The sequence below is a fragment of the Microbulbifer sp. ALW1 genome (assembly GCF_009903625.1).
GTDB lineage: Bacteria > Pseudomonadota > Gammaproteobacteria > Pseudomonadales > Cellvibrionaceae > Microbulbifer.
In genome coordinates this window covers 1,193,186-1,250,856 of record NZ_CP047569.1, presented here as the reverse complement: position 1 = coordinate 1,250,856, position 57,671 = coordinate 1,193,186, and the positions used below count along the sequence as shown (strand labels likewise).

Annotated in this window: 52 protein-coding genes (2 of these 52 running past the window's edge); 36 read left to right on the top strand and 16 right to left on the bottom strand. The window is 54.9% G+C overall.

What is annotated here, in order from left to right:
* The 5 genes from GRX76_RS05135 to GRX76_RS05115 all read left to right on the top strand — a co-directional run.
* Window positions 1–116: the 3' portion of a DASH family cryptochrome gene (locus tag GRX76_RS05135; RefSeq protein ID WP_160152328.1), read on the top strand. Its footprint begins 1,201 nt before the window's first position; 116 of the gene's 1,317 nt are visible here — the last part of the coding sequence; its start codon lies off the left edge, out of view; its stop codon occupies window positions 114–116.
* Between the two features lie 19 nt (window positions 117–135).
* Complete coding sequence (locus tag GRX76_RS05130; RefSeq protein WP_160152327.1) at window positions 136–1,668, top strand: cryptochrome/photolyase family protein; 1,533 nt, start codon at window positions 136–138, stop codon at window positions 1,666–1,668.
* A gap of 186 nt (window positions 1,669–1,854) precedes the next feature.
* Window positions 1,855–3,288, top strand: a complete 1,434-nt coding sequence (locus tag GRX76_RS05125) for a serine/threonine-protein kinase (protein ID WP_160152326.1) — start codon at window positions 1,855–1,857, stop codon at window positions 3,286–3,288.
* 105 nt (window positions 3,289–3,393) lie between these two features.
* On the top strand, window positions 3,394–5,508 hold the full coding sequence (locus GRX76_RS05120) for a hypothetical protein (protein ID WP_160152325.1): 2,115 nt from the start codon (window positions 3,394–3,396) through the stop codon (window positions 5,506–5,508).
* Between the two features lie 55 nt (window positions 5,509–5,563).
* Window positions 5,564–7,393: an amidohydrolase gene (locus GRX76_RS05115; RefSeq protein ID WP_201276917.1), complete on the top strand. Its 1,830-nt coding sequence runs from the start codon at window positions 5,564–5,566 to the stop codon at window positions 7,391–7,393.
* 106 nt (window positions 7,394–7,499) lie between these two features.
* Here GRX76_RS05115 and GRX76_RS05110 read toward each other — a convergent pair whose 3' ends face one another.
* Window positions 7,500–8,198, bottom strand: a complete 699-nt coding sequence (locus GRX76_RS05110) for a hypothetical protein (protein WP_160152324.1) — start codon at window positions 8,196–8,198, stop codon at window positions 7,500–7,502.
* A 353-nt stretch (window positions 8,199–8,551) separates the two neighbouring features.
* On the opposite strand from GRX76_RS05110, the gene GRX76_RS05105 reads away from it, so the two are divergent.
* The 3 genes from GRX76_RS05105 (at window position 8,552) to GRX76_RS05095 (ending at window position 12,955) form a co-directional block, all read left to right on the top strand.
* The gene (locus tag GRX76_RS05105; RefSeq protein ID WP_160152323.1) at window positions 8,552–8,794 is read left to right on the top strand and encodes a VF530 family DNA-binding protein; all 243 of its coding nucleotides are present in this window, start codon (window positions 8,552–8,554) and stop codon (window positions 8,792–8,794) included.
* A 109-nt stretch (window positions 8,795–8,903) separates the two neighbouring features.
* Window positions 8,904–9,635 (top strand): glycine zipper 2TM domain-containing protein, encoded by a 732-nt coding sequence (locus GRX76_RS05100; protein WP_160152322.1) that lies wholly within the window; start codon window positions 8,904–8,906, stop codon window positions 9,633–9,635.
* Window positions 9,636–9,892: 257 nt separating this feature from the next.
* The gene (locus GRX76_RS05095) at window positions 9,893–12,955 is read left to right on the top strand and encodes an ImpA family metalloprotease (RefSeq protein ID WP_160152321.1); all 3,063 of its coding nucleotides are present in this window, start codon (window positions 9,893–9,895) and stop codon (window positions 12,953–12,955) included.
* A gap of 139 nt (window positions 12,956–13,094) precedes the next feature.
* Here GRX76_RS05095 and GRX76_RS05090 read toward each other — a convergent pair whose 3' ends face one another.
* The gene (locus GRX76_RS05090) at window positions 13,095–13,997 is read right to left on the bottom strand and encodes a helix-turn-helix domain-containing protein (protein WP_160152320.1); all 903 of its coding nucleotides are present in this window, start codon (window positions 13,995–13,997) and stop codon (window positions 13,095–13,097) included.
* Window positions 13,998–14,230: 233 nt separating this feature from the next.
* On the opposite strand from GRX76_RS05090, the gene GRX76_RS05085 reads away from it, so the two are divergent.
* Window positions 14,231–15,751 (top strand): aldehyde dehydrogenase family protein, encoded by a 1,521-nt coding sequence (locus GRX76_RS05085; protein WP_160152319.1) that lies wholly within the window; start codon window positions 14,231–14,233, stop codon window positions 15,749–15,751.
* A 100-nt stretch (window positions 15,752–15,851) separates the two neighbouring features.
* Here the strand turns inward: GRX76_RS05085 and GRX76_RS05080 are convergent, their stop codons facing one another.
* Window positions 15,852–16,907, bottom strand: a complete 1,056-nt coding sequence (locus tag GRX76_RS05080) for an SH3 domain-containing protein (protein WP_160152318.1) — start codon at window positions 16,905–16,907, stop codon at window positions 15,852–15,854.
* On the bottom strand, window positions 16,904–17,593 hold the full coding sequence (locus GRX76_RS05075) for a glutathione S-transferase family protein (RefSeq protein WP_160152317.1): 690 nt from the start codon (window positions 17,591–17,593) through the stop codon (window positions 16,904–16,906). Before GRX76_RS05075 ends, GRX76_RS05080 begins: the two co-directional genes overlap by 4 nt.
* Before the next feature lie 323 nt (window positions 17,594–17,916).
* On the opposite strand from GRX76_RS05075, the gene GRX76_RS05070 reads away from it, so the two are divergent.
* The gene (locus tag GRX76_RS05070; protein ID WP_160152316.1) at window positions 17,917–18,801 is read left to right on the top strand and encodes a hypothetical protein; all 885 of its coding nucleotides are present in this window, start codon (window positions 17,917–17,919) and stop codon (window positions 18,799–18,801) included.
* A gap of 2 nt (window positions 18,802–18,803) precedes the next feature.
* Entirely contained in the window at window positions 18,804–18,971 is a 168-nt protein-coding gene (locus tag GRX76_RS05065) for a hypothetical protein (protein ID WP_160152315.1), read from the top strand.
* Between the two features lie 25 nt (window positions 18,972–18,996).
* Here the strand turns inward: GRX76_RS05065 and GRX76_RS05060 are convergent, their stop codons facing one another.
* Complete coding sequence (locus GRX76_RS05060) at window positions 18,997–21,933, bottom strand: pitrilysin family protein (protein ID WP_160152314.1); 2,937 nt, start codon at window positions 21,931–21,933, stop codon at window positions 18,997–18,999.
* Between the two features lie 507 nt (window positions 21,934–22,440).
* Between GRX76_RS05060 and GRX76_RS05055 the strand changes: the two genes are divergently transcribed.
* The 4 genes from GRX76_RS05055 to GRX76_RS05040 all read left to right on the top strand — a co-directional run bounded on the left by GRX76_RS05055 (window position 22,441) and on the right by GRX76_RS05040 (window position 28,355).
* Window positions 22,441–25,509, top strand: a complete 3,069-nt coding sequence (locus GRX76_RS05055) for a metallophosphoesterase (protein WP_160152313.1) — start codon at window positions 22,441–22,443, stop codon at window positions 25,507–25,509.
* 658 nt (window positions 25,510–26,167) lie between these two features.
* Window positions 26,168–26,548, top strand: coding sequence for a hypothetical protein (locus GRX76_RS05050; protein WP_160152312.1), 381 nt, complete (start codon window positions 26,168–26,170; stop codon window positions 26,546–26,548).
* Between the two features lie 24 nt (window positions 26,549–26,572).
* Window positions 26,573–27,229, top strand: coding sequence for a hypothetical protein (locus GRX76_RS05045; RefSeq protein WP_160152311.1), 657 nt, complete (start codon window positions 26,573–26,575; stop codon window positions 27,227–27,229).
* A gap of 55 nt (window positions 27,230–27,284) precedes the next feature.
* Window positions 27,285–28,355 (top strand): serine hydrolase, encoded by a 1,071-nt coding sequence (locus GRX76_RS05040; protein ID WP_160152310.1) that lies wholly within the window; start codon window positions 27,285–27,287, stop codon window positions 28,353–28,355.
* Between the two features lie 36 nt (window positions 28,356–28,391).
* Here GRX76_RS05040 and GRX76_RS05035 read toward each other — a convergent pair whose 3' ends face one another.
* From GRX76_RS05035 to GRX76_RS05025, 3 genes are read right to left on the bottom strand one after another with little or no spacing between them, the layout of a single operon-like run.
* Window positions 28,392–28,538 carry a hypothetical protein gene (locus tag GRX76_RS05035; protein WP_160152309.1) on the bottom strand — a complete coding sequence of 49 codons (147 nt, stop codon included), beginning with the start codon at window positions 28,536–28,538 and terminating at the stop codon, window positions 28,392–28,394.
* Window positions 28,519–28,734: a hypothetical protein gene (locus GRX76_RS05030; RefSeq protein WP_160152308.1), complete on the bottom strand. Its 216-nt coding sequence runs from the start codon at window positions 28,732–28,734 to the stop codon at window positions 28,519–28,521. Before GRX76_RS05030 ends, GRX76_RS05035 begins: the two co-directional genes overlap by 20 nt.
* 9 nt (window positions 28,735–28,743) lie before the next feature.
* On the bottom strand, window positions 28,744–29,262 hold the full coding sequence (locus tag GRX76_RS05025; protein ID WP_160152307.1) for a hypothetical protein: 519 nt from the start codon (window positions 29,260–29,262) through the stop codon (window positions 28,744–28,746).
* 224 nt (window positions 29,263–29,486) lie between these two features.
* Between GRX76_RS05025 and GRX76_RS05020 the strand changes: the two genes are divergently transcribed.
* A complete protein-coding gene (locus GRX76_RS05020) occupies window positions 29,487–30,002 on the top strand; it encodes a DUF1993 domain-containing protein (protein ID WP_160152306.1) in 516 nt (171 codons plus the stop codon).
* A 137-nt stretch (window positions 30,003–30,139) separates the two neighbouring features.
* Here GRX76_RS05020 and GRX76_RS05015 read toward each other — a convergent pair whose 3' ends face one another.
* Window positions 30,140–30,883, bottom strand: a complete 744-nt coding sequence (locus GRX76_RS05015) for a type 1 glutamine amidotransferase domain-containing protein (RefSeq protein ID WP_201276916.1) — start codon at window positions 30,881–30,883, stop codon at window positions 30,140–30,142.
* Window positions 30,884–31,031: 148 nt separating this feature from the next.
* Here GRX76_RS05015 and GRX76_RS05010 point away from each other — a divergent pair, with 148 nt between their 5' ends.
* The 10 genes from GRX76_RS05010 to GRX76_RS04965 all read left to right on the top strand — a co-directional run bounded on the left by GRX76_RS05010 (window position 31,032) and on the right by GRX76_RS04965 (window position 39,123).
* On the top strand, window positions 31,032–31,955 hold the full coding sequence (locus GRX76_RS05010; RefSeq protein WP_160152305.1) for a LysR family transcriptional regulator: 924 nt from the start codon (window positions 31,032–31,034) through the stop codon (window positions 31,953–31,955).
* 87 nt (window positions 31,956–32,042) lie between these two features.
* Window positions 32,043–32,945 (top strand): hypothetical protein, encoded by a 903-nt coding sequence (locus GRX76_RS05005; RefSeq protein ID WP_160152304.1) that lies wholly within the window; start codon window positions 32,043–32,045, stop codon window positions 32,943–32,945.
* 148 nt (window positions 32,946–33,093) lie between these two features.
* Entirely contained in the window at window positions 33,094–34,143 is a 1,050-nt protein-coding gene (locus GRX76_RS05000; RefSeq protein ID WP_160152303.1) for an NAD(P)-dependent alcohol dehydrogenase, read from the top strand.
* A 191-nt stretch (window positions 34,144–34,334) separates the two neighbouring features.
* Window positions 34,335–34,715, top strand: a complete 381-nt coding sequence (locus tag GRX76_RS04995; RefSeq protein ID WP_160152302.1) for a VOC family protein — start codon at window positions 34,335–34,337, stop codon at window positions 34,713–34,715.
* Window positions 34,716–34,866: 151 nt separating this feature from the next.
* Window positions 34,867–35,340 (top strand): RDD family protein, encoded by a 474-nt coding sequence (locus GRX76_RS04990; protein ID WP_160152301.1) that lies wholly within the window; start codon window positions 34,867–34,869, stop codon window positions 35,338–35,340.
* Window positions 35,341–35,412: 72 nt separating this feature from the next.
* A complete protein-coding gene (locus GRX76_RS04985) occupies window positions 35,413–35,877 on the top strand; it encodes a hypothetical protein (RefSeq protein ID WP_160152300.1) in 465 nt (154 codons plus the stop codon).
* Between the two features lie 55 nt (window positions 35,878–35,932).
* The gene (locus tag GRX76_RS04980; RefSeq protein ID WP_160152299.1) at window positions 35,933–36,670 is read left to right on the top strand and encodes a hypothetical protein; all 738 of its coding nucleotides are present in this window, start codon (window positions 35,933–35,935) and stop codon (window positions 36,668–36,670) included.
* Window positions 36,671–36,789: 119 nt separating this feature from the next.
* On the top strand, window positions 36,790–37,194 hold the full coding sequence (locus tag GRX76_RS04975) for a VOC family protein (protein WP_160152298.1): 405 nt from the start codon (window positions 36,790–36,792) through the stop codon (window positions 37,192–37,194).
* Window positions 37,195–37,371: 177 nt separating this feature from the next.
* Window positions 37,372–37,671, top strand: coding sequence for a hypothetical protein (locus tag GRX76_RS04970; RefSeq protein WP_160152297.1), 300 nt, complete (start codon window positions 37,372–37,374; stop codon window positions 37,669–37,671).
* 159 nt (window positions 37,672–37,830) lie between these two features.
* Window positions 37,831–39,123, top strand: coding sequence for a DEAD/DEAH box helicase (locus tag GRX76_RS04965; protein WP_160152296.1), 1,293 nt, complete (start codon window positions 37,831–37,833; stop codon window positions 39,121–39,123).
* Between the two features lie 134 nt (window positions 39,124–39,257).
* Here the strand turns inward: GRX76_RS04965 and GRX76_RS04960 are convergent, their stop codons facing one another.
* Window positions 39,258–39,878, bottom strand: coding sequence for a glutathione S-transferase family protein (locus GRX76_RS04960; RefSeq protein ID WP_160152295.1), 621 nt, complete (start codon window positions 39,876–39,878; stop codon window positions 39,258–39,260).
* Window positions 39,879–39,996: 118 nt separating this feature from the next.
* On the opposite strand from GRX76_RS04960, the gene GRX76_RS04955 reads away from it, so the two are divergent.
* From GRX76_RS04955 to GRX76_RS04920, 8 genes are all read left to right on the top strand, one after another.
* A complete protein-coding gene (locus tag GRX76_RS04955; RefSeq protein WP_160152294.1) occupies window positions 39,997–40,956 on the top strand; it encodes a YafY family protein in 960 nt (319 codons plus the stop codon).
* A gap of 70 nt (window positions 40,957–41,026) precedes the next feature.
* Window positions 41,027–41,725 carry an aspartate/glutamate racemase family protein gene (locus GRX76_RS04950; RefSeq protein ID WP_160152293.1) on the top strand — a complete coding sequence of 233 codons (699 nt, stop codon included), beginning with the start codon at window positions 41,027–41,029 and terminating at the stop codon, window positions 41,723–41,725.
* A 197-nt stretch (window positions 41,726–41,922) separates the two neighbouring features.
* Window positions 41,923–43,323: a hypothetical protein gene (locus GRX76_RS04945; protein WP_160152292.1), complete on the top strand. Its 1,401-nt coding sequence runs from the start codon at window positions 41,923–41,925 to the stop codon at window positions 43,321–43,323.
* A 185-nt stretch (window positions 43,324–43,508) separates the two neighbouring features.
* Entirely contained in the window at window positions 43,509–44,642 is a 1,134-nt protein-coding gene (locus tag GRX76_RS04940; protein WP_160152291.1) for a helix-turn-helix transcriptional regulator, read from the top strand.
* Window positions 44,643–44,848: 206 nt separating this feature from the next.
* On the top strand, window positions 44,849–46,102 hold the full coding sequence (locus GRX76_RS04935; protein WP_160152290.1) for a serine hydrolase: 1,254 nt from the start codon (window positions 44,849–44,851) through the stop codon (window positions 46,100–46,102).
* 84 nt (window positions 46,103–46,186) lie between these two features.
* Window positions 46,187–48,382, top strand: coding sequence for a TonB-dependent receptor (locus tag GRX76_RS04930; RefSeq protein ID WP_160152289.1), 2,196 nt, complete (start codon window positions 46,187–46,189; stop codon window positions 48,380–48,382).
* A 125-nt stretch (window positions 48,383–48,507) separates the two neighbouring features.
* Window positions 48,508–50,256, top strand: coding sequence for an amidohydrolase (locus tag GRX76_RS04925; RefSeq protein WP_160152288.1), 1,749 nt, complete (start codon window positions 48,508–48,510; stop codon window positions 50,254–50,256).
* A gap of 12 nt (window positions 50,257–50,268) precedes the next feature.
* The gene (locus tag GRX76_RS04920; RefSeq protein WP_160152287.1) at window positions 50,269–50,856 is read left to right on the top strand and encodes a DUF3237 family protein; all 588 of its coding nucleotides are present in this window, start codon (window positions 50,269–50,271) and stop codon (window positions 50,854–50,856) included.
* Between the two features lie 64 nt (window positions 50,857–50,920).
* Here the strand turns inward: GRX76_RS04920 and GRX76_RS04915 are convergent, their stop codons facing one another.
* On the bottom strand, window positions 50,921–51,550 hold the full coding sequence (locus GRX76_RS04915) for a glutathione S-transferase family protein (RefSeq protein ID WP_201276915.1): 630 nt from the start codon (window positions 51,548–51,550) through the stop codon (window positions 50,921–50,923).
* 231 nt (window positions 51,551–51,781) lie between these two features.
* Between GRX76_RS04915 and GRX76_RS04910 the strand changes: the two genes are divergently transcribed.
* Window positions 51,782–54,163, top strand: a complete 2,382-nt coding sequence (locus GRX76_RS04910) for a hypothetical protein (protein ID WP_160152286.1) — start codon at window positions 51,782–51,784, stop codon at window positions 54,161–54,163.
* A gap of 81 nt (window positions 54,164–54,244) precedes the next feature.
* Here the strand turns inward: GRX76_RS04910 and GRX76_RS04905 are convergent, their stop codons facing one another.
* The 4 genes from GRX76_RS04905 to GRX76_RS04890 form a co-directional block, all read right to left on the bottom strand.
* The gene (locus GRX76_RS04905; protein WP_201276914.1) at window positions 54,245–54,595 is read right to left on the bottom strand and encodes a YciI family protein; all 351 of its coding nucleotides are present in this window, start codon (window positions 54,593–54,595) and stop codon (window positions 54,245–54,247) included.
* Window positions 54,596–54,660: 65 nt separating this feature from the next.
* Window positions 54,661–55,104, bottom strand: a complete 444-nt coding sequence (locus GRX76_RS04900) for an SRPBCC family protein (protein ID WP_201276913.1) — start codon at window positions 55,102–55,104, stop codon at window positions 54,661–54,663.
* 32 nt (window positions 55,105–55,136) lie between these two features.
* Window positions 55,137–55,520 (bottom strand): YciI family protein, encoded by a 384-nt coding sequence (locus GRX76_RS04895; protein WP_160152285.1) that lies wholly within the window; start codon window positions 55,518–55,520, stop codon window positions 55,137–55,139.
* 116 nt (window positions 55,521–55,636) lie between these two features.
* Window positions 55,637–56,878, bottom strand: coding sequence for an RNA polymerase sigma factor (locus GRX76_RS04890; RefSeq protein ID WP_160152284.1), 1,242 nt, complete (start codon window positions 56,876–56,878; stop codon window positions 55,637–55,639).
* Window positions 56,879–57,097: 219 nt separating this feature from the next.
* On the opposite strand from GRX76_RS04890, the gene GRX76_RS04885 reads away from it, so the two are divergent.
* The gene (locus GRX76_RS04885) at window positions 57,098–57,529 is read left to right on the top strand and encodes a cupin domain-containing protein (RefSeq protein WP_160152283.1); all 432 of its coding nucleotides are present in this window, start codon (window positions 57,098–57,100) and stop codon (window positions 57,527–57,529) included.
* A gap of 72 nt (window positions 57,530–57,601) precedes the next feature.
* On the opposite strand, the gene GRX76_RS04880 is transcribed toward GRX76_RS04885, so the two are convergent.
* A protein-coding gene (locus tag GRX76_RS04880) for a DUF3592 domain-containing protein (RefSeq protein ID WP_160152282.1) crosses the window boundary here: on the bottom strand, window positions 57,602–57,671 show its end. It continues 629 nt past the right edge of the window; only the last 70 of its 699 coding nucleotides appear in the window; its start codon lies beyond the right edge, outside the window — the gene reads right to left on this strand; it ends in the stop codon at window positions 57,602–57,604.

The following is a 57,671-nucleotide window of genomic DNA, read 5'->3' as shown; positions in this document are numbered from 1 at the left end:
GCAACTGGATGTACAACAGCGGTGTAGGCAACGACCCGCGCGATCGCCGCTTCGACATCCAGGGGCAGGCCGAGCGCTACGACCCGGATAGGAGTTTTCGCAACCGCTGGCGGTAACCCGAAAAGAGAAAGCCCATTGAAAACTCTGCGCCTGATCCTGGGCGACCAGCTCAATCACAAGCACTCCTGGTACCACAATGACGATGAAGACACCCTCTACTTCATCGCCGAAATGCGCCAAGAAACCGACTACGTAAAGCATCACATCCAGAAGGTGGTGGCATTTTTCGAGGCGATGTCCGCGTTCGCCCAGTGGCTGCAAGACCGCGGTAAACGCGTGATTTACTATCCCCTGGATCACCCGGACAACACCCAGAAGCTCGGCACCAATATCGCCAACCTGATCCAGACACACGGGATTGAGAAGTTCGAATACCAGCTGGCCGATGAATACCGCCTGGACCAGCAACTCCAACAGCTGAGTGACGACCTCAGTATTCCCAGCGAAGCTTTCGACAGCGAACACTTCCTTACTTCCAGAAGCGAGCTGGAAGCGTTTTTTGCGGATAAAAAATCCCTGCTGATGGAAAGCTTTTACCGGCACATGCGCCGCAAGCACAATCTGTTGATGGAGGATGGCAAGCCTGCCGGTGGCAAATGGAACTTCGATGAAAGTAACCGCAAGAAATGGAAGGGCAAGCCGGCAATACCCCATGAAAAAGGCTTCCTTAAAGATGTGCGCGAAACGCTCCAGCGCATTGAACAGGCGGGTGTAAAAACCTTCGGCAATATCGATCCGGAACATTTCAACTGGCCCACCACCCGCGAAGGCGGCCTGAAGGTGCTGCGCTATTTCTGCGAGCATCTTCTGATCCACTTCGGCGACTACCAGGATGCGATGGACCCCGAACAGGTATACCTGTTTCACAGCCGCCTCAGTTTTGCCATGAACAGCAAGTTGCTGCACCCCCGGGAAGTGATCGATGCGGTCATCGAATACTGGCAGCAAAACAAGAACACCATTTCCCTCAATGAAGTCGAGGGGTTTGTGCGGCAGATCCTCGGTTGGCGGGAATACATGCGCGGCGTCTACTGGCGGGAGATGCCCGGCTACGGGCGCTGTAACCGGCTGCAGAATCACAATGATCTGCCGGCGTTTTACTGGAACGCAGACACGCAGATGAACTGCCTGCACCACGCCATCAAAAACAGCCTCGATCACGCCTACGCCCATCACATCCAGCGCTTGATGATCACCGGCAATTTCGCACTGCTGACCCAGGTGCACCCGGACCAGGTGGACGATTGGTACCTTGGGATCTATATCGATGCAATCCAGTGGGTGGAAATCACCAACACACGGGGCATGAGCCAGTTCGCCGATGGCGGCCTGGTCGCCACCAAGCCGTATATCTCCAGCGGCAGCTATATCAATAAGATGAGCAATTACTGCGCGGAATGCCGCTACAAGGTGAAGGAAAAAACCGGAGAGGACGCCTGCCCTTTTAACAGCCTCTATTGGCACTTCCTGGCTGAAAAGCGCACACATTTCGAGGGCAACCCGCGGATGGCGATGATGCTCAGTCTGCTGGACAAAATGGACAGTGATGAGCTGGACGCTCTTTCGGCACGGGCCAGGCAGATCATCCGCAACCCGGACAATTTCTAACGACGGTATTTTCACCGCTGGCAACAGACGCCAAAGCCCCCTGACGTGATGCGCTCAGCACTCTGTGGCGTGCTCGGTTTATTTCGCCTAATCGCGGCGGTATCCTTGCGCCCCTCCATTGATCCATCAGCGCTGGCAAATCTGGCTGTTATGACGCACCCCGAACTTCACATCCCCGGCTACCAAGTGCACGGCCCAATTGGCCAGGGTGGTATGGCCTCGGTCTACCTGGCCACCCAGGAATCGCTGAACCGCAAGGTTGCCATCAAGGTACTGCGCAACGGGAACCAAGCGCAGCTCAATGAGCGCTTTATCAACGAAGCGCACTTTATTGCCAGCCTCAGCAATCCCCACATCATCACCATCCACGATATTTCGACACTAGCCAATGGCGATCACTACATCGCCATGGAGTTTCTCGAGGGCGGTGACCTGAGCGAGAACCGGGAGCGTTTCTGCGAACCCGGAGCAATCCTGCGGCTGATCCGGCAAATCGCCACGGGCCTCGGTGTGGTACACGCCAAGGGTATCATCCACCGGGATGTGAAGCCGGCGAATATCCTGTTTCGCAAGGACGGCACTGCGGTGCTCACCGATTTCGGCATTGCCAAGGATGTGGAGAACGACTCGGACCTGACCCTGGTAGGACACAGCCTGGGCAGCCCCTCTTACAGCAGCCCCGAGCAGGCCCAGGGACAACCGCTGGATATCACCACAGATATCTATGGCCTGGGCGTGATCCTGCTGGAGCTGCTGCTGGGGCACAACCCGTTCAAGGGCAGCAGCCATACCAGCACTGCCATCAACCATATTCAGCAGGCACTGCCGCCGCTGCCCCAGGAATACGTGTATCTGCAGCCACTGCTGGATCGCATGCTGGCCAAGCGCCCCCAGGACCGTTTTCAAACCTGCGAGGAACTGGCCGCCGCCATCGAGCCCTTGCTCGATCCCACCGCAACCACAGCGCGTCCTTCTGTTATGCCCGCCGGCCAGGCCGGCATCACCGGTCGGCTGCCGCGATTCTTGCTGCCGGCAGTCGGTGCGATCGCAGCGTTGCTACTGGTCTTTTTCGCGACTTACGAGAGCGAAACCGAACGCGAAATCAATCGACTGCTGGAGCAGGCGGAGCTCGGACTCGAAGAGGGCCGCTTCATCGCCCCCGAACAGGACAACGCCCGCTACTACTACCGCCAGGTACTGCTACTGGAACAGGACAACGACGAGGCGCACGAAGGCCTGGAGCGCGTTACCGAATCGCTGGTGCAGGACTATGTCAGCCGTGGCGCCGAAGCCATCGAGCGGGGCGACCTGGTCAAACCCGCAGATACCAATGCCCTGCACTTCTATCGCGAGGCGCTCGCCCTGGAACAAGACAACCCGCAGGCGCTGGCAGGTATCGATCAGCTGGCGGCGGAGTACTCCCGCCGCGCCCGCGCCCATCTGCTCGAAGGCGATCTGGACCGCGCGCACCGAGATGCCAATACCGGTCTCAGCATCCAGCCGGAAAATGCCGAGCTGCTGGCGTTGCGCGCCGAGATTGAAGAGCAGATGCCCGCCGCGAAAAAATTAATCCGCAACGTGTTCGGCAAAATCCGCAAAACTATCGACGGCAAAAACTGAGCGGCAATCTCCGACAAAAATCTCCGCCATAGCCCAGAGGCTCCCTGCGCGCCCTCCCTAACCCGGCTATAACTTGGCATGGGAGATTAGGGAGTTAGTCATCAAATGCCGGGTATTCTTGTCGCACTTCTCAAGCGCTGCTTGCCAATGCTGGCCATCACCCTGCTGGGGCTCTCTGCAACGTCGGTGCTGGCAGAAACCATCCAGGGGCGGGTTCAGGCCGCCACCAAGCCGATATCAGGGGCAGAAGTCACACTGTGGCGGGCCGGGTCGGGGCACCCCAGCAAACTCGCCCAGACCAAGACTGACAACGAAGGCCGCTTCACCCTGAGCCCTGACGCAGCCGGCGGTGCTGCCGGTGTCCTCTACCTGACCTCCAGCGGCGGTATCGCGCAAACGGCAGAAAGTCCGCAGGCAAATACCGCGCTCCAGTTCCTCGCCATTCTCGGCACGTCACCGCCGAAATCCGTGACGCTCAATGAGCGCACCACCGTCGCGTCTGTATGGACCGCCGCAGTATTCCTGAAAGACCAGATTCTCACCGGTCATCTGCAGGGCCTGAAGATTGCCGCGGGCAATGTGCCGAACCTGGTCGACCTCGAGACCGGCGAACTCGGCCCGGTAATCCAGAATCCGCTGAACAGCGCACAGACACCGACGCTGGCCAGGTTCAACACCCTCAGCATCCTGCTTTCAGGTTGCGCCCAGGCACCGGGCAACTGCAACAAACTGTTTGCCGCTGCCACGCCGCCCGGTGGTAAAGCGCCGGACAATACCCTCTCGGCCGCCCAGAACATTGCGCGTAATCCGTGGCATAACGCGCAATCGCTGTTCGCACTGCTCGATGCATTCTATCCGGTGCCCGCCGGCAAACGCTGGCGCAAAACGCCGTTTATTCCCTATCTGAATTTCGCACCCAGTGCCTGGACGCTGTCACTGGTTTATTCCGGCGGAGGCCTCAACTCCCTGGGCGGCATCGCCATCGACGATGACGGCAATATGTGGGCCGACGACAATTTCCTCGTCGGCGCACAATCCACGATTTTTGCCGGCTTTGGCGGCGGACTTTCCAAGCTCGCGCCGGATGGCAAACCGCTTTCCCCCATGACCACCGGCTTTCGCGGCGGCGGTATCGATGGCCCAGGATTTGGCATTGCCATCTCCGCTGACGACAAGGTCTGGGCCACCAGCCTTGCGGGCAAAAATATATCGGTATTCGACCGCAAGACTGGCGCACCGCTGTCACCGGAGAGCGGCTACGACTTCGGCGGAAAGCTCGGCTCCATGCAGGGCATCATCGTTACTCCCAACGGCGATGTATGGGCGCTGGATAACGGCCGCCATCAGATCGTGCACCTGCCCGGCGGAGACGCCGCCAAAGGGCGCATTCTCGGCAGCGCCCTTACTGGCAAGCCAGAAGAAGGGAAACTCCAGTTCAAAGCACCCTTTCACCTCGCCATCGATCACAAGGATCGCATCTGGGTAACCAACAGTGGTGGCGACACGGTGACCCGTTTCCCCGCCAGTGATCCGGACAGGGCCGAGTATTTCAAAGTGGGCTTCGCACCCCGCGCCGTCGCCATCGACAGCCGTGGCAATGCCTGGGTGGCGAATACCGTGGGCACACCCACTACCCGGGAAAAGCTGGCGTTTATCGAGGCCAAACTCAAGGCAAAGGCGGAGAGCCACAAACGCGGTGTGTCGGAGGAGCAGCAGGCGGCCCAGGAGTGGATCGATCTCTACGAAATCATCACCCGTTTCCCCGGCGGTAACGTATCGCTGCTCAGCACTGAAGGGACATTGCTGGGTACTTTTGATGGCAACAACAGCACCATCGGCGCCTGGGGTGTAGCGATCGACGGTAACGACAATGTGTGGATAGCCAACTCCACCGGCCGCTCGATTACCCAGCTGTGCGGGGTACGCACCGACGCCTGCCCTCCCGGATTCAAAACCGGGCAGGCAATTTCTCCCCCTTCCGGTTATATCGGCGGCTTGCAGATAGTCACCGATGTGGCGATCGACCCCGCCGGCAATGTCTGGGTTGCCAATAACTGGGACAGGCCCGATGAAGGATTCAAGAAAGACCCGGATGAAGCACTCTCCACCCGCTTTGGCGGCAATGGTGCCGTGGTATTTTTTGGCCTCGCGGCACCGGTAAAAACACCACTAATAGGCCCGGTAACACTTCCCGATGCACTCGGAAAAAACAAACGTTAATTGGAAAGCCATGATGTATTTATCGCGTTTAGTAACCGCTCTGTTTTTTTCGCTTATGACTCAAATTGCACTCGGCTCAGAAACTGCAGACACCATCTTCCATAACGGCACCATTATCACGATTAATGACGCGCAACCATCGGCAGAAGCCGTAGCTGTCAAAGACGGCAATATCCTGACGGTGGGCAAACTCGCGGATGTGCTCAAGACTGCGGGCGAAAATACAAAAAAAATCGACCTTGCTGGAAAAGCTCTGATTCCCGGTTTTGTGGATTCCCACGGCCACGCCTGGATGATCGGTTTCCAGTCCATGACCGCAAACCTGTTGCCACCGCCAGATGGCACCGGTAAAGATATTGAATCCCTGATCACACTGCTGAATGACTGGGCGAAAAACAATAAAAAAGCCATCGACCAGATCGGCTGGATCGTGGGCTTCGGCTACGACAATTCCCAGCTCACCGAACAGCGCCACCCTACCCGTCGGGACCTCGATAAAGTTTCTCGCGATATTCCCATACTGATTATTCACCAGTCCGGGCATCTTGGGGTCGCTAATTCCAAGGCCCTGGAAATTGCCGGTATCTCTGCAGAAACCCAAAATCCAAAGGGCGGGGTATTCCAGCGGGAGAGCGATGGCAAAACCCCCAATGGCGTTGCCGAGGAATACGGGTTTTTCCAAATCCTCGGGGCATTTGGCAAATCGCTGAACAAAGACGCAAATGATCTTTTTGGGATCGAGGGTACAAAATTGTTGGCCTCCTATGGCTACACCACCGGACAGGAGGGCCGGGCCACACAAGCGTCCCTCGATGCACTACAGCGGGTGGCCGATAGCGGTGCACTGAAAATCGATCTGGTGGTCTACCCGGATATTCTGGAAGTCTCGGATATGCGCCCAACCCGGGCGTATAAAAACCACTTTCGCGTCGGCGGAGCCAAGCTCACCATTGATGGCTCTCCCCAGGGGAAAACCGCCTGGCTGACCAAGCCCTACTTCATACCCCCTCCGGGTCAGAACAAGGGTTACCGCGGATACGCTGCCATTACCGAGCAACAGGCAATGGATGCAGTGCAAAAAGCCTACGCGAATAACTGGCAGATTCTGGTTCATTGCAATGGCGACGCAGCCATCGACCTGATGATCAAGGCGGTCAGGGCCGCCGAAGCCAAATACCCGAAAGTCGACAACCGCCCGGTGCTGGTTCACGGGCAAACACTGCGCCGGGATCAGGTGGACGAGATCAAGGCGCTGGGCATCTTCCCCTCGCTATTTCCCATGCACACTTTTTACTGGGGCGACTACCACCGCGACTCCGTGCTGGGCCCGGAGCGCGCCGAGAATATTTCGCCGACCGGCTGGATACTGGAACAGAACATGATGTTTGGCACCCACCACGATGCACCGGTGGCACTGCCGGATTCCATGCGCGTGCTGTCTGCCACCGTCACCCGCCGCACCCGCAGCGGGCGCGTACTCGGTGCAAAGCACCGCGTGCCCGTCGCCACGGCCCTCAAGGCGATGACACTCTGGTCTGCCTGGCAGCACTTTGAAGAGAACAGGAAGGGCTCGATTGAAGTGGGGAAAATGGCGGATCTGGTGGTGCTCTCGGACAACCCGCTGACTGTGCCGCAAGAGCAACTTGCGGACCTCAAGGTACTGGAGACCTACAAGGAAGGCGTTTCGATTTACCAGCGTGGGAAAGAAAACGCTACTGCGCCTACACCCGCCATGTTTGGTGTAACCCTGCCAACGTTCAGTGCCAGCGGCAGTGAAGCGCACATACATCCGCCTGGCATCCGCCACCAGCATGGTGACGGATGCTTTAATGATGCGTTGAGCCTGTTGATGCAGGCGGTAGAACAGGGCACTGGTGAAAAGTGATGCACCGGGGAGCCGCTGATCCTGGACAGTTTTTTCCTATCCAGTATCAGTGCAGAGTAATTTGCGGGACTGTTTGGGCCCTGATCGCAACTAAGGGTAATGCGGTCTAGGGGTAAGTGCAGTCGGTACAGAAGCTGCCCTCAAGTGTACCGCTAGCGCCACCAAACCAGTTTTCACCGCCACCGTTATCATTGAATTCCAGCGTCGTGCCTGTTGAGGTGCTGATCAATTCGCCCTTGGCTCCGGCAAAAGCACCGGTACCGCCCACAACCCTGTATTTCACCTTCAGATCGAAACCTCCAGCGATATCCGCAAGCTCTGGTCTTTCTTCAACCAGTACAAGATTGAAAAACGCACAGCCACTTGCATATTCACGTATGTCAGCGATAGGGGTATCAACCGGAGTTTCCATTGGAAATTCCGACTTCAGAAAAAGCTGCCCCTTTTTGAAGGTCAAAACCACATCCGATTTCACGACAATGAAAAAGCGTTCGACCCGCATTGGATCCAACCCATCATCCGGAGTGCAATCCGAGCTCTCATTGCGAAAATCCGCCACGGTATGACTCTGAAACGCCCCCATTTTTTTGCCCGCGGCAAACCCGTTGGCAATGGTGGTAATCGTTCTATCACCGGGCTTATAGGTCAGATACGAGGTGATGAAAGAGCCAGAAAACTCGCCCTTTTTCATTTCGAACACCTCGGCCTGAGCCGCACTGCCCAGGGCTATGGTGCCGAGCGCGATACTGGCAGCGGACACAAGCGCCTTCAGCGCATATTTCTTTCCTAGATTCGCAGTTTTCATGCTTTCTCCATTTGCACAATAAGCCCCACTCTCGAGCCGAACTGCTTGCTGCCAAATCGGGGATTTGATTGGTTGATTGCCCAGGTGAACTCCGGGATCCCTGGGCAACTGAAGATTAGACAGATGTTTTATTTGCGCCGGTCAGTTGGCAGGTGCTTCAACTCAGAATCCCAAAATTGCGGGCATGGCACTTATCGCCTTTAGCGAGCCGATCACACTCAACAATCCCGTATTCCTCCAGCTGGCGACTTCACTACCGCCTGCGGGACTCGGTAGTGGATACCGCCAGTGGTAACAGGGCATAATTCCGGGCTGAACTCTTCCAGAACGCCAATTTGTCCAGGCAGTCACTTATGCAGGATTCACAACCCAACAATCCGCTCCACGGCATCAAGCTCGCCGATATCGTCGAGGAACTGGAGGCCCACTACGGCTGGGATGGTCTGGCGGAGCGGGTCGATATCAACTGCTTCAAGAAAGACCCCTCGGTGAAATCCAGCCTCAAGTTTCTGCGCAAAACCCCCTGGGCCCGCAGCAAGGTCGAAGACCTCTATATTGCGACCTTCTGCCGGGATAACCCCTGGACCAAATCCTGAGATCCGCCGATCAGGTACCAGAAACGCTGACTCATTCACTGTCTGTTCAGATCACCGTTGTTACTATCCGCGCCAATAGCCATTGATAAGAACGAAGCGGATATTCAGCATGAGAATCTTGACCACCGCCCTCGCCGCGCTGCTCTGCGGCACCCTTTCCAGCAGCCTGTACGCCGATCCGCCCGAAGGTCGCGGCTGGAAGAAGAACAAACATCACAAGCACGAGCGCAAAGAGGAATACTGGGACGGCAACTGCAAGGTTGAGCGCAAGTGGAAGCGCAATGGCGACTATGTGGAAGAGCGCACCTGCCGCACCCGGGATCGCTATGTTGATCACCACCACCATGGACGCGAGCCCGTGCGTGTCGTGGTACTGCCGCCCTGGTTCAACCAACAGGCACCGGAACCCGAGTACCGCCCGGAGTGGCGACCGGCTCCGCAGCCTACTACCGCCTCCCGCTGTAACAGCGATAAGGTCGGCAGTGTGCTGGGCGGCCTGATCGGTGGCGTGATCGGTCACCAGATTGGCGACGGCCGCGGCAATACCGCAGCCACCATTGGCGGCGCCATCGCCGGTGTGCTGATTGGTGGCAACATCGGCAAAAAGATGGATCAGCGCAACCAGGCGTGTGTCGGACAGGTACTGGAATTTGCCCCGGAAGGTGAGCGTGTTACCTGGCAGAACGCCCAGGGCAACGAGCAGTACGCGGTCACCCCGGGTGCCTTTGAGCAGCGTGGCGACCAGTACTGCCGCTCCTTTGTTACCGAAATCGTAGGCCAGGGCGGCACTCAAAGCGTTGCCTGTCGTCGCCCGGACGGTAGCTGGGTTCCCGCCGGCTAAACCGCTTTACCCTCTCCTTCGCCACCGGCCTCTGTGCCGGTGGCTGCCCGCCATCAATTCCGCCTGTTTATTTATTCAACCTCATGATTCCATGTCGCCAATCGGTGACCAATATCCCAATTCAGTCAAAAACTTAACTTACTCCGCCCGAGATCAAGCGAGATCCGGCTACATCCGCATAATATGCCGCGCACATCGTAGGCGGGCCGGCGCGCCTGCAACGAGTCCAGATAGGTAACCTTCACTCAAGGGCAACAATGACCATAAAACCCATTACCAGATCATTTTTGATTTTCACGCTTCTCGCACTCGTCGGTTGTGGCGGCGGTGGCAGTTCCTCCAGCGATACGCCAGTAAACGACCCGGTTGAAAATCCGGGGGACGGCGGTGATAGCGGAGATGGCGGTAATGATGGGAGCGACGGCTCCGATAATGGTGATGGGCAAGATAGCGGTGACGGCTCAAGCCCGACCCCGGTATCCGTGACGCTGCCGGATCCAATCACCCTGTACAACGACCAGCTACTGAATCTGACGAGCAGCGTCAGTGGCGATGGCCCCCTCACTTTCCAATGGCAGCAAGTTTCCGGTCCCGCGGTCACCTTTACCGCGGCGGACGCGGCAGAAACGGAAGTTCTCTACCCTTCCTCAATGCAGACGGAAGCATTCGAATTCCGTCTCACCGTAAGCAGTGCAACCTCCAGTGCCAGCGATACCATCGCCGTCACCCTCAAAGACCGCATTGACGAAGCCGTAACGGCCGGCGATCCCGCACTGCTGCCCGCCGCAACCAGTGAACTGGAGCAGCGTATTCTCGATCGCGTGGCCGAGCGCCAGGAAATGGTTGCCGACTTTCACGCGGCCATTTTTGGCGAGGGCCCCATTGTTTTTGATCCCAGCCGAAATTCACGTTACTTCTCTCTCGACAGCCTGAGTGATGTGCTGGAAGTCGTAAACGGCAACCAGGGTTACACCTTCGTAACCGCCACCGATAAATCCGGATACCGCACCGTCGCCATGGGCGACAACGTTATCGTGGATCTCAATGGCGGCGGTCACGGGGAATTTTCGCAGCCGATGATTAATCTGCTCGACTGGCTGCTGGCCCCACAAGACACCAGCCTTTCCGGCGAAGGCGCGGTCACCGTGGCGCTGATGCAAATGAGTTCCGGCAACATGAGTGCCACAGAAAGCTGGTTACAGGGACAAAATAGTCAGGCCGTCATTAACCGCTGCGCGGTGGAAGCGGAGTTGAGCAGCTGCCTGAACGGCGCCGACCTGATCATCACCGGTGCAACCGACACCGCGATGGCAACCGACTCGGTAACCGCCGCACTGCAGCTGGCGGTGAACAACCAGCAATCCCTGCTGTATGTGCATACCAACAGCTGGAACTCTACCGCGCTGACCAATCCGATCCTGAGCTTCTTTGAGGTGCAGACACAAAGTCCGGGCAGTGCAGGTAACTACTTCTCCCAGGATGCCGCCAACTGGACTTCCGCGGAAGAGATGCGCGCGAGCCATTCCAGCCTCACCCAGATTGCCGGCCTGGTAAAAAACTTCAAAAACAACAGCTTCAGCTTCGATATTTCCCAGTGCGCCGATGAGGACAACAACTGCAGCAATATCGCGGCCTACGCCAGTGAATTCAGCAGCGCGAGCAATAACCTGCAGGGTATACCGCGACGTTTCGATCAGCAGTCACTGAATATATTCAGCATCGACGGCAAATACCGGCTGGAAAAACTGTTGCTCCTGCTGGCCGACAAATACCGCGAAAGCGTGGCCTTCCCCATGTGGAAAGACACCACTCCCACCGTGGACTTCCTGAGGGCGTATTTTGCCGACGCCATGGTGTACAACAGCCGGCAACACAATCCGGGACAACCGGACCTCGGCAATTTCAGCCGCGCGGATTTCAGCCACATTACGCCGGTGGATAAAACGGTAAACCTCACCAGCCGTCGCTCGTTCCGCGCCGCAGGTGTTTACGCGCTGCCGGGGCAGACCTTTACCGTCACCCGCACCGACAGCAACCGCGACGTTGATGCCTCGGTATTTATCAACACCCAGCGCACCGGCTCCACCCGCCATATGTACCCGAGCGCTAACGGCCCGACCTGGGGCTACACGCGGCCGAAGTTCCTGCAGTCCACCAAGCTGCCAATCAAAGCCGGCGAGACCATCGCCGTCACTTCGCCCTACGGCGGCCCGGTGCAGATCGGTTTCTCCGACAAAGGCACCGACATGACCTTCGCATTCAGTAATGTCGGCCAGCATCCCTTCTGGCAAACCGGTGGCGACGATGCTGCCTTCGCGGCGGCACTAGCGGCGGATCAATACGACTGGGCCGAAATCGTCACCGACTACTTCGAGGTCCATTCTCTCGGCACCAGGCTGAGCCGCTCGCTGTCCCAGGACAGCCGCTGGGACACCCCGAGCGAAATGGAAACCTATATCACCAAGTACCATCACAACTATTTGCGCATTGCCGCCGGGGTGCAGGGGGAAGGCATCGACGTCGTGCCGGAAATCCACAACTTTGCCGCGGACAACGGTTTCGAGCTGGCAGTATGGGATCAGGTCCAGCACGGCAACATGGATCAATCCACCTGTGGCGCCGGCTGCTCCGGCAATCCTTACGATGCGACCTGGGACTTCTCGGTTCTCGGCCACGGCGACCTGCATGAAGTTGGCCACAACGTGGAAAGCGGTCGCTTCAAGTTCAACGGCTTTGAGGGACACGCCACCACCAACTTCTATTCCTACTACCCCAAGTCCCGGGCACAGGACGAAGACGGGATTGCGGCAAATTGCCAGAACCTGCCGTTCGATACCATCAGCGGCGATCTTGCGGCCAGCCAGGGTGAGGCCGACCCGGCCGCCTATATGGCAGCCCGGGGTTATAGCGGTTGGAATTACGGGGTAGCACTGATCATTGAAATGATGATGCACGCCGAAGAAAACGGCGCGCTGGATGATGGTTGGAACCTGGTCCCGCGGCTGCATATTTTAGAGCGCGCATTCAATGCCGCCAAAGGCAATGACAGCGATTGGGAGGCCGGTAAGGACGCGTTGGGTTTCTCCAGCTATACTCGAGAGCAGGCCAATGCCATCGACAACAACGACTGGCTGTTGATCGCCAGCAGCCGCGCCACCGGCCTGGATTACCGCCCCTACTTTGACCTTATTGGCCAGAGCTACAGTGCGGAGGCCGATGCGCAGGTAGCGAGTTTCGCTTACCCGGCGGTGGAAAGTGCCTTCTATCTACCTGCTGCCAACAATGCCTATTGCGATGCGCTGGTCGGCCACGCCAAGTAGACCTACTGATCATCGAGAAATTAGCCATCGATAAAACAAGTATCGATGGAATTCGAAAAAAAGGCGGCCCAAGTCGGGCTGCCTTTTTTCTTTCTTAATCTCGCCGTTGTTGTTCGCCCGGTACCCCAAGCCCAAAAACTCAGTGTTGTTTTTCCTGAAACTGCTTGGGGCTCATGCCGAATTGCTGGTGAAAGCGTCGGCTGAAATGGCTCAGGTGGCGGTAGCCCAAATCGAAACACACACGGGTGACCGTCTCGCCTCGTGCCAGGCGTTCCTTTGCCGCCTGCATCCGCAGGTGCTGCTGAAATTCCGCCGGGGTACAACCCAGGTGTTTTTTAAACTCGCTGTAAAAACGGCTGCGGCTCATGCAGGCAATACGGCTTAGCTGGTCGATATCCAGCGGCTGGTCGAGTTTCGTCTGCACCAGGTGCAGCGCCGCACCCAGCCCATTCACTTCCGGATTGTTTTCACACACCTTCAGCAGGAAAGTGCGCATCTGTTCCCGCAGCATACGCACGACAAGCTCGCTCACACCCAGATCCACCAGTAAATCCCGGTCACTGGAATTTTCCGTAAAGGTGGTCACCAGCCGCTGCAACAGCGCCTGGGTCGCCTGGCTGTGCTGGGTGTGGATCAGCGTATCCGGGCGGTAGCGCCAGTCTTCGAACTCCGGTTGAACCGCCGCCGCGCCATTTAATTTCGCGCAGATATTTTCCACGCGCTCGCGGGCAATTTCGATAGTGAGACAGGAAGTAGGGGTTTCCAGGCGGGCGTCGGGGAAGTCGATGAATACCTGCTCGCCCGGCGACATCACAAAGGATTCCTGGGGAACAAATTCTGCGCGGTAGTTTTTTGCCCCGTGCATAATCTTGCGACCGCTGATCATGCCGCAATACAGGAGCTCACCGGAACAGAGGCCAACCCGCTCTGCCGGAAGGTAGGTATCGTAAACGCTGAGTTCAGAGCTGGGACCGGCGAAGGAGACGCGGTTTTCCACCAGCTCCCGCGGTTTGTTGCGACCGCGAATGGTTAATCCAGTCATAGTTTTCTTTTTAGTTATTGTTGCTGACGTTGCGCTTGCGGTTCTGGATTCAGAATCAAGTGATCTGTACTCAGAGGAAAGCCAGAGACTCCCGCAGCCCCTATGTTTTCATCGCTCAAACCAAAAAAAGCCGGGCCACCGCCCGCGCTTCAAGACTACTCCTCGTACTGACAGATAACAACGCACGCGGGGAGCTCAGCGACATAACAACGACTCGAAAGAGGAAAACCGCGATGATCTATGCACAGCCAGGACAAGATGGCGCGTTGATTCACTTTAAACCGCGCTACGAAAACTTTATTGGTGGCGAGTGGGTACCGCCGGTCGACGGTGACTATATGGAAAACGTGTCCCCGGTTACCGGCGAGGCCTTCTGTGAAGTGCCGCGCTCAGGCGCCGCAGACATCGAACTGGCACTGGATGCCGCGCACTCCGCCAAGACCGCCTGGGGCAAAACACCCGCGGCAGAGCGCGCCAATGTGTTGCTGCGGATCGCCGACCGCATGGAACAGAATCTGGAACGGCTCGCCGTTGCCGAGACCTGGGATAACGGCAAGGCCGTACGCGAAACCATCGCCGCCGATATTCCCCTGTGCGTGGATCACTTCCGCTATTTCGCCGGTTGCCTGCGCGCCCAGGAGGGAAGCATGGCAGAACTGGACGAACACACCGTCTCCTATCACCTGCACGAGCCGCTGGGCGTGGTCGGCCAGATCATTCCCTGGAACTTCCCGCTGCTGATGGCCGCGTGGAAACTCGGCCCCGCACTGGCCGCCGGCAACTGTGTGGTACTGAAGCCTGCCGAGCAGACACCCGCCTCCATCCTGGTACTGGCGGAACTGATCGGCGACCTGCTGCCCCCGGGCGTGCTGAACATCGTCAATGGCATTGGTGAGGAAGCCGGCCAGGCGCTGGCCAGCAGTAACCGCATCGCCAAGATCGCGTTTACCGGCTCTACCGCCGTGGGTGGCCATATCCTGAAATGCGCGGCCGACAACCTGATTCCCTCCACCGTAGAGCTGGGCGGCAAATCCCCGAACATCTATTTTGCCGATGTGATGCAGCAGGAAGAGGAATACATCAGCAAGGCGGTGGAAGGGCTGGTGCTCGCCTTTTTCAATCAGGGGGAAGTCTGCACCTGTCCATCCCGCGCGCTGATTCAGGAGTCCATCTACGACGACTTTATGCAGCATGTCGTGGCGCGCACCAAAGCGATCAAGCGCGGCAACCCGCTGGATATGGAAACCCAGGTTGGCGCCCAGGCGTCACTGAAACAGTTCGACCGCATCATGACCTATATCGAAATCGGTCAGCGCGAGGGCGCCGAAGTGATTTTTGGCGGCGGCGTCGAACAGCTGGGGGGCGACTTCCGCAAGGGCTATTACGTACAGCCCACCCTGCTCAAGGGCCACAACCAGATGCGTATTTTCCAGGAAGAAATTTTCGGCCCGGTGGTAGGTGTCACCACGTTCAAGGACGAGGCGGAGGCCCTGGCAATCGCCAACGACACCGAATATGGCCTCGGCGCCGGCGTCTGGACCCGCGATATGAACCTGGCGTTCCGCATGGGCCGCAATATCCAGGCCGGCCGCGTGTGGACCAACTGCTACCACCAGTACCCGGCCCATGCGGCCTTCGGTGGCTACAAGAAATCCGGTATCGGCCGTGAGACCCACAAACGCGCCCTGGAACACTACCAGCAGACCAAAAACCTGCTGGTGAGCTACGACACCAATCCGCTAGGTTTTTTCTAACCCGGCACAAAGTCCCGATTGCGGGATCCCTCCTGTGAGACATTGCGGGGAGCGCCGGCTCCCCTTTTTTTATGTCATTACAAGGTGGGCGCTAATTCGACTAGCCGCCGAAAATCACTGCATCCGGTATTTTGTAGCGCTCGGGACCGACACGGATCAGATAATTATCGTCCTCGCGTCGCGCACTGAATGGGCGCTGTCCGTCCGCTTCCGCGGTATCGGCGCCGGCCGCAATCCCCATCCGGAAAAACAGCGCCCGTCGCATACCGTCCGCGCGGGTGATCACCACAGTAGCAAAACCGCCACCAGCGCGCGCCACGCCAAATTCACACCACTGATCACCACAGGGTACATTGCCGGTTGCATCGAAATCCCCCTTGCCCGCGCGCAGTGCCGAATCGTCTGTACCGGCCGGCATGGAGCCATCGGGAGCGATTGCGGGAGTCAGGTAATCTGCGGCGACATAGCCCACCGGGCCGCCGCCAAACTGCTGAACGTTACACCACAGCCGGCCGCCGGCCGTTTCGCAACCGAGGTTATCCAGACGCTCGCCATTGGCGAAGCGCCCCACGATACTGGCAGAGGCGGAAGCCGCCGAGCGCAGGTTCAGCCCGGAGGGTGCGCCAGTCACTTCCCATACCCTGGGTCCGCCCTGCTCCACACTGGCCTTCGGTGGAATCGGATCAAATATATAAATGCCGGCATCCGCCATCAGGCTGAGAGACAGCCGACCATCACGGATCATATAACCACGCAACATGGGCGCATCACGTGCGAATTTCTCACCCAGATTATTACCCTGGCAGAGAGCAAGCGTCGCCCCTACCGGGCCCAATTCAAACTGGCCATTGGAAGGATCCGTGGAGGATTTGAGCTGCCACCTGGCACTACCCCGATTGCAGTCCAGCTGCATACTTGCGGTGCCATCTGCCCCGAAACGGATCTGTACACTGAGAGGGTTGTCCGGCCGCATGGAGCCGACCTCATCACTCATCGAGCGGAATTCTGACAGGCGCCAAGTGGTATTCTCCAGAACGCTGGCGTGTGTACTAACGCTTGCGAGGAACAACAGGGTAAAAGCCCCAAGGGATACAAACCCGCGGCGTTGGTATATCCGCTGCGACACCTGTAGCAAGCGGGCCAGTTTCTTATTCATTCATCCATTACCTTGCGCAGTGAGCGCTCTATCTGACCACCGCAGTATCCGCGGCCGTACTTTGCCCGCTGCTGCTCTAAAAATGGCGCAATGACCGCTCGGGATTCAATGCGCCGACACAACCCCGCAATCGCCGGGGCATTCTCCTGCACGTCATTTTCCAGCTGGGGAAAAGCGTACATCATGGTACCGAACAGCGCCGTAGTAGCAATGTCCGCTACCGAGATGGTCGAGCCCAGCAGGAAACCTTTGCCATCGTGCAATCCGTGGGCGAGGCCGGTGTTCTCGAAAATCTGCATCCAGTCCGGCAGGCGGCCGTAGCGAAAGGCGTCCCAGCGCGCTTTTTCCCACATCTGCATGCCGTTGTAGTTGGTGATTTCCATCAACACATCGTTGCAGTCCAGAATCGTTTTCAGGGCCAGGGTGTGGGTTTCGGCGCGCTTTGGCAGGTAGTCGTATTTATGCGCCAGGTGCATCAGGATGGCCGGCATCTGCGCGATGGTTTTGCGGATGCCGTAATCGTAGAGGTAAGGCGGCGCCATGCCCGGGTTCTGGATGGTCAGGCACTTGTCGGGGTAGATTTCACTGGCATCCAGCCGCTGGTAGCTGGCGCCCACATCCTGCAGCAGCATTTCGATAAACACGCCGCGAAAGGGCAGGTCCCAGTAGTAGAGTTTGTAGTCCATTGCGCTCACCCCTGGTTATTCACACAAAAAGACCGGGCCACTGGCCAGGCCTTGTATTACGGGTTACCTCCAGAGCAATAATAATCCACTGCCGCTTGGTTAATTGGCGATTACCCGCCTCTTAATTCGATCGCATAGAGACACGTCGCAAACAGGGCTTTTCATGGGAATATTTCTCTGCAAACCGCCGAACTCACATGTTATAAATCACGCCGCAGCCTGTGGATAACTCGCCCAGTTCCTTCCGGGGATGGGATTCCCGGCTCGCCATCAAGACGATAAAAGCACTCAAGAAACAAAATCTGGACCGGTGAGCGCACCCCATGACGGAATATGTGATCTTCGACCACCACCTGCGCTTTCTGCGGCGCTGGCAGGAGATCTTCACGGCACTCTTCGCCTTCAGTGCCGCCCTGTCACTGATCCCGCTTCTCAACCCTGACCTGGAGCCGCTCGACGCAAGAGCGGCGTACATCCTCTCGCTGTCGTTTTGCAGCTTGCTGGGACCGGCGGCCGTCTATGCCTATTACCAGCGACAGAGGGCACCCTATCGGGCACTGGCGATCGACGAGGAAGGTATCTGGTATCAATACCGTGGGCGGGAACAGGGGCTGATCCCCTGGGGCGCGATCGCCAGTCAGCAGGAGAATACCTTCCTGCAGTACCTTTACCTGAGCGATGCCGACAGCAAGCTGCTGCTGAGCGCCAGCTTCCACCTGCAGGACTTCGAGGATCTTCGGGAAATCATTGCGCACCAGATAGCGATGAACAGCCGCGGAGCGGTAGCGTGTCGTTTTGGCCGAAGCAGCAGCTACCACATGGCCTACGCGCTGGGCCCGCTGTTTCTTCTGATCATGGGGTTTTACGTGGCGCAGTTGGGTCACCCCTGGCTCGGCTACGGTGCCATGTCGTTTACCATCATCACTGTTCTCCACGAGTACATCACCACCGCCTGCGGTGTGCGCATCCTGCACAACGCTGTTGAGGTCCGCTATCCGTTTGAAAAAAAACGGATAGCTTTTGCAGACATCGAACGGCTTCGGATCAACGACAATATCGCCTATGGCAATCGCTACCCGGAATTGTGGATCACCACCAGCGGATTAAAAAAGCCACTCAAGCTTAAGAAATTGGGGATAGACGCGAGCGCACTCTACGCGCGATTGAAGAAAGCGATGGCCAATCATTCTGCCGAGGCGAGCCACTGAACATGGGTGCAAAAACAATCATCATCCTATTGCTCAGCACCCTGTTGCTGGCGACCAATATATTCTGGGTTTACATCGCCCTGGATCAGGCGACCGCGCAGAAATACCGCCAGCAGGAAAGCCGCGAAGACAAGGCGCGTATCGCCGTGCTCGAGCAATCCTGCCGGTAATACCTGCCCCTAATACCTGTCGTTATCAGTCCTCGCCAAGAGCTTCGGCAGCAGGTTCGTCCGACTGTGACGACTGCTGATCCTCCACCAGAGTGACGTCACCCACACCAAGTTTCTCAAGCCGCTCGAACTGGCTAGCGCGATCGCCCGCCACCAGCCAGATCATGGAATCCGGCTGCATATAGGTCTCGGCAATCTTCTGCACCCGGGGAATCGTCATGGCCTTGGCGGTCGCCTCGCGCTCGCGCACATAGTCCGCAGGCCAGCCGTATTCACTCATGTTCTCCAGCAGGCCGAGTTTGGCGCCCGCGGTTTCAAACGCGCGGGTATTGGCGCGCACCAGATAAGAGCGCGAGTTTTCCAGGTCGGCCTCAGTGTAGGTGGGGGCGTACTCCTTGAGAATGTCGTGGATCAGTTGCACCGATTCCGCGGTGACATTCGCGCGCACGCCGCTGCCGATCGAGAAGCGGCCCTCGGTCTTGCCACCAGACACACTGGAACCGATGCCATAGGTGTAGCCCTTGCCTTCCCGCAGCTGCTGCATCAGGCGCGAGGCGAAGCCACCACCGCCAAGAATGTAATTGGTGAACACCGCCGGATAATAGTCTTCCGACACCGCCGGCATTGCCAGGCGGCCGATACGCAATACCGACTGCTTGGAACCCGGCACATCGACAAAATAGATACCGGGCTTGGCGGGCCTGGATTCCGGCTCGGGAATTTTCACTGGCTTGGCGGGCCACTGCTTGGCCAGTTGCGCTGCGGCGGCCATAAACTCCGCCTGCGGGATATCGCCCACTACATGCGCGCTGGCTACCGAGGGCGACAGGGTGTTTTTGTAAAAGGCCTTGAGGTCATCCATGGTGATGGCCGCAACGGAGGCTTCGGTACCCAGGCCGCTGTGACCGCGGATACTGTCTGTGCCGTGCAGCAAGCGCGCAAAGGTCTTGCCGGCAATGGCATTGGGCTCGGCTTCCGCGCGTTTGATCTGGCTGGTAACGCTCTTCTTCGCCAGCACCAGTTCTTTCTCGTCCCAGCGCGGCTCCAGCAGCATTTCCTGCAACAGCGCGAACACCTGATCAAAGTTGCGCGCCAGGGTGGTCACACTGAAGCGGAACGCATCCTGCCCCGCAGACACATTAATACTGGCACCCAGTTTCTGAATCGCGGTTTCCAGCTCTTCCGGGGTGCGGTTTTTGGTACCGCGCTCCATCAGCATGGCGGTGAGGTTGGCCACACCGGTTTTATCGATACTCTCCTGCAGCATGCCGCCATCGATCACCAGGCTGAAGGTCACAACCGGCACCTCACTGTTTTCGATACCGAAAACTTCGATCCCGTTGTCCAGCTTGCCCTGCCACACATCCGGCACCGAGGTTTCCGCCGGGTCGCCGTAGGCCGGCTCCTTGGCGCGGTCGAAGCTTGATGGGGTTTTCTCGTACGCCGCGCTGGCGGAGGCATCAAACTGCGCTTCCGCGCCCTCCACTACTTTCTCTTCCACCACCTGCGCGGCCGTGGAGCCGGACAGCGCCAGCGCCTTTTCACCGCGGGGCACAAAGCTGGTGGCCACGTAGGGCTTGCCCTTGATGTACTTGTCGTACACCCGCTGCACATCCTCCGCGGTGACCGCCAGCAGCCGCTCGATATCCTCCGTCACATACCCCGGGTCATTCGCGTAAATCTGGTACTGGGCCAGCTGGAAACCCTTGCCCAGTACGCTGGAGAGGCTGTTGTAGAACGCCACTTCCTGCCCCGCCTTGATACGCTCCAGGTCTTCCTCGCCGATGCCCTCTTTTTCAAACAGGGCAAAGCCCTTCTGGATGCCCGCGAAGACCGCGTCCAGATGACCACCGGTGAATGCCTGCACCTCCAGTTGAACCTGCCCCGCCAGTTCGGATTCGTACGCGCCCATGGCCACATGCGCGGTGAGCTGTTCGTCTTCCACCAGCACCCGGTACAGAGGCGCGCGCTTGCCACTGGACAGGTATTCCGTCAGCACCGACAGTGGATAACTGTCTTCGCTGTAACGCGGCACCGTGGGCCAGGCCATGCTCAGCTGGGGCTGACGGGCGAAGTTGTCCTCGTAATAGAGCCGCTTGGTTTCCTTCAAAGTGATCGGCTGCTTGGGTGCGCGCTCGATGGCCTCCCCCGCGGGGATCTCACCGAAATACTTTTTCACCAGCGCCTTGGCCTCTTCCGGATCAAAATCCCCGGCCACCACAAGAGTCACGTTGTTGGGCACATACCAGCGGCGGAAGAAGGTCTTCACATCGTCCAGGGTGGCGTTGTCCAGATCCTCCAGCGAGCCAATCACCTGCCAGCTGTAGGGGTGGCCCTCCGGGTAGAGATTGCGATCGATTACGTACTGGCTGTGGCCGTAGGGGCGGTTATCCACACTCTGGCGCTTCTCGTTCTTTACCACCTGCTTTTCTTTCGCCAGCACCGGATCGGTCACCGTATTGATAAACCAGCCCAGCTTATCGGCCTCTGCCCACAGCATCTTCTCCAGCGCATCCTTGGGCACTGTCTGGTAGTAATTGGTGACATCGCGGGACGTGGAACCATTGGCCCCGGAACCGCCAATACGCGCACTCATCGCATCCAATCCACCCTTGCCCAGGTTCTCGGACTCCAGGAACAGCAGGTGCTCGAACAGGTGGGCAAAGCCGGTGCGGCCTTCTTTCTCCCGCGCCGAACCCACATGGGCGGTGAGCGACACCGCCACTACCGGGTCGGAGCGATCGATGTGGAACAGCACATTGAGGCCGTTATCCAGCTGGAACTGCTCATACTCGATGGCGAATTCAGGCTTGGTTTCTTTCTGATCCGAGGCTTTAGATGCCACCTCAGTCTGGGGCTTCGGCTCGGTTTGGGTACTGGAGCGGTCGCAGCCGAACAGGCCGAGGGCCGGAATGGAGAGTGCGGTCAATAGCGCCAGGGAGGCGGTAAGGTTGCGGGGCATGGGGCGATCCTTTGCATAGTTATGCAGAGGAAGATAGCAGGAGTGGTGGGGTTGGGCGACGGGGTGTCGGTGGCGTGAGGTTAAATTGGGTATGAATGGTGGGGATGCGGCTTTAGGAAATGCCTCCCTGAAATACCAAAATGCTATGCCAGATACACGCTAGCGAACACTTATCAAGCTAAAGAAAAAATCTATTCCACGAAACTTCTCACCGATAGGCGACAAGTATGCGCCCAAAGTTAGTGAGTACAAACTTCGAAAACCACAACAGATTAGATCGTCTCGTCAGTTGAAAACCAGCATGTTATAAAGTACGTCACAATATAAAGGGGACGCGCATCACGGCCGGTAATGTATCACCATTGAATGGCAAAACTTGTTACGCCACAAAAAAATAAACAATGAGAAGCCAGCCCCGGCAACCGACCTCGGTTAAATCATAATTTTTTTACACTGAAATTGGCGAATTTAAAGACATTACATAGAAAATTATAAACAGGCATTAATATGACTTTCTGCGTACTTCATCTTAGCGACATACATATAAAATCTTCCTTTAATCAGGCTCATGTAAACACAAAGGAAATTTACAGCTCTTTGAGCAACCTTACTGGAGATATAGATTGCTGCCTGATTATTGTTTCAGGCGATATCGCATTTAGCGGAAAAAAGGCAGAGTATGAATTAGCATCAACACTGCTTAGCACAATAAAAAATGAAATATTAGAAAAATATAAAATAGCAACGCACATAGTCGTTGCCCCCGGAAATCATGACTGTGATTTTTCTAAAGCTTGTTCAATTCGAAATATAGTTATTGACTCACTGGCGTCCAATCCAGAACAAGCTAATGATGAATCGATAATAGAGAAATGCACCGAGGTGCAATCAGATTTCTTTGCTTTTCGAGACAAAATATCTACACTAAAGCCAATATTCGAACATAAATTATGGGTTGACTATCTGATACCAGTCGCCGGCAAATCTGTAAAAATATCCGTCATTAATGCAGCATGGATGTCAAAATTAAAAGAAAAGCAGGGCGAACTAACCTTCCCTATTGAAAAGTTTTCCCACGTGAAAAATTGCGATTCAGACCTAAGAATCGCAGTAATCCACCACCCACTTAATTGGTATGGGCAGCAATCATATCATCCCCTTAGAAAATCGTTGAGAAGAGACTTCGATGCTGTTTTTTCTGGACATGAACACAACACCTCTTCTGGGCTTATTGACGAGTCTGATCACGGAAAGAGTCTTTATTTCGAATCTTCGGCACTTCAATCTTGCGAACCAGGTGTAAGCGATGGTTTTTCCTGCATAAAGTTCGACTTAACGAACGCATCCGCGAGTGAAAGTAGATATGTATTTTCTGGTGAGAAAGCTATCGTAGAAAGTGAAAAGTCCTTCCCAATACTTCCCTTATCAGAAAACTCCGAATTAAAAAAAACAGCCCTACATGAAAGTATAATTGAAGAATTCATGGATGCGGGCGGCAATTTTTCACATCCCGAAAAGAAAATAATAGAAGCTAAAGATGTCTTCGTATATCCCGAACTAGAAGACAAACAGTCAGTGGAACGGAGAACTATATCAGCCAGCCAAATCAAATTAGAACCTAATAAAAATACTAAAATTCTAGTCTTGGGAGAAGATAAGTCAGGCAAATCATTCCTATTGAAAAAAATGTATCTTGATGCACATGGGTCTGGACTACTACCTGTTTACTTCGATAGCTTTGATTTCAAATCAAGCTCACAGCATGAACTCAGCAACACGCTAAAACGAAAAATCGAAAAACAATACAAAGACCCAAATACATACTCAACTTCTGAAATAGGAAAAAAAATCGCTTTTATCGATGGGTTTGATCGACTACCCGGATCGATAAAGAACAAAGATAAAATAATAAAATTTATTGAAGCAAAGTTTGACTCTGTCATCATATCCGGATCCGGAGAAATCGAGCTCAACGAATTAATCGACAAGTCACTATCTAAAACTTTTTCCGAATACGATACATATGAAATAAAGAATTTTGGATATCAGCTTCGTCACGAGCTAATTAAAAACTGGTGCATGTGTGGGAATATTGAAACAAAGCAAGAACTCGACAAAAAGGTCCACAGCGTAGAAACACTAATCAACACAGTTATAGGGAAAAACCTAGTACCGCCCAGACCAATATACATACTTATACTGCTCCAAAGCTGTGAAAATCAGCAAGAAGGAGAGCTAGAAAATGCCGGATTCGCTTATTATTACCAATACCTTATCACGAAAAGCCTGAAAGAGTGCGGCGTAAGAAATGACCAGCTAAACGAAATTTTCAACTATCTTTCTAACTTAGCCTGGTTTTATAGGTGTGAAGAAACAAAAGAAATATATACGAATAAATTAAGAGAGTTTAACAAAATTTTCTCGGAAAAATATACATCCGTTGACTTTGATAACCGATTAAAACTTCTTACTCGCGCAAAAATATTGTCCGCTTCCGATGGTTTCTACACCTTCCCCTACCCATATGTATACTATTTTTTCGTGGGGAAATATTTAGCGCAAAAATTACACGACGAGCAGATAAAAGGCCTAGTAGGCGGGTTGTGTGAGAACCTGAATAAACGTGAAAATTCTGGAATCATTCTTTTTCTATCTCACCATGTAAATGATTCTTGGCTCACGGATCAAGTTTCATTCGCGCTGCAAAAATGTTTTGCTGACGTTGCGGAGTTAGATCTAGACAATGATGTGGAATCACTAAATGCTTTAGTTGCAAGTTCTGCAGAGCTTGTTATTGAAGAAATAGATGTAGAAAGATCCCAGGTTGAACAACGAAAAGCTGCCGACGCTATAGAGGATGATGGGGACAACACTGAAGATAGCGACGATTCAGATGCTAACGAAGCAATCGATATATCCAAGAAATTCAATCTCCTTATTAAAACTGCTGAAATCTTAGGTCAAATAACAAAAAACTACTACGGCTCCATTGAAAGATCCAAGAAATCAGAATATTTGAAGGAAGTTTTCGGAGGACCGCTCCGTCTATTACGTTTCGTTCTAGAGGAAACTCTTAGAGATCCCGAGAGCCTAGTTAAGGACATTGAGCGTGCAATAAGTGATAAAGTCAAGAAAATAGATGATATAGACGAGTTAAGCAGACTATCTCAAAAAGCCGCTTTCGAAGTCGTTGGCATGATCTGTACTGGATTAATTGCGAAAACTGCTCTATTCGTAACTTCAGATCGTCTACGCGAAGATATATCTGCTGTTGTTAGAGATGATGGCTCCATATCTTATAGACTATTCGAGGCTGCCACAGAATTAGTGCGCCCCGGAAGACTTCCAATCGATCAATTAAAAAAGTTATCAAGAGATCTACGGGCTAACACCTTTTCCTTTAAAATCCTACAGACTTTAGTTGCATATCATTTACACATGTTTCACACCACGGACCTAGATAAGCAGAAGCTGTGTGACCTCGCGAATATCACAATGTCAAATGCTAGATCTATTGACGTTAAAAGTAAGAAAACACGCCTAATAAATCGATCCAGATCAACGATCGACGCTTAGCTTCAACCTTATATATATTTTTTTTGGGGGGGAGGGAGGACCTACAATTTGGCCCTCCCCACTATTTTTATCTCACCAAAAGATAGGGTTTACCATTTGTCATAAAGATATAGCGCTCGCGAGCTGATCACCTCGTAAATTGGGTTCAAATCAACATTCAGCACCTCATTGGAATCGCATATTTTTTCAAAAAATTAAGTCCTGACCTTTAGGAAAATGAGTTCCGAATGGCCTCAGGTTAAATGATGCAAAAAATCAGCAGACATCAATGTGCACAAAACAGTTGATCTGGACCCTATTCACTTCCTCACTACTGAAACCCGCGATTTTTTGCCGGCAGTAATCTGCTTGTCATTTTGCCGGTGACATTCAGCATCGCCGCCGGGCCATGGCACAGTGACGCGAAATAGTCTTCGGTGAAGCTGGCGCAGGCAATGCTGCTAACCGCCAGGCTCTAGGGAAAGTCTCACGCGATACCACGGTTACCTGCATTCAATCCAGTTCCCTACTGGACTGCGAATTACTTTGTGATATAAACGTCCCTAATCATAGTGAGTAAAAAATACCCGAATCCAAAACTGGAACAACCGAACCATTTTTTCGTATAAATTAGCTACTCACCTCCACTTCTTTTCAGATTTTTTAGATGGAACGAAAAATGACTTCAACTGATATATGGATTGTATTTACAAAATGCCATCCCCTTCCCGGCTGCGATGTCGATTTTGACGACTGCGAGTTCTACTTTAGCGAGGTATTTGTACCAACTTCAGATTCAGGTGATCTACTGAACACATTTGAGGAAATCCTTGGAAAAGTTCGAAATGGACTTCTCGACAAGAAATTTGAACTTATCGATGTATCCAAAATAATCCGTTTTGATCAAAAACAGTGGGAAGTCATCGGCGACAGCGGTAATGACGTTATCGCTCACGCGAAAGAATCTGCATCGATTAATGAAATTGTATTTAGCGGTTTTCGATCTAAAGAAATAGAAGATGAGACTCAATACAAGCACATAATTTCTAACTTGGATTAAAGACTAATTTAAAGGGATTTTTAGATGATCGGTCAGAACGGTGCCACTTCTGTGGCTGAAGATAAGTATGCTTTCAAAACCGATGTGAGTCTGGTTTTTGGAAATCAGAGCGTTACCAGAAATTATGTGCTGCGCACCACACTACACAGCCTATCGGTCTGGAAAACAAGAAACTACGCCGTAGCCATGTCACCCTTTGAAGATCGCTCTGCCAGCGTATCCAAAGAAGCTGCCCTTATAGACAATGAAACCTGGACATTTGGAGTTGATGCCACAAATGCAAATGACGTCGCTTCTTCTGTAAAATTTGCGGCCAATTTCTACGATGTATCACCGGAAGTACTGCTCGCGAACATTTATGCCAAGAACCTTAACGCAGAAAACATCGACACTAAAAACGACGAAGTAAAAATCAGGGCCAACAAGGAACTATATAGCAGCACTTGCGAGGCAATCAGAAAAGCTGCATCCATTCTTGGCGTTTCCTGCCAAATGAATTTTTACGTATTCAGTAAAAGTAATAATCCCAAGATTCCCCGAAGTGAGTTGAGCGATGCCTTAATTCAAGGTGGCGCCAGCTCGGTAGCTACGGATGAATTCCGCCCCAAAGTACAGGTAGGAAACAACTCGGGAACTGCCTCCCTGACTCAAAGAACAAATTTTCACTTGGCTACCTTATAGACTTGACGACAATAAAATCAGCTCAATCAGGCCAGTTTAACTTTCGGAGAATCACTTGTATCCCAGCAGAACTTTTCTGTTGTTCCTCGCGCTGCTGTCATCGCCGGCGCTGGCCTTTGAGAATACTGCCCGCGAGGCTCTGAACCAGACGCTTTCGGAGATACGCTCTGAATTCCAGACTCCCGCGCTCGCCGTCGCAGTGATCACTTCCGGCGAGCTGGCCTATGTGGGCGGCTCAGGTTACATCGACGAAGCGCAGCAGGTGGCGGTAACGGGCGAGACCACATTTCGCATCGCCTCCATTTCCAAGTTGTTTACCGCGCAGTCCATCGTGCAGCTGGCAGAAACCGGAAAGCTGGAGCTGTCTGACCCAATATCAAAATACCTTCCCGCATTCAAAAACTCCCCCATCACCATCGCCCAGCTGCTTACCCACACCTCTGGTATCCAGGATGCGGTGCGACCAGTGGACAGCGAACAACAGCGCTCGCAGGCCGACTATCTGGCATTGATCGCATCCAAGGCACCAGCAGAGACGGCCGCTCACGCCTTCGAATACAGCGATACCGGCTTTAACCTGCTGGGTGCGATTGTCACTGCGGTCTCCGGGATGCCATTCGAGCAGTATGTACAACGGCATATACTGGCGCCCATCTCGATGAAGCACAGCGGCTATTACGATGGCCATCGGGGAGTCGCACCGTCTGCGCTACCGACCTATCAGGGCAAGGTGCTGACACCGACACAACAGCGCCCATTCGAACCCAGCTTTTATCCCAGTGAGGGGCTGGTCTCCAGCGCGCAAGACCTGGGATTGTGGCTCAGTGCCACGCTCAATCGCGATGACAGGATTTTGAGCGATGCCAGTTATACACAGATGCTGGAGCCGCGCGCAGACACACCCTGGGGCGATATCCAAGTTGCACTGGCGTGGCAGGTGTATGAGAAAGACGGCCGGTTTATCGCGCGCCATCCGGGTAGTGTGCGCGGGTACAAGTCACTGTTGATCAGTTATCCACAGGAGCGCAACGGTTTGGTGCTGCTGAGCAATGCGGCAAAGGCGCCGCGGTTTGAGACTGCCGACAGGTTAACGCAAACCTTGCGGGATGCGGGTATCTGGCAGTAGTGCACTTCTGCTGCCGGCTTTTTGACGACGGAGCGCTCAACGCTTATTAAGCAGCTTACTTTTTACTTTCTGCATATTGAGAAAAACATGGGCTTTCACGTTCTTTGGATCTACCTCACCGGGCATCGGCTGGACTTGCTTATCCAACTTTTCTTTCGGTTTGTTATTTTCCTTGCTCATCATCAGTGTTCTTTTCGTACTGGTCCGGGTTGTCGAGAAACTTCTTCATATCACCTGAAGCAAGGCCATCAGGCTCATCGAGCTCTTCCGAGTCGATATTGCGAATGTGTTGCCGCGCACGTCGAATGGCCTCCGAGATATCTCCGGAGTCGCGCTCTCGCTGCTTATCGCTAATGTGCTTAACTTTATCTTTACTCATAAGGCTCAATCACAATCGAATATTCAAGTAATCTGATTCCGCAACATAGGTAAAGCCAAACTTTTCATAGTAAGACCTTACCTCTGCATTTATCGGATTCATGATCCTGAGTTCATTAGCTCCCAGCGCCGTAGCATAACTGACCATCGCGAGGAACGTTGGCTCAAATACCTTCAGTCCCTTGCGCTTTTCTGGACTTGCTTCTAGAAAATCAAGCCGCAGGCTACCACCATTATAGGTTGGGCGCCCCAAGCTTAAGCTGGCTAACTGGTGATTGTCCCACAATGCCAGCTCAAACCGTTTCGGATATCGAAACTTAAATGACTGATATCCTCGCTTCCAGTCCCAGTCGACTTTTCTTCTCGGTAAGCCCTTCCAAAGTTCCGATTCAGTGAGCGTGTGACTATCAATCAACGTCGCCCTGAGCCCTGGCTGCCACCCAGATTGAAGTTCTCGATTGAGTTCATAAATCACGGCCTGCCGAATAACCGTATAGCGCTCTTCCGCTTCCCTGTGGGTGGCTAACATTCACTAGTCCTTTTAGCTACATATAATTAGAAACTTCAGCGAATAATAATTAATACCACCTCAACCTCAAGCATAAAACAATGTACGCCCGTATCAACTAACGGAATTTTGCTACGTACGTATAATTAACTCTGCTTTTTCTCCTCCACTCCCGCAGGATACGCTAATGTTTTCGCCAAATAGCGCGCGCAAAGAGCGTTGCTACACCCCAACGAGAGAGCATTATGGCCAACGAGCAAATTACCGAGATCAAACGCATTTTTACATCACGGCTGGACGTACTCGACCACCTTCTGGACGTTGGCGAGAAACACGTCACCGATACCGATGCTCTGATGCAGGAGCGCCTGGCGGAAGATATGTTGCCGTTTGGTGCGCAGATTGTGTTTATGTGCAACCAGCCCCGTGGCTTCTCGCAGTGGTGTGCCGGCAAGCCGGTAGATAACCACAAGCCGGAGCTGGCGACACTGGCCGAGGCGCGCGCGCTGATCAGTGAGACCCGCACCATGGTTGAAGGCATCGACGTGGACGACAGCAAGCTGGACGAGATGAAGCGCCTGGGACTAGGTCCCGGTGCCTTTTGTGAGATACCGGGGCACCAGTACGTGAACGATTACCTGATCCCGAACCTGTACTTCCACATCACCACCACCTACGCCATGCTGCGCAACATGGGCGTGCCCATTGGCAAGGCGGACTATATGACGTTCCTTCGCCCGCATATCCAGAAAGAGGCCTAACCGGCCTCGGTAAGAGATTACCGCCCGCAGAAACAGCAGAGCCCGGTGACCACCTGTGTACTCAACAACACGGGCAGCCACCGGGCTCTTTGCGTTTACCTGGTAGCGCTTGGTTAGTAGCGCCCAGTTAGCAGCGTTTACTGGTTCAGTGCCTTGGCCAGTACCCGGCCCAGTTCCGCCGCGGACTGCGGGTTCTGGCCGGTGATGATACGGCCGTCCTGTACCACAAAGCTTTCCCACGCTTTGCCTTCCAGGTAGTTGGCGCCGAGTGCGGTCAGTTCGTCCTGCAGCAGGTAAGGCACTACGTCGGCCAGGCCTACCGCCTTTTCTTCCTCGTTGCTGAAACCGGCGACCTTCTTGCCGGTAATGATCGGCTTGCCGTCTTGGCCGGTGACATTCAGCAGCGCGGCCGGGCCGTGGCACAGGGCCGCCACATAACCGCCGTCGGCGTAGATGGCGGAGGCGACGCTATTGACCGCCGGGCTCTTGGGGAAGTCCCACACGGTACCGTGGCCACCGGCGAACAGGATGGCCTGATAGCGCTTGGGGCTGACGTCCGCGAGCTTACGAGTGTTGTCCAGCAGGCTGCGGGTTTGCGGGCTGGCGAGGAATGCAAAGTTCACCGCATCGTCATCCGCCATGCTGCGCGCATCCACCGGTACCGCACCGCCCTTGATGCTGGCGATTTCCACCTCAAAGCCCGCCTTTTTGAGCTCGTGGTAGGGGTGGGTCAGTTCCGACAGCCACAGGCCGGTTTTCTCGTCGGTATCCCCCATCTGCTCGTGGCTGGTGGCCACGATCAGTACCCGCGGCGCGGCCAGGGCGAGGCTTGCGGACGATAGCGCCAGTAGCGCCACAACGATCGAAAACAGTTTCTTCATGTAAGGTCTCCAATAGACAGTTAGCGCCGGCAGCCGGCCCCGCTCGGGTGGGCCGCTGCCGGATTGGGGGCTATGCTAGGGCATATTCTGATATAAGATAATTCGATTCATTGAATTACAGTCTTTCAAAATATGAATATCGGAAGCTATGAATATCGGGAATAAAGACCTGAACCTGCTCAAGCTGTTCCAGGTGCTGTACGAGGAGCGCAACGCCTCGGTGGCCGCGGAGCGCATGAACCTGAGCCAGCCGGCACTCAGCCACAAGCTGGCCAAGCTGCGCAGCGAGTTCGACGACACCCTGTTTGCCCGCGCGCCGCGCGGACTGACGCCGACGCCGCGGGCACACCAGCTGGCGCCACAGATCCAGGCGCTGGTGCGCTCGCTGGAATCCTTTTACGACTACTGCGACGAAGAGAGCTTTCTGCTGCGGGAAGGCCGCGTGCATATCTTTGGTACCGACTTTATCGAGCAGTTGTTGCTGCCCAAACTGCTGCCGGTGATCAGTGAGCAGGCGCCCAAACTGCAGCTGGTGTTTCACAACACCCGCGGCCGCCTGCCGCGCAGCGAGCTGGAAACCGGCGCCTGTGATATCGCCATTGCGGGCTTCTTCGAGCAGTTGCCCGCGTCCTTCTATCAGCAGAAGGTACACAAGGAGGGCTTCAGCGTACTGGCGAGCCGCAGTAACCGGCACATTGGGAAGACGCTGGATCTCGAGGCCTTCCTGGCCTGCGGGCATCTGGTCACTACCCTGACCGGTGACCTGGACGGTATTGTGGATAAGAAATTACACAAGCTCGGGCACCAGCGGCGCATTGTGGCGGGGCTGTCGAGCTTCCTGTCCCCCGCCACCACCATCGAAGGCAGCGATCTGCTGATCACCTGCCTGAACTCGGTGGCCCAACAGGCCTGCCGCAGTCTTCCCGACCTGGTGACCTACCCCTGCCCGATCAAGCTGCCAGACGTGGACATTCTGCAGATCTGGCACCAGCGCACCCAGGACGATCCGTTGCGGGCCTGGCTGCGCCAGCAGATCAAGGCAGCGCTGGCAGCGGCCAGGGGTAAAAAGTAGATACTTTCCGCAAGACCGGCGAGCCACCCGCACGCCGGCGAGATACGTATAATACCCGGCTACACCTCGAAGCCATTTGGAGTAACGATGCGCTTTCCCGCCCTCGCCCTGACCGCGATCATCACTGTTTCCTGCGCCCTTGCCGCTGCGCTTTTTAGTCCAGCGGTCGCGGCAGACGCCAAGATCTTCGCCAATCCGCAATTGCAGCAGCAAATGCCCACCGCGTTCGCACTGCAGCCGCAGGCGCGCGGTTTTCTGCAACCGGCATTTCGGCAGACCGTGGAACAGGGCGATGCTCTGGTGGCAGCCATTCGCGAGGACAAGGAACTGGCAGAGGCGATTGCCCGCTGGCCCAGCCTAACCATGGAGCAGCAGATTCCCTACCTGAAGCGGGTGTTTACGCTGGAAGTCGCAGTGATGGGAGTTAAGGCACCCAAGCTACTGATCGACGACCACAGTTTCCCCGGCCGCATGGTGTATTTCGATTTTGACCCGCAGAACCCTTCGACCGGCACCGTTTATCTGAATCCGAAGATGCTGGCCGAGCGCCCCAAGTACGAGTCGCTGGCCTTTCTGATCCATGAGACCCGCCACTCTTTCCAATTCCAGCACGCGTTTAGCGATGCCAGCGATATGCAGGATGCGGTCAACAGCGGTTATGCCGCAGCCTTTAAGGCACAGAAAAACCTGAAGGGGTTTTCGTTCAGTGACTTCCTCACACTGCTGAATGAATACGAGGCCTTCCTGTTTGGAAATTACGTGCTGGGCAAGCTGACGAACTGGCAACTGGATATGCCGGACATGGGCACCTTCGCCAGTCAGTTCGACCAGCACGGGAAACTGAAGATCGACCTGATTGCGCTGGCGGCGGAGGATTCCGACCGCAGCCTACTGGAACGCTATAACGAGCTGGCGCAGGCGCAGTACGCGTTGCGCAGCCAAAAGTCCTCAGGTTCAAAGGATTCCGAAAAGGACAACAAGGGCGACTAGCCACAAACCGCCCCACTCTCGCACCACCGCCCTCTCTCCACCTCCGGCAAGGCACCAAATTCCGCGGTATTGGCCCCCGTTGTGCGCAGGCTTACCTACACTCCCTAGGCCTGTGTACAACCACTTTGCCACTACTCCGGAGCCTACGATGAAAACCATCGGTTACGCCGCCCAATCCGCCGGCGACACCCTCGCCCCCTGGGAATTCGAACGCCGCGACCTGCGCCCCAACGACGTCGCCATGGAGGTGCTGTATTGCGGCATCTGCTTTACCGATATCCACCAGGTGCAGGACGACTGGGGTTGGGGCATTTTCCCGATGGTGCCCGGGCACGAGATTGTCGGTCGCGTGATCGATGTGGGCGAAGACGTCAACCAGTTCAAAAAAGGCGACACCGTGGCCGTGGGCTGCATGGTGGATTCCTGCCAGGAATGCGATCAGTGCCACCACGGCGAGGAACAGTTCTGTCGCGAGGGTATGACCCTCACCTACGCCGGCCGCGACCGCATTAACGGCGAGACAACCCAGGGCGGTTATTCCAAGCACCTGGTATGCCGGGAAGAATTTGTGCTGCACATACCCGATGGCCTCGACCTTTCCCGCGCGGCGCCGCTGCTGTGTGCCGGCATCACTACCTATTCCCCCCTGCGTCACTGGAACATCGGCCCCGGCAGCCACGTGGGCGTGATCGGCCTCGGCGGACTCGGGCATATGGCGGTAAAACTGGCGGTGGGCCTGGGTGCCGATGTCACGGTACTGAGCCGCACCGAAGACAAGGAGGCCGATGCGCTGGACCTCGGTGCCGACGGTTTACTCGTATCCAGCGATGACGCCGCGATGGAAGCCGCCCAATCCACCTTCGACCTGATCATCGACACCATTCCGGTCAAACACGACCTCACTCCCTATCTGCAATTGCTGGATATCAATGGCGGTCTGGTACTGGTCGGACAGATTGGCCCGATTGAAGAGCTGAACAGCGAAGCGGTCGTCATGGGCCGCCGCTGCATTGTCGGCTCCGCCATCGGCGGTATTGCCGAAACCCAGGAGCTGATCAACTTCTGCGCCAAAAAAAACATCCTGCCGGAGTGCGAGGTTATCAAGATTGACCAAGTGAACGATGCGCTGGAGCGGCTCAAGCGCTCGGATGTGCGCTATCGCTTTGTGATTGATATGGCTTCGCTGGCGGCACCCTGAAGCACTGCGGGACCTTGCTCAACTGGTGCTGCCGCAAACAGGTGGCACCGCCGTACAACTTTTACTGCCGTTTCTGCTTAGCGTTTCGCTGAGAGCCTATGAAACCAAGCAGGAAGCGACACCTGTAAAATTCCGGTAAGCTCACTTTCAATTTTTACGCGACGTTAAATACACGGACTAAGGATTGAATCATGGATCTGGAATTCGAGCCTGGAAAAAACATTGCGATGAAGATCCCGGCACATGAGCATGAAAGCACCGTCAATTTTTATCGAAACATTTTGCGATTCAAAGAGCTTACGGGAAACGGTGTGAACGACACGCCCAAGTTTGAGTTTGGCGGTAAAGTGCTTTGGCTGGACTCCGTGCCCGGCTTGAGTCAATCGGAAATATGGCTGGAGATCGTCGCTAGTGATATTGGTAGAGCCGCTGAGCATCTCAAAGAGCAGGGCTGCCATCGTAGAGATGAAATTGAACCACTACCTGAGGGGTTTAAAGCGTTTTGGATCTCTAGCCCGTCGAACATCATTCATTTAGTTTCGTCGCGCAATGACAAGGAGCAAGAGCTATAAGTTCGGCCCCAAGGTCACCGAACAGCTGATTACTACCTCGTTTAAGGCTGGTGACTTGTCAGCGAACATTATTCCGGGATATAAAACATGCCAAATATATGTGATGTAATTCCCACTAGGAAGTAAGTCACCAAACGAACAAGGACGAAGAATGACTAGCACGGGCCAACCGCACTCAGAAAACACACTCAATTACGCCGGATTCTGGCCACGTGTTGGAGCCTCGATCATCGACACCCTGATACTGATGGTTATCACCCTGCCGCCGTTGATTCTGATTTATGGCTGGACATATCTCGAAAGCGAGCAGCTGTTCCTGGGCACTGCGGACGTCGTCATTAACTGGATATTTCCATTCATTGCCATAGTTGCCTTCTGGGCATACAAACAGGCCACCCCTGGAAAAATGGCCATTGCGGCCAGAATTGTCGATGCCAAAACTGGTGGCAAGCCGTCCCTCCAACAGTACGTCGTTCGCTATATCGGCTATTTCATTTCCACCATCCCGCTCGGATTGGGGTTGCTGTGGGTTGCATGGGATGAAAAAAAGCAGGGATGGCATGACAAACTGGCCAATACAGTAGTAGAAGTCGTCAAACCAACCGCAACATCTGAGACCAACTAAAAATTTCTAGAAGTCGTTGCGACCACCCTTTCCAGGCATAATTTAGAGCGAAGACGAAGTGAAGGAAAATACATGAGCGAGAACGAGTGGATTGACGCATTCTCGGTCCCAATGAAATCTAAATTAGCCCTGTTTTTACTGTCTTTCTTTGCAATCATTGGGTTTGGTTTTGTTGGCTACAAAATGGGAAGCTACACACTTATCGCCATTTGCTCACTTCTATGTATTTTTCTCTGGGGCTTTGCTTTCTACAGAACATGGATTTTTGTAGACAAGAATAGTAAATCCATAATTTTACGAAAAAGGTTTTACCTCACCTGGAACAAGAGCATTCCTTACAGCGGAATGCGGCTGAGAGTTGGAGGTGGGGCAGCTTCATCTCCGAGTTTCCAACAACACGGCCAAACCGGTTCCCATGACATCTACCTAACCGAACCAAATTCGGAGCGAGGAGTAATCATATTTTCCTCCAGTGTCGGCAAGGATTTCAGGCGTGTCAGATCCCATTTAAAGAAACATTTCGACCTTTCTTATTGAATTATCAGCCCCGGCTAAACACTCGACACGACAATAAAAATCAAGGACTCAGGTAATGATCAGAGCAAAAGGAATTGCGGGTTTAATAACATTTCTCCTGATGCTACTAGCCCCATTTAGTTCTTCTAGCGCTACGGCCACACAGGAACACTTATGCTTTGAGGGCATATCGGATAAAACAAGTTTTCTATGCTACCCAAACACAGCTGACCCAAAGCGCGAGGAGATTGTAGGGAAAGCGGTAGACCAATTGGGGTTTGCACTGGATAGAAATGAACCATTGAAAACAATGGTGACCATGGCGCCGGATATGGCCAGGTTCTATACACAGGATAAATTTTCCGCTTCACTCAAAAAGCACTTCCCCCTGCTAGACCGCAATTCTATTGAGCATATAGTGCATTACGGCGACTACTCCGCTCTCCTGCTATCCGGCGGATCACAGCTTCTGTTCAATCACGTGAAGCAGACCTTTATTTTCAGTTTTGACGAGCCAGCGCCCATTGCGGGACTGGCATACTACTATGGTCGCGGTATGAAGCCCGGAAAATGGACTGGCGCACTTCCCGCATCCAACTGCTCTCTCACACGTGATGGAATCACCTTTATCGCCGCGGAGCGCGAACATCCGCTTTATAACCAGAGCGGGTCTTTCTGTACTTACGATGGCTATTACTTCAAATCCGCACAAAATGCGGTGCAAGTCCGCAAGTTGGATCAGATTGGCCAGGGAGAAAGCTTATTGAATGAAAACGGCCTTCCAGCCTTTCTCAGTTGGATTAGACGAGAGTAGCAATATCTCTTCTCGATGAGTTTTCCGTCAAAAATTTCGCTGGCTGTCGATTTCGGCGTTTCTGATTCGACTATTAGATACCAACACCATCTATCGTTGGTCGAAATAGAGGAATTACCATGTCCAGAATGATGTTCGTAAACCTGCCAGTCACCGATCTGGGGAAATCCATCGAGTTTTTTTCCCAGCTTGGCTTCGAGTTCAACCCCCAGTTCACTGACGAGACCGCAACCTGCATGATCGTCGGTGAGAGCAACTTTGTGATGTTGCTCACCCGGGAGAAGTTTCTGGGTTTCACCCCCGGCCTTGAGATCTGCGATACCGAAAAGAGCACCGAGGTACTGGTGTGCCTGTCGGCGGAGAACCGTGCCGAGGTAGATGCACTGCTAGATAAGGCGGTTGCGGCGGGCGGCAGCAGCTATCGCGAGCCCGAGGACCACGGTTTTATGTATGGCCGCGCTTTCCGGGATCTGGATGGGCATATCTGGGAAATTATGTGGATGGACACCGCTGCAATACAGTAGTCCGATGGATAGCTGAGAAAAATATTGGCGTACGAGGGCGGCCGCAAGGGCTGCCCCCATGTTTACGGGTGGCGCTTTTCCAGGGGGGCCTGGCCTCAAATCTTCACACGATTCTGGCTAATCAATAATCCACCCGACCCTGTTACAATCGCGCCGAAATATTCACCCGGAAAACTTATGGAACATGAAATCCTCAAGGTATTTCTGGCCAACCAATGGCTGACCATACCGATATTCATCATTCTTGTAATAGGCATTACGCTTTTTTGGTTCGGTGGCCTGATGGCTGCGCTGACGGCATTGGGCAATAACCGCTGGGGCTGGGGGCTGTTGTCGCTTGTTCTCGGCCCGATAACAGGACTTCCTTACTCCCTGATTCACAAGGAAGCCGCCTACCCCAAATCACTGATGATCAAGGGCCTGCTTTGCCTGCTGGCAGGGCTGGCACTATCACTCGTCGCCTGGGCTATTACCTGAATGGAATTTGCCCCGCAGTGGTCAAGGAGCGACCGCTCATAACGCCGAATAGCTAACCAGCGCCTACGCTGTACTTTACTGTTACCATGCCGTGCTGAAACCAGCCGCTGGTCATTTACCGACCAACGCCCCTTGCTACCGCCCCTTTAGAGACTCCAGATGACATTCCGCCCCCTGGGTTTGAGCGCCCCGATCCTGCAAGCCCTTGAAGAAAAAGGGTATTCAACCCCCACCGAGATCCAGCGCAAAGCGATTCCCGCCATCCTGGAAGGCCGGGACGTGATCGCGACTGCACAAACAGGCACCGGTAAAACCGCGGCCTTTGTGCTGCCGATTCTGGATTTGCTCAGTGGTAAACGCGAGCGGCGGGCGAAGCGCTTTCGCGCGCTCATTCTGGTGCCCACCCGCGAGCTGGCGATGCAGGTGGAAGACAATGTCCGGCAGTACGGCAAGCATCTGGCGGTGACTTCCATGGCGATGGTGGGTGGTGTCGACCTGGAGCCGCAGAAACAGCAGTTGATTGAGGGCGTCGATATTGTGGTCGCCACGCCAGGACGCTTGCTCGATCTGGCGCGCCAGCGCGCGCTCCATTTTGATGAGCTGGAAGTGTTGGTGTTGGATGAAGCCGACCGCATGCTGGATATGGGGTTTATCGACGATCTCGAAAAAATTATTGCGCGCCTGCCGACACGACGCCAGAGCCTGCTGTTTTCCGCGACCATGTCACGTCAGGTAAGGTCGCTCGCCGATATCGTGGTCGAATTCCCCTTTGAAGTTTCCGTTGCCGGCAATAAGAAAACGGCTCCGAAGATTTCGCAGTGGTTGATTGCTGTCGACAAGCACAATAAATCCGCGCTACTCAGTCATCTGGTGACGGAGCGCAACTGGACACAGGCATTGATCTTTATCCGTACTCAGCATGGTGCGGCAAAGCTGGTGAGCCAGCTGGAAAAGCGTGGCATAAAGGCGGAGGCCATCCATGGTGGCAAGAGTCAGGCATCGCGCTCGAAGATACTCGCCGATTTCAAATCCGGCGAGATCAACATCCTGATTGCCACCGGCGTTGCCGCCCGCGGCATTGATATCGACGAGCTTGAGCGCGTGGTCAATTACGATTTGCCCGACGATGTCGACGAGTATATCCACCGTATCGGCCGCACCGGACGCGCCGGCTCTTCAGGGGAAGCGGTATCCCTGGTATCCAAGGACGATTTCAAACGCCTGTGCGCGGTGGAGCGCCGGCTTGGGAAGATCATTGAACGGGTGACGATCGACGAGTTCCCTGTGGTAAAGGATCTGCCAGCGTCGAACCTGAATTTTTCAGCGAAGAGAGGGACGGCGAAAAAGACCGTCAAAAAAGGAGGCCGCCCAGAAAAATCGGCCGCCCCCGCGACAGGCAGTCCGTCCGGCAGCCCTGCCCGTAAAACCCCCTGGGGTTCTATCAAAAAGTGAGCAGCTGCAAATACTAAGCGTCAGACAGACGCGGCGGCCACGAATGGCCGCCGTGACAGTTACCGGCACTCAGGTCGATATCCGCTTCATAATTCACGGAACGGCAGTGACAGCTGCCCTGATCGGTTTATGGATCAGGCCTTCTCCATCAGAGCGTCATCTTTTGCATTGCCGCGCTGGTAGGCTTCGCGGTCGGTAACGCGCTTGGCGTAGTCGATGAATTCCACGCGCTTTTCAATGGTGCCGAACTGCAGGCCCCAGTTGATCTGCGATCCCACATAAACGTCGGCAGCGGTAAAGCGGTCGCCCGCCACATAGTTGTGACCCATAAACCAGTTGGACAGGTTGTCGAGCACCGCCGCGTAGCTGCCGTAGCCCACCATCATCTGCTTCTCTGCATCCGGCTCAACTCCTAGGGTTTTGGTGTCGATAATGGCCGCTTCCAGGGGCCCAGCAGCAAAGAACAACCAGCGGTAGTAACTGGCGCGCTCTTCCGCGGTTGGCGCCAGCCCCGCTTGCGGGAAGGCCTCGGCCAGGTAGGCGCAGATGGCGGCGCCTTCGGTCACCACCTGATCGCGGTGAACGATGGCCGGCACTTTGCCCATGGGATTGATCTTCAGGTAGGCGGGCGCTTTCATGCTGCCGCCGTATTCGAGAATCTCCGTGCGGTAAGGCGCGCCCACCTCTTCCAGCATCCAGCGCACGATACGACCGCGGGATTGCGGGTTGGTGTAGAAAATCACTTCATCTTGCATAGCAGCTCTCCGTTGCTTTGACTTCTCATTATCCGCCACGGTGTGTGACCGGAATGCGGATACTCTAGTCTTCAAATAGGCTATATTCCGCCCTAATAAAAAACGCAGGATGCAATTCATGTCGAATCCAACGACACGGGTACTGGCACTGCTGGAGCTGCTGCAAAGTCACGGCAACGCGAGTGGCGGCGAGCTGGCGCAAATGCTGGGCGTGGACGGCCGCACTCTGCGCCGTTATATCGCGACCCTTGAGGAAATCGGGATTCCGCTAACCGCAGAGCGCGGGCGCTACGGCGGCTATCGGCTGGTGTCCGGCTACAAGCTGCCGCCGATGATGTTTACCAATGACGAGACCCTGGCCATTTCCCTCGGCCTGCTCGCGGCCCGCAGCCTCAGTGTGGGCGATGTCTCCACCGCCGTTGCCAGTGCCCAGGCGAAGCTGGAACGGGTAATGCCGCAGAAGCTGAAACAGCAGCTGCGCGCACTGGACGATAGTGCCACCCTGGATCTGGTGCCGACGACTGCACCGGCGAGTGAAACCCTGGCCGCGCTAGCGACTGCCACCCAGAACCGCTGCCGCGTGATATTTGACTACACCAGTAGCAGGGAAAACGCAGATGAGGCGGTGACGCAACGGGAATTTGATCCCTATGGCCTGGTTTTCCGCTACGGCCGCTGGTATGCGGTGGGCCACTGCCACTTGCGCGTAGAAATCCGTACCTTCCGCCTCGATCGCTTGCGCCAGTTACGCAGACTGGAAACACCGTTTGAGCGGCCACTGGACTTCGATGCTGCCGGCTATCTCCGCGGTAGCTTCGCGGCCATGGAGCAGGGTTTTGAAGTGAAGTTGTTCCTGCATACCGATCTTGAGACCGCCACCCGGATGCTCGGCGATGAACTCGGTCTGCTGACGCCAAAAGGCGACGGGGTGCTGTGGCGCGCACAGACCGGTTGCCTGGGCTGGTTTGCCTCACAGCTGGTGCGGCTACCGTACGACTTTGAAATTCTCTCCCCAGCGGACCTCAAAACCGAGTTGCGCCGACATGCAGAGAAGTTGCTGACAGTGACCATGGCTTAATCGGCACCCCTGCTCCTGATACAGTGAAAGGTATTCGATACGGAATCCGGGTTAAGAAACAGGAAAAGCAATGAAGACCATTGGCCTGCTGGGCGGGATGAGCTGGGAATCGACCACCAGTTATTACAGGGCGATCAATGAGCGGGTGAAAGCACAATTGGGTGGCTTGCACTCGGCCAAGATCTGTCTGTACAGCGTGAACTTCGCGGAAATTGAACAGCTCCAACATGCCGGCGATTGGCCCGCAACGGCCAGGATTCTTGCGCAGGCTGCCAAATCGGTGGAGCAAGGTGGCGCAGACTTTCTGATGATCTGTACCAACACCATGCACAAGGTTTTTCACGAGATCCAATCACAAATTTCGATCCCAATTCTGCATATCGCCGATGCAACCGCGCAAAAGCTGGTGCGCGACAAAGTCACCACCGTCGGCCTGCTGGGTACGCGGTTCACTATGGAGCAGGACTTCTACAAAGGGCGACTTGTGGAAAACTTCGGTATCGAGGTAATTACTCCCACTCCCGAGGAGCAGACTCTGGTGCACGATGTAATTTACCAGGAGTTATGCCAGGGGTTAATTAAGCCTGAATCAAAGACTCGATATCTGCAGATCATCGAGCGCCTTCACCAGCGAGGTGCGCAGGCGGTAATTCTTGGCTGTACCGAAATTGCTTTGCTGGTGCAGCAGAGCGATACCCCTGTGCAGCTTTACGATACCACTGAGATTCACGCGGCCCGGGGTGTGGAGCTTGCGCTGTCTAAAGGTTAGCAAGCGGCTTTCACTCGGCCCGGAAGGATAGTCGAGATGGATGATCGGCGACACTTCCGGACAACGCTTTGGGAGATCCGAATCGGTCTATACTGACCATTTGTACCCGGCGAGCATCGATAACAATAATGAATGGATCGGAACTGCGACAGCCAAGGCTGACATCTCCGTTTCGCGTCCCAAACCGGAAGGCCACCATGTCTCTTAACAACTCCAAAGTAGACCTGCTCGGTATCGACTCACACACCATTAAGGATCTTGAGATCTTCGAATCCGACATGGACGATGCCAGCCTGTTTGATTTCTGCAATCGCACTCGCTCGATCGGTGGTGCGGCGGTACTGCGGCGACGCATGCAGAATCCCTGGGCCAGCGCGGAGCGCATTGCGGAAACCCAGCAGGCCATCGGCTTCATCACCGAACGGCGCGCAATCTTCCAGCAGCTACCTTCCATTTACGCCGTTGAAGGCACACAGAATTACCTACAGGAAATTCTGCCGAACCTGGACTTCCGTAATCGGTTCGAATTTATTCTGGGCTCACTCCAGGTCTGGATAAACCAGGACAGCCACTACTTCAGCATCGTGCGCGGTGCCCAGGCCAGCTGCCGCTTGATCCGCGCGCTGCGCCGGTTTGTCGCGCAACCGGAATTAAAAGGCGCCCCGGGTGAACTGGGGCCGCTACTGCAGCAATTGCGCGCGCTGCTCTCGCGCCCCAACTTTCGCATGGTGCCGGATTTTGATGTGGGTGCCTGGGGTACATGGAAGATGCTCAAGCTCGACCAGCTACTGCGGGTGAAAGAGAAAGACACGCTGATTCGCCTGATGGCATTGAATTACGAGCTGGAAGCACTGGTGTCCATGGCAGACGCCAATCAAGAACATGCTTTCATCGTGCCGGAGATCTGCACCGGCCCGATGCAGGTGAAAGCGGAAGGACTTTACCACCCCTATCTGGAAAACCCCGTTGCCAACCCTGTCTCACTCGATCAGCAGCGCCGCATACTGTTCCTCACCGGCCCCAATATGGCCGGCAAGACCACTTACCTGCGCGCCTTCGCCACCGCAATGTACCTCGCCCACCTGGGCATGGGCGTACCGGCGAAGTCCTTCAAGTTTGTACCGGTACAGTGGCTGTTCAGCTCCATCTCCTTGACCGACGATCTGCGTCGCGGGGTGAGTTACTTCCGCGCAGAGGCACTGCGAGTGAAGGCCGTAGCGGAAGCCGTGGCCCGGAATGAGAAAGTGCTGGCACTGATGGATGAACCCTTCAAGGGCACCAACGTGAAAGACGCATTTGAGGCATCGCTGGCGATCCTCGAACGTTTTTCCACCCGCGAGAACTGCCTGTTCATGTTCTCATCCCACCAGATAGAACTGAGTGATTACCTTCACCAACTGAACAATCAGGTGGACTGCCGCTATTTCGAAGCGGTGGAGACTGGCGAGCGGTTGCATTTTGACTACCGGTTACGAACAGGTATTTCCGATCAGCGACTTGGGATGCGGGTACTCAGGGAGGAAGGGATATTTGAGATTCTGGACCAAAGAGCAGCAATCAAAAAGGATTTTTCACGCCCGGAAGATCTTATATCGTAGAACATCTTGTCCTCGGTCATCGTTGAATATTCTGGCCTCACGGCATTGATACTGGTAGCGCAGCGCTGTGGATTGGCGCGTCATTTGCATCAGATCTTCAGCGCGGCGTCCGCCTAGTTTTCTCCGGTCGCAGGCGCGACACTCAGGAACCCCAGTTTGGGGTCCGTTAAATTTGCGAGTCATCTATGCGTCCTGAATTCCTGCAGCAAATGCTGCCAACCTTCTACAAGTCTGCGGAGCAGCCGGGCAACTGGTGCCGGGCGCTCGACCTGATCAAGAAAGAAATGCAGCTCGGTAGTGTGGTGGTGCAGATGCTCAAGCGCGATGGCAACCGCCTGAATCAGCAGTGGATCGTGCGGGATTCCGTTTCCACCGAGCATGCAGAAACCCACGACTGCCTGGTGAACAATGCGGACAACCCGCGCCTCGATCTCAGCCAAGCCAGGCTGCCGATGGCCGAGAGCATCGTCATTCGCGATGAGTACCGCACCACTGCCCAGGTTCCGCGCTTCAAGGCACTGCGCGAGCGCATGCAGCTACTGGGCCTCGGACGCCCTGCGATTCTGGGCGTGCAGCTGGGCGAGGATCGCAATCTGTGCATGATATTGCACCGACGTTACGACGATGCACGGGAGTTCAGTGAGGAGCAGGAGCGCTTCCTGCACCTGCTCACACCCCATCTGAAGCAGACCTTTTCCCTTGCGGAAAAGATCGGCCAACTGGAAGCCCGCTCGGAATTTCTTTCCCACTCTCTAGATCAGTTCAACACCGGCGTCGTAGTGCTCGACCGCCACGGCGGCCTGCACTGGAGCAACCACTGCGCCCGCCAGATTATCCAGCGCTCCCGCCATCTATCCTTGTCCGGAACAAAACTGCGCTGCGCCGCCAGTAGCGACCAGCGAATGCTCACCGAGTTGATCGACCGTGCAGGTACAGAACCGGGTACCCGGTTTGTGGGTGCCCTCGGCGCAGCCTGGGAGTCGCCGCTACAGTTACTGGCGGTCCCCATGCCTGCTGCGGGTCCTGCGGCGGCCCCCTACATTGCCCTGTACCTGTCCGAGAGCGAGGTCAGGCTGAACCTGCAGGCAATGGATATTGTGCAGCTATTCGGCCTTACACCCGCCGAGGCGAGGCTGGCGATCGCCCTCTGCGAGGGCAATTCGGTCAATGAATATGCCGCGACGCTGGGTATTGCCGTGGGTACAGTCCGCATCCAGCTGAAAAGCATCTTTTCCAAACTGGGAGTCCACCGCCAGCCCGAGCTGGTGCGTATGATCGGCTCGTCCATCTCGGCCAAGACCCTGCACAGCCTGAACTGATTTCTCCCCCTGTGCGGCGCCCGACATTGGGCGCCGCTGCCCTCCTGACAGACACCTCCCCTCGACTACTAACTGCATATTCTGCCTTCCGCATATCTCATATTGGATATGACACTCCGCTCGCCCATCCATAGCATCTAATCAGGGTTCGAAAATGATGACCGTGACAGCAGACGCTGTCCGGGTTTTGCCAGGAGTAATGGACAATGACAAAAAAACCAACCAAACAATTTCTCGCCAATGTTGCCGGCATTCTATCCATCGGCCTACTGCCGACATTGGTACACGCCAAAGTGACCCTGGAGCCTTTGGTGGCACAGGTTGGGCCCGAATCGGACGTGCCGGTGGCGATCCAGAATGCGCGCTGGCATATGAACGATGGCGATATCAATGTGCTGACCTTTCGCAGCATGGAAAGCCTGTTCACCACCCGCAAGGTCGCCCGCTCCGGCAACCCGTTCGCACTACCCCGCGAGGATCACACCCTCGACTTCAGCTATCGCTTTGAGGGCAAAACCTACACGCCAGAGGCCTTTCTCGATCGCACCTACACCAATGCCATGCTGGTGATGAAAGACGGCAAGATCGTCTACGAGAACTACCTCAATAACAGCAAGCCGGATACCCACTTTATGGGCTGGTCCATGACCAAGTCCCTGACTTCCCTACTGGTGGGCTGTGCGTTGGAAGAAGGGCGTATCCGCTCCCTCGACGACGACATCACCGACTACCTGCCAGAACTGAAAGAAGGCGCCTACAAGGGCGTCTCCATCCGCCAGGTACTGCAGATGCGCTCCGGGGTGGATTACGAGGAGAGTTACGAATTTGACAGCCCGGGAATCGCGGCGCGCAACCATATTCAGGCGCTGGTGAAGAACGTGGTGCGCTTTGCGGACGTGGCACGAAATATCCAGCACGCGCACCCGCCGGGTGAAGTGTTCCAGTACAAGACCATTGATACCGCGGTGCTCGGCCTGCTGCTGGAGCGCGTGAGCGGTGGCAGCAACCTGGCTTCGTATATGACCAGCCGCCTGTGGGAACCCCTGGGGGCCGAGTTCGATGGCTTCTTCATCATGGACGGCGAGCCGGGCACTGGGCGCGAGTTCAGCGGTGCCGGGTTCAACGCGGCACTGCGGGATTACGCCCGCGTGGGGCTGATGATGCTGAACCAAGGCAAGTTGAACAATAAGCAGATCATTCCCGTCGACTGGATCAAGGAATCAACCAGGCCCGCGGGCCCGGAAAAAGGCCCGATGGACTACGGCTATCAGTGGTGGACGGTTTCCAATACCCCGGCCTATTCCGCCATCGGCCTGCAGGGCCAGTTTATTTTCGTTGATCCCTCCACCAACACGGTGATCGTCAAGCTCAGTTATTTCCCGCCGCACGACAAGGATGACGCCGCGATGCGGGAGACCTTCAGCTTCTTTGAGGCCGCGTCCAAATGGCAGCCTGAATAAACCAGCCAAAAATCGGGGATGTAAAGCGGGCGAAGCGGTACTCGTCCATCGCAAATAATAAAGCAAGAGACCAAGGAGTATTCCGTGAAAAATCACCAGCTACTACTGGCGACACTTTTGGGTTCCGCCAGTAGCACTGTGCTCGCCCTGGCCAGCACACCAGAATTGGGTTCCAGTGCCGGATCCACAGCCGCGATTGAGGAAGTTGTAGTGACGGCCCAGCGCCGGGAAGAGAGCCTGGAAGACATACCCATGTCGGCGACGGCCTTGAGCGGCGACATGCTGAAAAGCCGGGGCGTAGCTAGCCTGAATGACTTGCAGACCGCATCGCCCTCACTTTCCATTAGTAACACTGGCCCGACGCTGAGTGTCAATATCCGTGGGATCGGGATCGCCACCAATACCCCGAATGTGACTGCCGGGGTGGCCACCTACATCGACGGTTTGTTCCAACCGCCCATCGTCCAGTCCAGCAGTTTCTACGATATCCAATCGGTGGAAGTATTACGCGGACCACAGGGCACCTTTGTGGGCAACAATTCCACCGGGGGGGCGATTTTTATCAATTCCAAATCACCGGATCTGGAAACCGTCGGCGGCTACGCCGAAACCTCCGTCGGCAACTTCAATAACCTCGGTTTTGAAGGCGCGGTCAATGTACCCGTATCCGACACCCTCGCTGTCCGGCTTGCGGGCTTCAAGCGGGACCGCGACAGTTTCTATAAGGATACCGGTCCCTACGACAACGACGCCGGCAAGTTGGAAGAATACAGCGGGCGTTTGGGTGTGCTCTGGGCGCCGGAAAATTTCGAGTTGCTGTTCAAGGCACAGACCAATAAACGGGATACCGGTGGCTATGCCGCGGCACCGATCCCCGGTACCACTTATGGTGATTTCCGCACCGGAGACGCGTTTACGCTGGCGTTTGACGAAGATGTGTCCTACGAAGATCGCGGCGATATGTTCAGCCTGAAACTGGATTACACACTGGCAAATGGCATTGTATTGCGTTCGCTCTCAGGCTATCAGGACAAGGAAATCACCAACGTATCCGACCTCGATGGCTCTTCAGCGCCGGTGATGGCCAATGGCGATATCGTGGAAGATTATTTCGCCAATGAAAAACAGCGCAGCCAGGAAATCAATGTGATCTCGCCGACGGATGGCAAGTTCGATTGGGTGCTGGGCGGTTACTACCAGGAAACCGATATCGACATCATGATCGTCGATGTCCAGGCCGGCTTTCCCACCGACATTCCCGGCGGGAATGCACGCACGGTGACCGGACTGTTTGCCCAGGGTAACTACGAATTCCTGCCATCCTGGGAGGTTCAGACCGGCATTCGCCACTCCACCTATGAAGTGAACGGTTGGGGCGGTATTTACGTGGGGCGCGATATTCCGGGCTTCCCCTCCGGTGGCCTACAGGTGGGCGACCTGTCGGGAGACTACGATGACAATCGCGTGACCGGAAAACTGGCATTGAACCGCTATCTGGACAATGGCCTGCTCTACGCCCAGATCTCCACCGGTTACAAGCCCGGCGGCTTCAACTCCACCACGTCCACCTTTGATGCGGAAGATGTCACCAGTTACGAGCTGGGCTGGAAGTTCAGTGCGCTCGAAGACCGTGTGCGCACACAGCTGACCGCTTTTTATAACGACTACCGCGATTTCCAGTTTGCCGCGCTGGAACCCTCTACCGGGGTGGAGGGTTCCGATAATATTGCGGACATGACGATTCAGGGGATCGAGGCACAGGTGCAGGCGCACCTGGGTAACTGGTTGTTAAGTGGCAACCTCGGTTATACCAACTCCGATCTTCCCGGGCAGAGCTTTGTGAATGCCCGCGCGCTGCCGGGCAGTGCGCTCGGACCACAATGCCCTGCGGGTATGCCCTCAATGCCGCCGGTCTGCTTCGACTATACGCCGTTTACGGAATCCACTACCGGCGGCAATGCACTCTATGCACCGGCGTGGACCTACAACCTCTCAGTGAGTTACGAGTTCGGCATGTCCGGTGGCCTCTACCTGATACCGAGCTTCAACTATTCCCATGTAGACAAGCAATACACCTACCTCGCCTACTCGCCCGAGTCCGATGTTCTGGAGAGCCGCAACTTGCTCAATGCCTCCCTGGCATTGGTAAGTGAACAGTGGCAGCTGGAAGCCTACGGCAGCAACCTGACAGACCAGGAGTATGTATCCGGCCAGTTTGGTATTACCGAGTTTTACGGTGCCCCGCGCCAATACGGACTGCGCCTAAGCGCCACCTTCTGATCAACCATGCGACCGCGTTTCGGTCGCTACTCCCTTTGGCCTGCGCACCCGGATTGCGCAGGCCTTTTTTGGCACTCAGTTTTTCAACAACTCAGTTTTTATGCAGTAACGTTTGCGGAGGATTTATGAGCGCCAGCCGTATGCGCAGCCAGCGTTTTCCAATTATTTATTTTTTTACCTGCACGATACTCGCGGTACTGGTATCCGGTTGCGAGCAGTATGCTGACCGTGTTCTCGTAAACGGCAATATCCATACGATGGACTCGGCACGGCCCCGGGCGACCGCGCTCGCAGTCACGGATGGCAAATTCTCCTATGTGGGCGATGAAGCGGGCGCCCGCGCCCAGATCGGGCCAGATACTGAAGTCGTTACCCTGGATGAAAACCTGGTATTGCCTGGGCTAATCGACACGCATACCCACCCGGGCATCCTCGCCCTGTTTGCCTCGACCGATCTGGTCGCTGCGCCCGATCCAGAACCGGAAGCATTGGTGCAATGGCTCAAGTCCTATGCCGCAGAGCACCCGGAAGTGCCGTTCATTATTGCCGGCTACTGGCGCACCACGGATTTCGGTATTGAGGGCCCCGACAAAGCCATGCTCGATCAGGTTGTGAGTGATCGCCCCGTCGCACTGATGGATGACTCCGGCCACAGCATGTGGCTGAACAGCAAGGCACTGGCGCTGATGGGCGTGACCGCCGAAACCCCGGATCCGGCACCTGGACTGGCCTACTACCAGCGCGGAGAAGACAACGAACCGACCGGCTGGATCAAGGAATTTACTTTCGCATCGATTCAGGAGCGGATTTTTGAAAGCGCCGATCCGGCCGTATTTGAGTCCAACCTGGAACATTTTCTGAACTACCTGTCCAGCAAAGGCGTCACCAGCCTGTACGACGGTGGCAACCTCGGGCTGCACGACAAGGTTTACGGAATACTGGCGAAACTGGACCGGGCTGGTCGCCTGCCCCTCCGCTATGAGGGCACCTACCACGTTCACCTGCCGGAGCAGATCGACAGCGCCATTGCGGAAATAAAACGCCTGCGCGCGACTTACGCCGGTCCGCACCTGCAGTTCAATGCGGTAAAAATCCATTTTGACGGGGTACACGAAATCCGTACCTCCGCGGTGCTGGACGACTTCGAAGACGACCCGGGCAACCACGGTGGCACCCTGATTGAACAGGCGCGCCTGATCGAATTTATCGGCGAATTGCACCGGGAAAAGCTTGACCTGCACATGCACGTGGTGGGCGACAGGGCGACCCGCCTGGCCCTAGACGCCTATGAGGCGGCGAAACACGAAGACTGGGATTATCCACAACTGACACTCTGCCATCTGGAACTGGTGGACGATGCGGATATTCCCCGGTTCAGGGAGCTCGGCGTCATCGCCAACTTTACCCCGCACTGGTTCGGGGATCTTTACCAGGGTGCAGCATCCAGCCTGGGTGAACGCAATACCCACAAGATGCGCGCTCGATCGTTTATCGAGTCCGGCGCCACCGTGACCTTTTCCAGCGACGTGGTAGTGCCAGAAGAACTCGAACGCGCGAATCCCTTTCTCGGTATGCAAATCGGGATCAACCGGCAGGATCTAGAGGACGGCGTAACGGCAAAGGTGATGCAACCGGCTTCCGAACGCCTCGAACTCCGGCAGCTTCTCACGGGGTACACAATCAATGGCGCTCGCCAATTAAGGAAGACAGAGGAGCTTGGGTCCATCGCGGTCGGTAAAAACGCGGACCTTGTTATCCTCAAAGACAATGTTTTTTCCCGCGACCGCTACCAGATTCACAGCGCAAGAATCACCAAAACCATGCTGGGCGGAGAATTTGTTTTCGACGACCAGCGCGTACAGACAGAGAACTAATGGAGTAAATGTATGGCTACCGATATAAAAAAAAGATCCACCTTACTCGGGCTGGCTGGTGCAGTGGGCGCGCTGGGTATGGCTGCGCCGGTTTCAGCGCGGACGCGGGAACTGTTCAAAACACCGGAGGAGCGCACACTGAATGCGGAGCTGGTGCTGCAAATTCACGTAGAGCTCGGCGAGACTGAAGATATGGGAATGAGTGCCGATGGCCACCGTATCAATTACCCGATTGTGGGCGGGCATTTCAGTGGCCGCGGCTTGCAAGGCAAGGTCATACCCGGCGGTGCCGATATGTCGGTCGAACGCAATGATGGGGTCACCATGATCAACGCCCTGTATCGCCTGAAAACCAACGAGGGCGACATCATCATTATCGACAACGCTGGTATCTGGCGCCCGAGTCATACAGGCCTTAAAAAATTACAGGCCGGTGCAAAGCTCTCGGCTGAGGATTATTACTGCCTGACAACGCCCAAATTTAAAACTCCACCGGGTAAACACAACTGGCTCACACAAAGTATTTTTGTCGGCACGATTGATGATACCAGCGAAAATGCCGTACTGATCGGTTGCTACCTGATGAACCAGATTGGATAGGCTTGGCATACAATGCCGATCTGAAAACTGCTAGTGACCGTATTCAGCTAACCGGGTTATTTGGTTAGTCCTTGGTTGCGGCAAGTCCCTCGGCTATCCTCTTTGGTGCAGAGGGACGAGCATACATTCGCTCCAGATACTCCTGCAGTCGGGGCGCGCTTTGCAAAAATTTCTCTTCATTAGCCCAATCGAGTGTATAGGCCGCATTGAAGTCGGCCACACTTAACCGGTCGCCAACAATGAATTCACGTCCCTCCATGTGCTGCTCCAATACAGACACCATTGCAACCCCGTCTTTTCTCGCCAGCTCGATATCCTGTGGCAATCGCTTGTCCTTCGGGTATATAAAGGTTTGTCGGGCGATACGCCACAGCGGCTGTTCGATTTCCGTCACCAGGAAAAACATCCAACGGTACATCTGCGCCCTTTCCGCTATGGACTGGGGAATAAAGCCGGCTTCGGGATGTTTTTCAGCAAGATATAGCTGGATCGCTGCCGATTCAGTCAGTACTAGGTCACCGTCCACCAGAACGGGAACTTTGGCGGCGGGGTTAAGTGCAAGAAAATCTTTCTGATGTGCCTCACCTTTTAATAGGTCAACCGGGTGCAGTTCGTATTCCAGACCCAGCTCATTCAGCATCCAAAGTACGCGTATTACGCGGGTTGGTGGCGATCCGTAAAGTTTGATCATCATGAACTCCTCCGTTATCAGTGGCGATGCAATTTCGGATTACTATTTTGCACGCATCTTGTGCCGGCCAATAAAGGCCGATACGCATGTAAGAAAATCGAAAAGATAAGGATAGTCACCAAACTTCGCTCCAATTTGTGAAGATGGCGCCAAATGGAACGGACGTGCAATTGATGCCGTCATTACTCGATAGTACGATGACTGATCCGCCACAACATTGCACAGGAGCAATACATGGATTGGAATTATGCGGTAAAGACGTTAACGCTTTCCCTTTTTCTAACCGCTTGTGGAGGAGGCGGGGGAGGTGGAGGTTCCGAAAAGCCACCGGAACAGCCAGCTCCTTCTATTACTCAATATTCAATATCCGCCAGCGCTGATACGGGAGGTAGCATTTCACCCACCAGCGCATCAATCAATAGTGGCGACGCTCTTGAACTCACAATAACCCTGGACGAGGGTTACGAAATCGACCAAGTGTCTGGCTGCAACGGCTCACTCTCTGACCTCGTATATACCACTGGCCCAATAACGCAGAACTGCGAAATAACCGTATCCTTTCTGGAAATCATTCCGGATACAGTTATGCCTTCTGTATCCGTACTTTTCCCGGGCCCGGTATCATTAAGTGGTGCGACCAATCTGACAATTTCAGGTATCGCATCGGATGACAGGTCAGTAGCTTCTGTCCGGGTAAATGGACTTGAAGCGCTCCTAACGCGACCTTCGAAATCTTCCAGCTCATTGAGTACGGAAGATAGCGACCATACCGACTGGAGCCTATCGCTACCCATGGAAACAAACGCTTTGATGTCATTGAATATCGAAGTGGAAGATGAATATGGAAATATCGCTAGCGCCATTCGGTCAACTTCCATTCAGTCCGATCAGCGAAGAATTCCGGACAATTTTGAAATTGATCAAGCAACCCGCAAATTGATCGGAAAAGTGGACAGCCGCACATTCGTCACTTGGGGGTTGGACGACGGCTCATACATGGAGAGTGTCAGCTTTAACAATAACAATTGCTACGCCACCGCGCTTAAGTTTGATACAAGTGAATTTCTTTGCGTGTCCAACAATGGGCACAAAATTAGCGTATATGGAAAATCACTCGCAACCGGCACCGAGAGAATAATATTCGACGCCGAATACCCGATTAACCAACAGGAATGGCCTTATTTAACGGTAAAAGATGCACAGGTTTCACCAGACAGCTCCATCGTCTACATTCTATTGCGCCTGAATTCAGCAGATGGAGATTACTATTCGATGCGCTCGTCGCTACTGGCGCTCGACCTATCTTCCGGAAGTTTGACGACCACGATAGATGGAACCACTGGTTCACCAGATGTTTTTGCCTCGCCAGAATTTTCCATTGTAGAAGATGGCTTTATTGCCTTCAGTGGGATATTCGACAGCAGCGGCCTAAAGAAATACAGTCTCGACGGAAAAAATGTTACCACCATCACCGAATCACCAATAATTTATGGGCAGGAAATAACCGTCGATTCCGCAAACCAATATGCGTACATAACTGGCATCAATGGTATTGAAAAAGTTGATCTCACGACGGGCGAGCAAGTTTTGCTTTCCTCGGAAACCAAAGATCAAGAGATTCCTGTCACCCAAGTCTATTCTGTCGCCCTGGATGAAAGTACCCAGAGACTTATCATTGGAGATGGTGGCTACGGTTATATCTACACTGTCGACATCAATTCAGGAGAAAAATCCGGCTTGATTGCTCGCAGTATTGGGACAGGTAAGCATACCTACTGGCCCTCAGCGTTGGCTCTGGATGAACCCTCAAACATTCTGTATGCACTTGACGAGGGAGGAAATTCAAGTGAAACCCTGCTTGCCATTGACTTGCAGACAGGCAACCGCGCAACCATGGGCCACTTTGACTTAGATTGTTTTAGATCCGTTCGTGATTTGATACATGACCCGGAAGGTCAAAGACTTATCGCGGTGTTTAGCCATGCCGTTTTTTCAGTATCCACAGTAGACAATCAATTAACACCGCTAGCGGGATCAACGGAGAATGCCTGTTCACAAACGTCGATTCACTTCGGCGGCGCAAGTCTCGATAAAGCCAACAACCGTCTTTTCCTGACCGATTTATATAGCAGCTCCATACTGGCTCTGGATCTGGCGACGCGATCAATAACTACCCTGTATTCTTCTCCAGATCTCGGCGGCGCCATCGATATAGAGCTGAATGAGTCGACAGAAAATCTTCTAATAGCCTCCAAGTCACTCGCAAAAATCATCCAATTTAACCCCGAAACCAAGGAGCACTCTGTACTCGTTGACTCCTGCCAAATGTCGGATGGTAGCGATGCGTTCGAAGAAGATTATCGCGGAATAGAATACATGCATTTGGATGCCCACAGTCGAAGGCTGTGGATCATGGCCAATGTTCTGGTTCGCTATGATCTGGATAGTGGCACATGTACCACAATGCCGTTCAAGGGCAACGGATACGGTATTACCACTCAGGATCAGATTCGCGATGTCGCCCTAAAGGCGACCGGCGAGCTTTACGGTGCAGGGTACAATAATGTGGTACAGATTAATTTTGAAACGGGAGATATGGTAACCGTTTCCCAGTAGCTGAGCTCTTGCCGCCTGAATCACTTCGGGCGGCATAGCCCCTGAATTACAACAAGATGATTTTCTGACCCTTTTCGCTGCTCAAAGTGTCGGAATCGGCATACACTCCATCACTTCCACACCATCACCCGGGAAAATACTGAAGCTTGGGTGCCCTTCAAACAGCTTTGCAGCGGCTTCGTGGGATTCCGCCTTGACGATGACGTACCCGGTCATGTTATTACGGGTATCGACGATACCGTCATCATCGATGCGCTTGGTTTTACCCAGCGGTCCACCCTCGACCACCAGAATATCTTTATGCTGTTCCATCCAGCCGGTCCAGGCGGCCATGCCTTCCTTCATCCTTTGCTGCTGTTCAGTTTCGGATAAATTTTCCCATTTCTTCATGGAATCCGGCGTGCCGAGATATATAGCGAGGAAGTTTTTCACGGTGTCTCCTTGTGTTGATACTGTTTGTCGTGAAAGTAGGATTGCAGTGTTTTCCAAAACACGCGTTACTGATTGATTTCCGGTTCAACCAGGCGGGCCAGTGCGGCCATGGATTCTTGCCAGCCCAGGTAGCACATCTCCACCGGAATCACCTCAGGGATGCCCTCCTGGACGATTGTGAGTTCGGTTCCGCAGGTAACAGGCTTAAAGGTGACCGTCACTTCCATGGTGCCGGGCAGGTTGGGGTCATCGAAGGTATCGATGTAGCGAATCCGCTCGTTCTCGGCGATCTCCTTGAATTCGCCGCCAAACGAGTGACTGTCTCCGGTGGTGAAGTTGGTAAAGGACGCCTTGTAGGTGCCGCCTACTTTAGCCTCCAGGTGCTCGTAGATAGCGTAGAAGCCATCCGGCGGGGACCACTTGGCCATGGCGTGCGGGTTGGTAAAGGCGCGGTACACGCGCTCCACGGGTGCGCGCAATACACGGTGTAGACGAACGGTACCGGTCATGATTTGTCTCCCCTTCTGTTAATTGGCATTTGTTAGTCGGCGTCGCCGCCGGCCTGATTACCCTCGGCCAACAGCTCCCGCGCAGGGCGGACTTCTACCGAGCCGTAGCGCGCCGGTGGAATTTTTCCGGCCAGCGCAATGGCCTCGTTGAGGTCCCTGGCTTCGAGCATGTAAAAACCGGCGAGCTGTTCCTTGGTTTCGGCAAAGGGGCCGTCGGTAACGGTGACCCGGTTGTCGCGGACCCGCACGGTGGTCGCCGAGCTGGTGGGCATCAGTGGACTGCCGGAAACGTAGTGACCGCTTTCACTCAGACCGGCAACACAGGCAATACACTCCTGATTGAGCGCATCCCACTCCTGCTGGGACTTGCTCTCCATGAGCTTCTCGTCGTAATAGACCAGTGCCAGATACTTCATTCTCTGCTCCTTTTGTGTCAGCCCGGTGTGGGTAATGGCTGGTTCATTAACTAGTCGTTCGGAGACGACGGAATTCGACAGCGGGATGAAAATTTTTTAAAAAATTTTTCGGATATTCAGTCGTCTTCCAATTCCGCCAGGCGGCGCGCGAGGAAACGCTGTTCCGGCTCCTGCTGCGCCAACGCCAATGCAGCTTGGTATGCGGCGCACGCCTCCTCTTTTTGCCCCAGGCGACGGTAGAGATCGGCCCGGGCGGCGTGGCAAAGGTGATAATTTGTCAGCAGCCCACGCTCAAGCAGGTTATCGATCAGTTGTAACCCCTGCGCGGGTCCATCCCGCATCGCCACCGCGACCGCGCGATTGAGTTCGATCACGGGGGACGGCGACATTTCCAGCAAGGCATCGTAGAGACCAACGATCTGTGGCCAGTCAGTATCCTCCATGGAATGGGCTTCCGCATGCACCGCGGCGATGGCTGCCTGCAGGGTATAGGGGCCGAACCGACGGCTGGCCAGCGCCCCCAGCACCCGTTCACTTCCCTCGTGAATCTGTTGCCCATCCCAGAGTGACCGGTCCTGCTGCTCCAGCAATATCAGTTCGCCATCGGCAGATACCCGCGCCGCACGGCGCGCATCCTGCAACAGCAATAGTGCCAGTAGCCCTTCGGCTTCCGGCTCCGGTAGCAGCTGGCACACCAGGCGCGCGAGGCGAATGGCCTCTGCAGCCAGGTCCTGACGAATCAGGTTTTCACCGGCCGAGGCGGAGTAGCCCTCATTGAAGATCAGGTAAATGGCATGCAGAACGCTATCCAGGCGTTCGGGTAACTGTTCCGCTTCGGGAACCTCATAGGGGATTTTGGCGTCGCGGATTTTTGCCTTGGCGCGCACAATGCGCTGCGCCAGGGTGGGCGTGGACGTCAGGAAGGCGCTGGCTATCTCTTCCGTGGTAAGCCCGCACACTTCGCGCAGGGTAAGCGCGAGTCGCGCTTCCGGCGCCAGACTGGGGTGGCAGCAGGTAAAGATCAGGCGCAGTCGGTCGTCCTCAATGCTCGGCTCGTCCTCCCCCTCGGTGGTCAGTTCTGATGCAAGTCGTTCGGCGACATCCTCATAGGACACATCAAAGCGTGCCTTGCGACGCAGCTGGTCGATGGCCTTGAAGCGCCCGGTGGAGACCAGCCAGGCGCGGGGGTTATCCGGTACCCCATCCACCGGCCATTGAGTGATGGCGGCGGCAAAAGCATCGTGCAGGGCCTCTTCCGCCAGGTCGAAATCCCCCAGCAGGCGAATAAGGGTGGCGAGCACGCGGCGTGATTCGGTCTGGTAAAGCTGGTCAAGCCAGGCTTGGGATACGACAGTCATAGGTAAATGGTATTGATCGACAAGTTATAGGTAGAACAGTTTAGCTAGAGCGTTTATAGCGAGCCCCGTTATGACAGGATTGCTGCTGGTATTATTTATCGATATTTCCGCGACAAATAATGTTAAATAGGTCCAAGCGATAAACTCTGTACATTCAGCTTTGGATCAACTGGCTGGAAATCGGTTCTGTTTTGTTTTTATTATTCGACCCGGGTATCCATGAAAAATATCTTGTCGGGCTTTTTAAGTATTGCCCTGTTAACTTCCAACAGCATACTCGCCTCCGCAGATGCGACGAACGATGCTGGTTATATCATTGAGCGCGAGACTGAGATAGCCACTCAGCAGCCGGGTCCGCACAAAGGTGGCGGTGAAACTACCGGCTTTTCCTTTTTCGCCGATGCACCGTCCATGGATACGGTATTCAAAAAGCGGATACTGCATCCGGGTTCTGCCATTGGCTATCACGAGCAGCACAAGGACGAGATCTATTACGTGGTCAGTGGCAGCGGCGAACTGACCATGAACGGCCAGAAATCCGAGGTGGGTCCTGGCACCGCAATTCTCACACGCCCCGGAAACTCCCATGGGCTCAGGCAGATTGGAAAAGACGATCTGGTGATTTTTATTGTCTACCGCAAGCACCAATAAAAAAGGGGCCGCGCTTAACAAGCGCGGCCCCTTTTTCGCATCTCCAGACCTGACCAGGTGTCAGAGCGAAGGTTAACTCGCCAGCTTCGGCAGGAAAGAAATATCAACGTAGTACTTCTTGGGATTATCCTTCTCGATCAAG

Excerpts from the sequence above, each read along its gene's own strand:
- GRX76_RS05120 (WP_160152325.1), top strand. The coding sequence starts at position 3,394 with ATGCCGGGTATTCTTGTCGCACTTCTCAAGCGCTGCTTGCCAATGCTG.
- GRX76_RS05115 (WP_201276917.1), top strand. The coding sequence starts at position 5,564 with ATGACTCAAATTGCACTCGGCTCAGAAACTGCAGACACCATCTTCCAT.
- GRX76_RS05110 (WP_160152324.1), bottom strand. The coding sequence starts at position 8,198 with ATGAAAACTGCGAATCTAGGAAAGAAATATGCGCTGAAGGCGCTTGTG.
- GRX76_RS05105 (WP_160152323.1), top strand. The coding sequence starts at position 8,552 with ATGCAGGATTCACAACCCAACAATCCGCTCCACGGCATCAAGCTCGCC.
- GRX76_RS05100 (WP_160152322.1), top strand. The coding sequence starts at position 8,904 with ATGAGAATCTTGACCACCGCCCTCGCCGCGCTGCTCTGCGGCACCCTT.
- GRX76_RS05095 (WP_160152321.1), top strand. The coding sequence starts at position 9,893 with ATGACCATAAAACCCATTACCAGATCATTTTTGATTTTCACGCTTCTC.
- GRX76_RS05090 (WP_160152320.1), bottom strand. The coding sequence starts at position 13,997 with ATGACTGGATTAACCATTCGCGGTCGCAACAAACCGCGGGAGCTGGTG.
- GRX76_RS05085 (WP_160152319.1), top strand. The coding sequence starts at position 14,231 with ATGATCTATGCACAGCCAGGACAAGATGGCGCGTTGATTCACTTTAAA.
- GRX76_RS05080 (WP_160152318.1), bottom strand. The coding sequence starts at position 16,907 with ATGAATAAGAAACTGGCCCGCTTGCTACAGGTGTCGCAGCGGATATAC.
- GRX76_RS05075 (WP_160152317.1), bottom strand. The coding sequence starts at position 17,593 with ATGGACTACAAACTCTACTACTGGGACCTGCCCTTTCGCGGCGTGTTT.
- GRX76_RS05070 (WP_160152316.1), top strand. The coding sequence starts at position 17,917 with ATGACGGAATATGTGATCTTCGACCACCACCTGCGCTTTCTGCGGCGC.
- GRX76_RS05065 (WP_160152315.1), top strand. The coding sequence starts at position 18,804 with ATGGGTGCAAAAACAATCATCATCCTATTGCTCAGCACCCTGTTGCTG.
- GRX76_RS05060 (WP_160152314.1), bottom strand. The coding sequence starts at position 21,933 with ATGCCCCGCAACCTTACCGCCTCCCTGGCGCTATTGACCGCACTCTCC.
- GRX76_RS05055 (WP_160152313.1), top strand. The coding sequence starts at position 22,441 with ATGACTTTCTGCGTACTTCATCTTAGCGACATACATATAAAATCTTCC.
- GRX76_RS05050 (WP_160152312.1), top strand. The coding sequence starts at position 26,168 with ATGACTTCAACTGATATATGGATTGTATTTACAAAATGCCATCCCCTT.
- GRX76_RS05045 (WP_160152311.1), top strand. The coding sequence starts at position 26,573 with ATGATCGGTCAGAACGGTGCCACTTCTGTGGCTGAAGATAAGTATGCT.
- GRX76_RS05035 (WP_160152309.1), bottom strand. The coding sequence starts at position 28,538 with ATGATGAGCAAGGAAAATAACAAACCGAAAGAAAAGTTGGATAAGCAA.
- GRX76_RS05030 (WP_160152308.1), bottom strand. The coding sequence starts at position 28,734 with ATGAGTAAAGATAAAGTTAAGCACATTAGCGATAAGCAGCGAGAGCGC.
- GRX76_RS05025 (WP_160152307.1), bottom strand. The coding sequence starts at position 29,262 with ATGTTAGCCACCCACAGGGAAGCGGAAGAGCGCTATACGGTTATTCGG.
- GRX76_RS05020 (WP_160152306.1), top strand. The coding sequence starts at position 29,487 with ATGGCCAACGAGCAAATTACCGAGATCAAACGCATTTTTACATCACGG.
- GRX76_RS05015 (WP_201276916.1), bottom strand. The coding sequence starts at position 30,883 with ATGAAGAAACTGTTTTCGATCGTTGTGGCGCTACTGGCGCTATCGTCC.
- GRX76_RS05010 (WP_160152305.1), top strand. The coding sequence starts at position 31,032 with ATGAATATCGGGAATAAAGACCTGAACCTGCTCAAGCTGTTCCAGGTG.
- GRX76_RS05005 (WP_160152304.1), top strand. The coding sequence starts at position 32,043 with ATGCGCTTTCCCGCCCTCGCCCTGACCGCGATCATCACTGTTTCCTGC.
- GRX76_RS05000 (WP_160152303.1), top strand. The coding sequence starts at position 33,094 with ATGAAAACCATCGGTTACGCCGCCCAATCCGCCGGCGACACCCTCGCC.
- GRX76_RS04995 (WP_160152302.1), top strand. The coding sequence starts at position 34,335 with ATGGATCTGGAATTCGAGCCTGGAAAAAACATTGCGATGAAGATCCCG.
- GRX76_RS04990 (WP_160152301.1), top strand. The coding sequence starts at position 34,867 with ATGACTAGCACGGGCCAACCGCACTCAGAAAACACACTCAATTACGCC.
- GRX76_RS04985 (WP_160152300.1), top strand. The coding sequence starts at position 35,413 with ATGAGCGAGAACGAGTGGATTGACGCATTCTCGGTCCCAATGAAATCT.
- GRX76_RS04980 (WP_160152299.1), top strand. The coding sequence starts at position 35,933 with ATGATCAGAGCAAAAGGAATTGCGGGTTTAATAACATTTCTCCTGATG.
- GRX76_RS04975 (WP_160152298.1), top strand. The coding sequence starts at position 36,790 with ATGTCCAGAATGATGTTCGTAAACCTGCCAGTCACCGATCTGGGGAAA.
- GRX76_RS04970 (WP_160152297.1), top strand. The coding sequence starts at position 37,372 with ATGGAACATGAAATCCTCAAGGTATTTCTGGCCAACCAATGGCTGACC.
- GRX76_RS04965 (WP_160152296.1), top strand. The coding sequence starts at position 37,831 with ATGACATTCCGCCCCCTGGGTTTGAGCGCCCCGATCCTGCAAGCCCTT.
- GRX76_RS04960 (WP_160152295.1), bottom strand. The coding sequence starts at position 39,878 with ATGCAAGATGAAGTGATTTTCTACACCAACCCGCAATCCCGCGGTCGT.
- GRX76_RS04955 (WP_160152294.1), top strand. The coding sequence starts at position 39,997 with ATGTCGAATCCAACGACACGGGTACTGGCACTGCTGGAGCTGCTGCAA.
- GRX76_RS04950 (WP_160152293.1), top strand. The coding sequence starts at position 41,027 with ATGAAGACCATTGGCCTGCTGGGCGGGATGAGCTGGGAATCGACCACC.
- GRX76_RS04945 (WP_160152292.1), top strand. The coding sequence starts at position 41,923 with ATGTCTCTTAACAACTCCAAAGTAGACCTGCTCGGTATCGACTCACAC.
- GRX76_RS04940 (WP_160152291.1), top strand. The coding sequence starts at position 43,509 with ATGCGTCCTGAATTCCTGCAGCAAATGCTGCCAACCTTCTACAAGTCT.
- GRX76_RS04935 (WP_160152290.1), top strand. The coding sequence starts at position 44,849 with ATGACAAAAAAACCAACCAAACAATTTCTCGCCAATGTTGCCGGCATT.
- GRX76_RS04925 (WP_160152288.1), top strand. The coding sequence starts at position 48,508 with ATGAGCGCCAGCCGTATGCGCAGCCAGCGTTTTCCAATTATTTATTTT.
- GRX76_RS04920 (WP_160152287.1), top strand. The coding sequence starts at position 50,269 with ATGGCTACCGATATAAAAAAAAGATCCACCTTACTCGGGCTGGCTGGT.
- GRX76_RS04915 (WP_201276915.1), bottom strand. The coding sequence starts at position 51,550 with ATGATGATCAAACTTTACGGATCGCCACCAACCCGCGTAATACGCGTA.
- GRX76_RS04910 (WP_160152286.1), top strand. The coding sequence starts at position 51,782 with ATGGATTGGAATTATGCGGTAAAGACGTTAACGCTTTCCCTTTTTCTA.
- GRX76_RS04900 (WP_201276913.1), bottom strand. The coding sequence starts at position 55,104 with ATGACCGGTACCGTTCGTCTACACCGTGTATTGCGCGCACCCGTGGAG.
- GRX76_RS04895 (WP_160152285.1), bottom strand. The coding sequence starts at position 55,520 with ATGAAGTATCTGGCACTGGTCTATTACGACGAGAAGCTCATGGAGAGC.
- GRX76_RS04890 (WP_160152284.1), bottom strand. The coding sequence starts at position 56,878 with ATGACTGTCGTATCCCAAGCCTGGCTTGACCAGCTTTACCAGACCGAA.
- GRX76_RS04885 (WP_160152283.1), top strand. The coding sequence starts at position 57,098 with ATGAAAAATATCTTGTCGGGCTTTTTAAGTATTGCCCTGTTAACTTCC.